The organism is Holdemanella sp. MSK.7.32, from assembly GCF_024460475.1.
GTDB lineage: Bacteria > Bacillota_I > Bacilli_A > Erysipelotrichales > Erysipelotrichaceae > Holdemanella.
This window is the reverse complement of record NZ_JANFYN010000016.1, coordinates 1-45076: the sequence shown is the minus strand read 5'-3', so window position 1 is coordinate 45076 and position 45076 is coordinate 1. Positions and strand designations below refer to the sequence as shown.

Here is a 45076-nt window from a genome sequence, read left to right as displayed (position 1 = left end):
TACTCGAAACATTCATGACAAGTTCACTGTTTTCATCCTTAAGATATTCAGGCTTTAACACTGGTTGTCCATCAAATAAAAGTGCATTGAAGATTGAAATAAAGTTTTTGGGTTGTCCTAAAAACTTCTTAGACTCAATATCCATCGAATTCAAGATGATTCCTCCTTTCTTCTCTCTCTAATACGAAAAAAAAAGAAGGAAATTTTAGAAAAGATGCAAATTTTGATAATTTCACATAATTCATTTTGATTTCACAAGATTTACCAAAGTTATACTAAATTTATGACAACATGGGATGATATTCTATAAGTGCCTTAAAGATAAGGCAATGAATATAGAAAGAAACCAATATTCATATCTCTCTCCTAAAAATAATAAACAAAAAGGAACCATTCTAGACGCCAACACTAGAATGGTTCCTTTTATTTGAAATCCGATTTCTTGATATATGCATAGCTATTCTTATATTTAGCATTTATATTCAAATGATTATCTTTAACAGGTGCTTCACTTGATATTTTATAGTATCTTTGCTCATCGTTTAATATATGAATCGATACAATACTTCCTTTTTTATAAGTATAAAGAACACCTTTTTTATTTGGTGCATATACCTTTAAGTCCTTGGATAGTTGTATTGTTTTGATTGGATTCTTTTTTTGGTCAATACCATCTTCATCCAATTGATAATAGAAACTAGCCGCTTTTTCTCCCCAGTACGGATCAGACGCATAGTTCACGTTGATGCCACTTGCCTTATCCCCAAACCACGAACCGTGATATCTTGAATCGTCAGGATTTAGATAGCCTTGCTGCAAGAAATTGTAGGCATGTTGTTTTACACAATCCGCTATTGATTTGTATTGATTTGCGTTATCTGGATTTTCATCAATGGCTGCATGACCGAATAAATTATGATATTCAAGCGCATACTGACTAAGTCCTAGACCACTCTCATTTAGGGCAAGCGCATACATCATAGATGCGTTGATTGCGTATTTAGCTTGTATATTAAAAAATACATCGGCTTGATTATAGAGTGCGGATTCATCGTTGACATACGTATTATAAATCGCATGATTCAAATACGACGTGGTTCTGTGCGGAACATATTGATAATAGTTATAGTATGGATTTTCATTGACCTTTTTATCATCAACTAAGTTTTTATAGCTTGTATAAAAATAGTGACCATCATATGAATAATAGGCAGTATCTTCTTTTAAAAATTTTGGAGCAGGACCAATCGCAATAGAATTCGCATTTCCTTGAACAAGATCAGTAGAAATCGTATGAATGAGGGAACCGTTATAAACATAATATGTGGATAAAGTATAAGAATCGTCATATAAGTACAATTCAACATTGTTGATGTCTGTCCATGCTTGCACGCCGCTTATTTTAAAGTGAACCTTCTTTCCGTTAAAGCTGGTTCCTAAATATTGAGCATCTGCACCATAACTTCCATTCACATATCCAGTTTCATCTGTATCTGCTGTGTATTCTGTATTTTCAGTTATGTCTTTCGTCTTTAAATTAACAATGCCAGATTGAAGTCGTAATATTTTTCCGTTTTCATCTTTTATACACGCATACTTAGAATCGATTGTATCCATCTTAAAAGATGCGAAGATGTAATGCTTATAGGAAGCTTGTACTTCACTTGTATTTAAATCTTCTACGTAGTATTGTCCGTCTTCAGTGATTTTTAAAATGGTGAAGGGAATAACTATAAATACGAAAATGAGTAAGGTAAGAATAAACACAATTGGTATTTTTTTAACTTTTCTTTTCTGTTTCATACTTCATATTATACTCTTATCTTCAAAAATTGCGTAATAGGACAATTTCCATCGACAATACTGTTTCTTTATATTAAAATAGATGGGGTATATCGCTAAAATAAAGCGTTTTTTAAGTGGTAAAACACTCAAGATATATAAATTATAGAGAAAGGATGTATATTTATGGCAAAAATGGATGAGCGTTTAGAAAAAATGGTTGAGCGTTATCGTGAAATCAATGATTTGATGATGCAAAGTGATGTTGTATCAGATCGTAAGACAATGGCAAAATTGGGGCGTGAACAAAATGAGTTGACACCTATTGTAGAAACATACGAAGAATATAAAAAGGCAGTTGAGGAATTAGAAGAGGCTAAAGTTCTTTCAAAAGAGGAAGATAAAGAAATTCGTGAAATGGCACAAATGGAATTGGAAGAATTAGAACCAAAAATCCAAAATTATTTAGACCGTTTAGAATTGCTTCTAGTACCAAAAGATCCTAACGATTCTCATAATGCGATCTTAGAAATTCGTGGAGCAGCTGGTGGAGACGAAGGAAATATCTTTGCCGGAGACTTATTTAGAATGTATTCAAAATATGCAGAGGCAAAAGGTTGGAGAACAGAAGTCATTGAAATGGAAGATAGTGAAGCTGGAGGATTCTCATTAGTTTCATTTAAAGTCAATGGAGAAGGGGCTTATGGAACTTTAAAATTTGAATCTGGTTCTCACCGTGTACAACGTGTGCCAAAGACAGAATCACAAGGCCGTATCCATACTTCTACCGCAACAGTATTGTGTATGCCAGAAGTAGAAGCTGAAGATTTTGATATTGATATGAACGACTTGGAAATTGAAACAATGCGTTCAAGTGGAGCTGGAGGACAGCACATCAATAAAACCGATTCAGCTGTACGTATCGTCCACAAACCAACAGGTATTGTAGTTAAGTGTCAGGATGGTCGTAGTCAGCATGAAAACCGTGCAACTGCCTTAATGACAATTCGTGCTCGTGTATATGAAGAAAGACAGCGTGAATTGGATCAAAAGAACGAAAAAGAACGTCGTACAAAGATTGGTACTGGAGATCGTGCAGAAAAAATTCGTACATACAACTATCCTCAAAACCGTGTAACAGATCACCGTATTGGATATACAGTCAATCAGTTAGATCGTATTATGGATGGTCGTCTAGATGATTTAATGGCTGCATTACAGCTTGCAGATCAACAGGCTAAAATTGCTGGAGAAAAAGAATAATGAGTACATATCATTCATTGATCAATGAAGGTAAAGAACGTCTTTATAAGGCTGGTCAAGGCGAACAGGCAGCGCAACTTTTCATGGTGGAATTGTGTCGTCAAAAAGATATCAATTTATATATTTCTATGGATGAAGAGGCGGATGAACAAATTCAAACGGATTATTTAGAAGGAATTCATTTAATGGAAAATGGAGAACCATTAGGCTATGTATTAGGGTATGAATGTTTCTATGGCTATGACTTTATTGTGAATGAAGATGTTTTAATTCCTAGACCCGAAACAGAAGAACTTGTAGGACTTGTATTATCTAAGTTTGATGATTATTTTGCCGATAAAGATCATGTCAATGTATTTGATGTGGCAACAGGATCTGGAGCCATTGGAATTACTTTAAATCTAGAAGAACCTAGAATGGATGTGATCGCATCGGATATTTCAAAAGAAGCTTTAGTGGTTGCACAAAAGAATAATGAAAAGCTGGATGCGCATGTAAACTTTATTTGTGGAAGCATGTTAGATCCATTTGTAGATCGCGATTTACATTGCGATATTCTAGTTTGCAATCCACCATATATTCCAAGTGAAGAGAAGATGGAACAAAGTGTTGTGGACTATGAACCGCACGTAGCCCTATTTGGTGGAGAAGACGGATTAAAATTCTATCGTGATGTATTTGAAAAAGCACATCTAGTATTGAATGAAAAAGCTTTTCTTGCCTTTGAAATGGGATGGGATCAAGGTGAATCTTTATCGAATCTAGCTCGTGAATATTTTGAATCTGCAACGATTACTGTACATAAAGATATGTCAGGAAAAGATCGTATGTTGACGATTGAATTATAATTTTAAAAATTGTTGAGCAATACTTTTGAAATATTGAAATGAATATGCGATAGTATAGTCATAAAAGGAAATAGTATATTTCAAGAGGAGGATTATTTATGAAATATAGATGCTTAATTTGTGGACACATTTATGACGAGGAAAAAGAAGGCGTAAAATTCGCTGATCTTCCTGCAGATTGGAAATGTCCAACTTGTAAACAACCAAAAGAAAAATTTGTTCCAGTAGAAGACGAAATGTCTTGGGCTGCTGAACACGTAGTAGGAGTCGCAAAAGATGTTGCTGAAGACATTAAAAACGATTTACGTGCTAACTTCGAAGGTGAATGCTCAGAAGTAGGTATGTACTTGGCAATGGCTAGAGTAGCTCACAGAGAAGGATATCCAGAAGTTGGATTGTATTATGAAAAGGCAGCTTGGGAAGAAGCAGAACATGCCGCAAAATTTGCTGAATTATTAGGCGAAGTTGTTACAGATTCAACTAAGAGAAATCTTGAAATGCGTGTAGAAGCTGAAAATGGTGCGACTGCAGGTAAAGTTGATTTAGCTACTCGTGCTAAAAAGGCAAACTTAGATGCAATTCATGATACAGTACACGAAATGGCTCGTGATGAAGCTCGTCATGGTAAGGCATTTGCTGGATTATTAAAACGTTATTTTGGTGAATAATGCATTTAGAAGCTTCTGAATCAATCGGAAGCTTTTTTTCTTGTTTTCGTGTATAATAAGTTGTGTTTAACGAATATATAGAAAGAAGGATCAAGATGATTGGTAAGAATAGTCCATGTTGGTGTGGTTCTGGTAAAAAATATAAACATTGTCATGAAGAATGGGACAATACAATTAATGTATTAAAACTACAAGGAAAAATTGTTCCTAGTCATAATTTAATCAAGTCGGAAGAAGATATTAAATGGATCAAGAAAGCGGCTAAAATCAATAATGCAGTTCTTGATTTAGTTGGAGAAAAAATCTGTGCAGGTATGACGACAGAAGATATTGATAAATTAGTATATGATTATACAACAAGTCATGGTGGAATTCCTGCATGTCTAGGTTATGAAGGATTCCCTAAGAGTGTTTGCACATCTATTAATAATGAAATTTGTCATGGTATTCCAAGTGAAAAAGTCGTATTAAAAGATGGCGATATTATAAATGTAGACTGTACTACCATTGTACATAAACACTTTGCGGATGCATCTAGAATGTTCTGTATTGGTCATGTAAGTGAAGAGGCAAAACGATTAGTTGAAGTGACTAAAGAATGCTTAGAAATTGGTAAAGAAGCCGTACGTCCTTGGGGATACATTGGAGATATTGGTGCTGCTATTCAAGAACATGCACACAAAAATGGTTACAGTGTTGTTGTTGATTTCTGTGGACACGGTGTTGGTAATGCTTTCCATGAAGATCCATATGTACATCACGTAGGAATTCGTAATACAGGTATGGTTATTGCACCAGGTATGGTCTTCACCATTGAGCCTATGATCAATCAAGGAACGCGTGATTTATATATTGATAAAGATAATGGTTGGACATCTTATACAAAAGATGGAAAGTTATCGGCACAATGGGAAAACACAATTCTAGTTACAGAAAAAGGAATTGAAGTATTAGCTTGGTAAGAAGTCAATAAAATGACTTCTTTTTTGATGAGGTTTAAAAAAGGGAATATGCAAAAGAGTATGATTGAGGGGAATACGTTAAAACTCATTTTGAATTTTAGTATTCCATTATTATTAGGAAATTTATTTCAACAATTTTATAACGTTGTTGATGCGGCTATTGTTGGGCAAACACTAGGTTCTAAAGCATTGGCAGCCGTAGGCGCAAGCAGTAGTGTGCAGTTTTTGATTCTAGGATTTTGTATGGGAATATGCCAAGGCTTTGCGATTATGGTTTCACAAAGTTTCGGAGCAAAAAAGCTCGATGAAATGCACACTTATATCTATGCAGGAGCGATATGGACAGCCATTACAGCATTTGTGGTATCCATCTTAGTCGTTGTGTTTTGTGCAGACATTCTTCATATTTTACAAGTCAATGATGAAATCTTTAAAGATGCCTATGCCTATTTGGTTGTCATATTTGCAGGGATACCATTCACATTACTTTATAATTATTTATCAGCTATCTTAAGAGCTATTGGAGATTCAAAAACACCATTTCTCTTTTTAGCTTTTTCTGCATTTTTAAATATTGGCCTTGATTTTTTCTGCATTCTTGTTTTGAAATGGGGATGTGCAGGGGCTGCCATCGCCACCATTTTTGCCCAAGCCGTAAGTGGTATTTTGTGTTTATTGTTGATTGCTTTTAAAGTCAATGTTTTACATATTCCTAAATCAAGTCGTTATGTGGATAAACAACATTCTCTAAAACTACTTGCTATGGGTGTTCCTATGGGCTTACAGTTTTCGATTACCGCCATTGGCTCAATGGTCATGCAGTCGGCTAACAATGCTTTGGGAACCATTTATGTTTCCGGCTTTACAGCAGGTATGCGTATTAAATCATTGATGATGTGTCCATTTGATGCATTAGGTGCAGCTGTTTCTACATTCCTTTCCCAAAATTATGGAGCTTGCAAGTTAGAACGAATCCATGATGGATATCATAAAGGCGTAATGGTGAGTATTTTATATGGTGTATTCGCATGCGTCGTAATGGTTTTCTTTGGAAGAATTCTTAGTATGATGTTTGTGAGCGCCAATGAATCACAAGTGTTAAATGCGAGTGCTTTGTATCTAAGAAGAATGGGCTACTTTTATCCTGTTTTAGGAATTTTGATCACAACAAGAATGTCCGTTCAAGGACTTGGCTATTCTGCTCGAGCTATGCTGGCAGGCTTTGTAGAAATGATTGCACGATGTATTGTGGCATTATGCTTTGTTCCAATTTTCAAATATAGTGCGATCACATGGGCAGATCAAACAGCATGGGTTGCAGCTACATTGGTATTGATACCATTGTGGATCAGTGCAATGCGTACGGTTCAAAAGAAAATGAGTTAAATTGGAAGTCTAAATGACTTCTTTTTTTTTGACTTTTAATGTCTTTTTCACATACATCTGATTTAATTGAGGTAGAGATCATTAAAAATATGATTTACACCAAATATAATGAAGGTGAAAAGATGTCTTCTTGGGATAAGCTGTTAAATTGGGTCATGATATTCGTTTCGAAGAGATAGTTAAAGTGATGAAAGAATATGGATATGAGATCAAACAACCTAAAGGCGGATCAAGTCATTATTCATTTGTCAAATCTGGATGTAATCGTATTGTGATTCCAAGACATAAACCTATAAAAAAGGTGTATGTAAAAATGATAAAAAAAGTGATAGAAGAGGAGATGAAGGAATATGAATCAAGAACTCAAATACTACATGAATCTGTCGTATCGTATGGAAATTGTTGAAGATAAAGATGAAGGAGGATATGTCTTATCTTATCCGGATCTTCCTGGATGTATGACATGTTCAGATTCATTAGATGACTTGTTAGAACTAGCCAAAGACGCAAAAGAAACATGGATTTTAGGTATGTTAGAAGATGGAAAAGAGATTCCGCTTCCTAGTGATCTACAATCGTATTCAGGACAATTTAAATTAAAAATACCCAAAAGTCTTCATAGATCCTTATCTATACACGCTAAAGAGGAAGGCATTAGTATGAATCAATATTGTTTGTATCTTCTCGCAAAAAATGATGCGGAATATAAAAAAGAAAGACGTTAATTGTCTTTCTTAGATATAATGGATTTCAACTCCACCAAAATGAACACGCCCTGTGATATTTAATGTTGGATAGCCACTAGATGATGGCTGTCCTTTTTCATCAACTCCACCAAAGAAGGCGCGAACATGACTTTGTACATTCCATTCTTTAGGTATATAGAGTTCAATACCTGTAAAATTTCCATCGATTTCAATCGTAGCTTGATTTTGAATGGTAGCCTGATCAAAATAGAGTTTCAATCCTGAAAACTTTGAATCAATGGTCACATATTGTAAATCATTGGTTTGAATATATTGAACTTTTTCACCAAAACTAGAAGTAATATTGATGATGGAATTTGTAGAATATTCAATATCTTCTATTTCAATGTGTCTTTTTTTGGGATGAATAATGCTTGTAAGTCCCCAAGCTAATAGCCAAGTAGCTAATAATAGAAGCCATAGAGAAATATCTTCAAAACCTAAATCTTCTTTGAATAAATAGAAAATAATCGCAATCCCAAATAAGGGGCTGTAGAAGCTTCTTTCTTTGATTCCGTCGATAATAACGGATAGACAGATAAGAGTTCCAGCAATTTTCCATAGACTAAGGTTAAATTGAATAATTCCAAATAAGTTTCCAAAAATTAATATGGCACCTAGAATACAAATAATGCCCCAAAACCAATTTCTTTTCATAAATGATTCCTTCTTTCTTTTAATACTTTGTAGTACATTCTTGATACATACACTTGTTTATGACTATTTTGAAAAGTAATGAGATGACTCGATACAGAATGCGACAGAGAATAAATTTTTTGAATATTCACTATTGTAGATTTAGAAATTCTCAAAAAGGAGTTTGGCAATATATTTTCTAATTCATACAATTTCTGTGTTGTAGAAAACATATCATTGGCTGTATGCGCATATACCGTTCCGTTGTCACTTTCAAAGAATAGAATTGCATCTAAATCTAGATAATACTCTGTATCTTGTTTAAAGAATTGTATACTCGGCTTTGATTTAAAATTAGAAATCAATTGTTGCAATTCCTCAGTATATTCTTTTGTATGTATGACGATTTCATCTTCATTTAATGAATCATCAATCTCAATTCTTACTTTCATGGCCTTATTATTTCATATGAATATTTAAAAGTATAGTCTTGAAAAGTAAGTGGTAAAAATATAAGACTAAGTGGTCAAGAAAAAAGAAGTGAAAATTCACTTCTTTAGTGGTCTGTATAATGTTGCCTGCAACTAATTATATATATAGCTCCTTCATCAATCTTATATATTAAACAATCTTTATTATTAATTCTACGACTCTCAAATCCTTTAAAATTTTCCAATTGAAGAATGAGACTTTGCCAATCCTTCTTCAGACATCATAAATTATTTATATTCAAAACTGAGTTTTGTAATAAATATTCACATGTAGTAAGACGAAGTTTTTAATTCTTTGGTATAATAATAGAGTTGAAATGAGGTAAATAAACTTATGGATGAAAATATAATTTCCTTAATTGCGAAAGAGCTGAATATTGCGATTTCGCAAGTTAAGAATACATTGGAATTATTAGAAGAAGGAGCTACAGTTCCTTTTATTGCGCGTTATCGTAAAGAACGTACAAAAGGTTTGGACGAAGAACAAATTCGTGTCATTCAAGAAAATTATGCGTATCAAGTGAATTTAGCTAAGCGTAAGGAAGAAGTCTTAGCTCGTATTGAAACATTAGGAAAATTGGATGATGAAATAATAAAGAATGTCAACGCATGTACAAAATTGTCACAAGTAGAAGATATTTATCGTCCTTACAAACAAAAGAAAAAGACGCGTGCAAGTGTTGCGATTGCCAATGGTCTACAGCCATTAGCCGATACTTTTATGTCTTTTCCTCGTTATTTTAAAGAAACAGAATTAGATGCTTATATCAATGAAAACGTAAAAGATCGTGAAGCTGCCATTCAAGGTGCATGCGATATCATTGCCGAAAAAGTGAGTGATGATGTGGATGTGCGTAATAAAATATTGGATTCAATGACAAATTTTGGTCGTATTGTTACAACTGAAAAGAAAGATCATGAAGATGATCATAAAGTTTATAAAATGTATTATGACTATTCAGAAAGAGTGAATACATTGGCACCGCATCGTGTTATGGCCATTGATCGTGGGGAAAAAGAAAAAGTATTAAATGTTTCGATTTCCTTTAACGAAGAATATATCGAAAACTGGGTATGCCGAAGATTTATTCGCTTTACTAACAGTGGTACAAGTGAGTATGTTCGTGCTGCTATTTTAGATGGTTTAAAAAGACTTGCCTATCCTTCCATTGAAAGAATGGTTCGTTCAGCTTTAAGCGAAAAGGCACATGAATCAAGTATTGACGTATTTTCTATGAACTTAGAAAAACTTTTACTTCAACCACCTATGAAAGATAAAGTGATTCTAGGCTTTGATCCTGCCTTTAGAACCGGATGTAAATTGGCTGTTATTGATGCATCTGGTAAAAAATTAACAGTTGATGTGATTTATCCACATCAGCCAAATGCGAAAGTAAGAGAGTCTGAACAAAAAATAGTTCAATTATGTAAAGAATATCATGTGAATTTAATTGCGATTGGCAATGGTACGGCAAGTCGAGAAAGTGAAGCTTTCGTTGCGAATACAATCAAAAAATTTAATTTACCAGTATCCTATACCATTGTTTCTGAAGCAGGAGCTAGTGTATATAGTGCTTCTAAATTAGCTATTGAAGAATTTCCAGACTTACATGTTGAACAAAGAAGTGCCATTTCTATTGCACGAAGACTGATGGATCCACTTTCAGAATTAATCAAGATTGACCCTCAATCGATTGGTGTTGGTCAATATCAACATGATTTGCCAACCGCAAGATTAAAAGAACGTTTGGATTTCGTAGTTGAAAAAGCTGTTAACCGCGTGGGCGTAAATATCAATACAGCCAGTGTTTCTTTACTTAAAAATGTTGCGGGATTAAATAATGCGAGCGCATCAAGTATTGTGTCATATCGTGAAGAGAATGGAAAAATTGAATCGCGTACACAAATTAAAAAGATCCCTAAGATTGGTCCAAAAGCCTTTGAACAAGCAGCTGGATTCTTACGTATTGAAGATGGAAAAGAACCGTTAGATCGTACAAGTATTCACCCTGAATCGTATAAGGCAACGAAAGTATTGTTGAAGGAATTAGGTCTGGATACTTCGGATTTGGGAACACAAAAGGCAAAAGACGTGATTTCAGAGTGTGATACAAAACAATTGATGCAAGACACAGGATTAGATAGTTATACATTGAAGGATATCTTAGATGCGATTTGTATGCCACTTAGAGATTATCGAGATAAATATGATGCGCCATTACTAAGAAAAGATGTATTGGAAATCGAAGACTTACATATTAATGATAAGCTAGAAGGTACAGTACGTAATGTTGTTGACTTTGGTGCCTTTGTCGATATTGGACTACACGAAGATGGTTTAGTTCACGTTTCAAAGATGAGTACAAAACGAGTAAAACATCCAAGTGATGTTGTTTCTGTAGGAGATATTGTTACGGTATGGGTATACAATATTGATCAAGAGAAACAAAAGGTACAACTAACAATGGTCAATCCAAATTGACAATCAACAAATAGAGGATTATTATCTTTACAAATGTAGGGCAACGCATTGTTGTCCTTTTAATTTAAGGGAAGAGGATTATTATGAATATCACAACAATTGTTATACAAATGACTATTTTATTATTGATTATGATTGTTGGTTTTGTGGGAGCTAAAAAGAACATCTTTAATGACGAAGTAAATGTATATGCATCAAATATCTTGTTAAAAATCGGGATTCCAGGCTTGATTATTAGTTCGGTTAAAAATGGATCTCCATTTACTGGAAATGAACTGTTCAATGTACTTGTTATTTTTTCAATTTTCACAATCTTTACAGGGATTGTCTCTAAAGTTATTGTAGAAGTTTTACGCATTCAAGAAAATAAATCCCTTTGGCAATTTATGATTCTATTTACCAATGCCGGATTTATGGGATTACCCGCTATTCAAGCCATATTAGGGGATCAAGCCATGCTTTATGGAGCTTTATTTTTATTGCCACTAAACTGTTTAATGTATGGATATGGAGAGAGTTTATTTCGTAAGGGAGGTTTTTCGCTTAAGAAATTTATGAATGGTCCGATGATTGCTTCCATTATTGCGCTTGTCCTTTGTATCTTTAATATTAAGCTTCCGTATGTCTTGGCACAGACTTGCACGTATATTGGTAATGTTACAACGCCACTATCTATGATGGTTATTGGCGCTGGTTTAGTGAATATGGATATCAAAGAGTTGTTGGATGTAAAAGTATGGGCATTTACAATATTTAAAATGATTTTATTACCTTTGTTTTATATGTTTTCTCTTTCTTTATTTTACATGGATCCATTGATTGAAAATACACTTATACTCATTATGTGTATGCCAGTGGCAAGTAATTCTAGTGTATATGCATTTATGTATGGAGAGGATGCAACGCTTGCTAGTAAAGCTATTTTCTTGACAAGTGTTTCGTGTGTGGCAACGATTCCAATTGTGTTTATTTTGCACACTTTGTGAAAAATGTGACCAATGTAACTGTAAATAAAGGCCAAAGTTTGAGTTATTGATTAGAATGATGTATGATTAGGATATAAGAAAGGATGTCATGATTATGGAAAAATGGACTCAAGAACAGTATGCTGCTCGTTTACAGGAAATGAAACAAGAAGCTCATGATAAAATGTGGTTATACATCGAAGTGAATGCTAAAGAGTTTATGAATGAATGTGAACCAGGGGTAAAAAATTTAGCAAGTTGCTGCAAAGCAATGTTAGATGCAATGTTAGAAGGAGATGGCTTTATTGTAGAGCCTAAGATTCGTACTAAGGTTGCTGGAACTTTAACAGTTCGTTACTATGTTGATAACTTACATCCAGGTCGTAGAAAATACGCAGATGTAATGAAAGAACAACAACAGTAAAAAAAGAATCATTTCTGATTCTAAAATAGCTTTAAATATTTAAAAGCTTTGTATAAGCCGTCATTGTCAATTTTATCTGTGACATAGTCGGCTTTTTCTTTTACCTCTTTGACACCGTTTCCCATCGCAACTGAAATATCAGCATATTCTAACATTGGTAAATCATTTTCAGAATCACCCATCGCAACTGTTTCATATTCTTCACTGTAGTAGTCTTTGACAAACTGAATAGCCGTAGCTTTATTGTATTCTGAATGTGTGATTTCTCCGCCTAGATGCAAGAAGTTTGTGAATGTTAAATGTTTAGGGATTTGTCTTAATATTTCTTCTCTTTGTGAAAGTGAGTCAAAATGAATGCTGACTTTCATGACTTGATTGTAATCATCGTCGGTAATTGTTGAAATATCTGGAAAAGATAAGAAACGATTTCCCATACGGTTATCCGTATTAAATTGCAACATTCTTTCTCTGTTTTTTTCATTCGTAAATGTCATTTTGCTTCCTTCTAAAGAAAAGCCTGAATCTTTGGCAATGTGCTGAATAAATTGAGTGTCTCTTTTTTTTTAATGGTTCAAAAAGTACTTGTTTATTATCAATTATAATTTCACTGCCAGCCCCAAAACAATAGCCATCTAAATTCATATCTAATAAAAATTGAGGGATTTCACAACGTGTTCTACCTGTGTTTATATATATTTTATGCTCATTTTTTCTTGCGAGTTCAATCGCTTTTAATGCAGAACTAGGAATCTTTTCAAATGTCCATAGAGTTCCGTCTAAATCTAAAAAAATAATTTTTTTCATAACCTTCCTCCACTACACTATTCTATCATATTATTGTATGATATAAGAAAAAGAGGGTATTGGCATGGAAAAGAATGTGATTATAACGATATCGAGGCAGTTTGGATCCAATGGAAGGGAAATTGCTCGTAAATTAGCTGAATATTTAGATATTAGTTATTATAATAAACAAATTTTGGAGAAAATTGCAGTAAATATGGGAGTTTGCGCTGACTTCTTTAAAGATCAAAAACAAGATGCGAATGGCTTATTTACAATAGAATCTAAAGGCCTTTTAGGACTTAGAAATATTACAGAATTAAGTGTGAATACACAAATCTATGATATGGCAAGTGATTTTATTCAAAAGATTTCCCAAAGAGAAGATGCTGTTATTGTAGGAAGATGTGCCGATTATATTTTAAAAGACAATCCGGATGTTATTTCTGTATTCTGTTACAGTGATGTAGAAGAACGTATTCAATGGTCGATTGATGAATATCAAGTGCCTGCCAAACAAGCCAAGAAAATTGTGCAGGAAAAAGATGCGCAAAGATCTAGATTTTATGAATTCTATACCAATCAAAAATGGGGCAATCCACGTAACTATACATTGATGATCAATACGTCGAAGATGAGTACAGAAGAAACAGTACAATTACTTGCTTCATTTTATGATGCAAAAAAAGGCATCCTCACATTTAAGAATGCCTTTGAAAATCAATATGAAAAAGATAATAAGTATTAAAAAAGTCGGAAACCCGACTTTTTCTTTTACATAATGTAAGGTGTAGCGAAGTACAATACGAAGATGATCATTAATGCCCAAACAGTTGGGTGAACTTCTTTAGCTTTACCAGCTGCAATCATGGCAATTGTATAAACGATGAATCCGCATGCGATACCATTTGAAATAGAATACATCAAGATCATCATAATAACAGTGACAAAACCAGCAGCGGCAAAAATCATGTCATCCCAGTCAATACCTTTTAACTGTTGTGCCATCATAATACCAACAACAATCAATGCTGGTGCAGTAACTGCGTTCGTAACTGTACTTAAGATAAGTGGTGATAAGAATACGGCTAGTAAGAAGCAAACACCAGATGTGCATGCAGTTAAACCTGTACGTCCACCAACACCAACACCAGAACTAGATTCAACAAAGCTAGTTACTGTACTAGTACCTAAAACTGCACCAAATACTGTACCAACCGCATCAGCAAGCAATGCTTGTTCAGCATTTTCTAGTTCACCTTTATCGTTGATCAAACCAATACGGTTACCAATCGCAACAAGTGTTCCAGCTGTATCAAAGAAGTCAACGAATAAGAATGAGAAAATAACTACGAAAGCTTGGAATGGATTTGCGAATAATTCAGAAATTCCTGAGAAGCAAGCTCCAGCAGCTTGTAATTCAAAATCAAACGAAATGAAATGTTCAGGTAAAGTAGGCATACCAGCCATTCCTATGAATCCAAGGATGATTCCAATCACAGCAGTGATAACCATACCTACGAAAACGGCTGCAGGAACATTTTTAATAACTAATGCAATTGTGATCAACAATCCAATAATCGCAAGTAATACAGTTGGATCTGTTAAGTTTCCAATTGTTACAAATGTTGAAGGACTAGCTACAATAATACCCGCATTTTTTAAACCAACAAACGCAATGAAGAAACCAATTCCGGCTCCGATTGCCAACTTTAATTGTACTGGAATTGCGTTGATAATAGCTTTACGAACACCAGTAACAGAAATAAGAATAAAGATAATACCTGAAATGAATACAGCACTTAATGCAGCTGCCCAGCTAAAGCCCATTTGTCCACAGATTGTGTAGGCGAACAATGCGTTTACACCCATACCAGAAGCTAATGCAACTGGGTAGTTGGCAACAAGTCCCATAATAATACTTGCCACACCAGCAGAAATAGCTGTCGCAAGGAATACAGATGCTTTATCCATACCAGCATCTGCCAATACTGCAGGGTTAACCCCAAGAATGTAGGCCATAGCCAAGAATGTTGTAAGACCAGCAATAAGCTCTGTCTTAACGTTTGAACCTTTCTCGTTCAATTTAAAGAATTTTTCCACGATTCTCTCTCCTTCTCTCTTTTTTTCAAAAGACCCCTCCATTGTAGCATAAGTCATTATAAAAGGATGCATTCAAATAGAGAAAAAGCATAAATATACGTTTTTATCGGTAAATCCGTTATTCTTTCCATTGAATGTTTATAAGTTTGAAGCTGAGGGGCATACATATCAATTAATTTATTTTCATTATCCGCGGCATCTGTTTTAAAATCAATGATAATTATCTCATCTTCTTTATAGATAACTAAGTCCATAAATCCATGAACGACTTGGTTTTTTTCTTTAATAATATAGCTTTGTTCAAATACATGCTTTTCGTTCATCCATGAAGCATAGAGTGCATTCGAATTTAAAGCTAGAATCTGTTTGATATCATAATCCTTTAAAGTATATCCATAAGAATTCGCATAAGAAAGAATTTCTTCTTGTTGATAAGGATATGAACATTGCGCCACAATTTCATGGAATAAAGTACCACGAAGCGTTCCTATATTTTTAGTAAGAGAAATCTCTTTCCAGTCTAATTTCGTTTTGGCCCCACTAGCCGTCTGACTCGAGAACACATCGGATGTTTTCGTATAGACAGGAAGCTTGTAAGACTTATTATTTTGACGCACTTTTAATGGTCTTTCATATAATTCTGATTTTTTATCAAAAATAACTAAAGAATCACTCGAGTTGGCATATGTATGTAAAAGCCATCCTGTATAACTTTCATCTTCTAATAGAGTATAGGCGTTTAATGGACTATAAAAATCTTCAATGCTTTCAATCGTATCTACAATGACCAATTCTTTTTGAGGGCGTGTTGTCGCCACATAGAATACACGCATTTCTTCTGCAAGATCATCCAATTCTTTTTTTGTTTGTAGAGCTAAATGATATATTGAATTGTACTTATATTTATAATCATTACTTAAGCCTTTTAAAGATAATCCTAATATTGAATCAAGTAAGATGCATGAACTGCCATGTTTATCTCTTTGTTCATGTTGCGAAAGAATATATACAACAGGGAATTGTAAACCTTTAGATTGATGCATTGTCTTTACTTGAACTACATCATCTTCTTTGCCATACAAGCTTGCTTCCTGAGTTTGATCTTGCGTTGCATCTTTAGATAGTTGTAGGACAAAACCATGGATGTCACTCTGATTTTCATACTGGGTTGCTAATTCTAATAAATAATCTAAGTTATTCTTATCTTGAATGGTTGTAGAAGCATAATAGAAATTATTATAGGCATAGATATATTGTAGCAGTTGTACAATCGTTTGATTTCTATTTACATATAATTCAAAGAAGGGTTTCATGAAATCTTCGTTTTTAATACTCATATATAAAGATGTGCCTTTTTCTTTTCCGATGCAGCACTTCGCAATTTGAGAAAAAGATACATTAAATAATGGAGACATTAAAGAAGCACATAACGCAATGTCGTCGGTTAAATCTTCTAAAGCTTTTAAAGTGGAAAGTACAATTTGAATGGCAGGATTTGTGTAGAATCCATGATCAATGGTAATCATAGCTGGAATGTTGTAGGCCTCAAAAACTGTTTTCAGTTTTTCTTGAGGCGCATGATTACGAGTTAACACACACATCGATTTATAGGGCATGCCTGCTTTGTGCTTTTCGATAATATCTTGTGCAATCAAATCAAAACGATTCTCATTGTGATTCTTTTTGATGGTAGCTTTGTTGCCTTCTTCATCTTTATATTCTGTATATAAGAAACGAACTGGATACTGAGGACTTTCCATTTGTCCTTTCGTACCTACATTGGCAATATCGATTTCTTCAAATTGTTTTCCCAATAATTCATTGTTCATGATCTTACTATAAAAATCATTGTTGAATTGAATAACACTCGCATTGGAACGATAGTTTTCCTGCAATAATAAAGGGGTGTTGTTGATATCTTCCTTTTTCATCCAATCCTGCATGATTTTTGGATTGGCTTGTCTAAAACCATAGATGGATTGTTTAATGTCACCCACTCTAAATACGTTATTTTCATGGCAGAAAGACGCAATGATTTTTTCTTGAAGTTCATTGGTATCTTGAAATTCATCCACTAGAATCATCTGATATTTATTGTACATTTCTTCTTTGATCATCGGATCTTGAAGGAGTTGATACGCAAAGTGCTCCATATCATTGAAGTCAATCACTTCCATTTTCTTCTTTTCTAATTGAAAGTATAGCTTTACTTTATTGGTTAATTCAAATAAGGTATCTACTAAAGCTTTATGATTTTGAATGTCCTTTAAATAGAATTCTTCATCAAATAAGTTTTCTACGATCTTTGTTTCATGATCTTTAAAAGAAGTTTGATATTTTGAGTAGTCCACCTTATCAATTGTCTTCTTAAAACCGATGGTATTTTTTAAATATAATTCAAATTGAGCTTTAAAATCTGAATACGAGTTGGCATCTAAACACTTTGATAAATAGTCTTTTTTGACTTCATAATCTTCAGGCTTTGCGATTTGATCGATTACTTCATCTAATATTTCAGTCATCGCAAGACAATGATTGTGAAAGTATTTCAATGCATATTCCATTAATTCTGGGCTTAAATATGTATATGAATCTTGAATGTTTTTAATCCAAGCCGTAGCGTCTTCTTCGGATTTAGAGTTGAGGATTGCCAAAATATCTTCAATGTATTTTTGAATGTCTTCTTCTGTTTTTCCAAAAGAGAGAAAATACATTTTTAATTTTGTGTATGCATCCAAGTCTAAATCTTGAATCGCATGTTTATAGGCGTTGTCAAAGGCGATGCGCGTTTGGGCTGAGGATGCCGTTTGTTTGGACATCGTATAAGAAATGGGAATCTTATAGTAATAATTTTGTACAATCGACAAGCAGAAACTATCAATAGTAGAAATACTGGCTGTTTCAAGTAGAGCCATCTGTTGAAGGATATATTCTGTTTTTGGTTGCTCTTTTAATTTGGAAAGAAGACGTGCCTTCATTTCAGCCGCCGCATCCTTTGTGAAAGTCATTGCCAGGATAGAATCGATTGAAATATGGTCTTTTAATACAAGCTGACATAAACGTTCTACTAAAACAGCTGTTTTACCACTTCCGGCACTGGCAGAGACAACGATATTTGTATCTCGAATGTCAATGGCTTTTTGTTGGGGAATTGAAAAATCCATGTTTATTCTTCCTCCTTTTCTACACGAAGCATTGGTTCAACTTCATTCGCTGAATTTCGACAAATAGATCTGTAAGCACAGAATTTACATGCATCTTGGACATGATTAGGTAGGGCTTGTCCACTTTTAATGTCTTCTAAAAGACTGTCAACGACTTGAGTCCATTCCTCTTTGATGGTTTCTAAACTTGGATTGGCTCTTTTTACAGGCATATATCGTTTTATGTCATCACAATAAATGCTCGCATCACTAAAGTGCCATCCATTTAATCTTCGATTGACTTTAAATGTATCCGCAATATCTTTTTCATCGTTCACAGTGAGTTCAGGGATTTTTTTGCGATAATTTAATTTTCCATAAGTGAATGTTTCTGGGGTTGTCCTTAGTGCAATATAGAAACATCCTACAGGGATTAAACCGGATTCTTTTTCGTAAGCTAACGTATATGTGGCTAACTGTAAAGATAATCCTTTTTCAAAGTCATCGATTTTAATATCTTTATCACTTGATTTATAGTCAAAGATACAAAAAGATGTGTTTGAACTGTCGATTCGGTCAATATAGCCATATAAATCAATGGTATATCCATTCCATGGGTAGGAATAAGAGAACTTATGTTCTTGTTTATCCATGTTCATGTGCCAGTTGGATTCGAAGTTATGGAGTTGTTCAAAAATCAACATAAGTTTTTCTGTGATTTCTTCAATTTGAGAATCAAACCATGGAACTTGTTGTAAAAGCACTTCTTTTGCGAAGGAAAATTCATTTTCAACATAGTGATGAATTTCTTCTTTGGATAAAGAAGTATATTCTTGTCTATCTTTAGAAATCACTTCTAGAACATGATGTAATATGCTTCCACGAATTCGAATGTCTGTGATGTCTTCTTTTTCTTTTAAATATAAGCCGTATTTTAGTGCATGGGAAAAAGGGCATCGTGCATAGGATTCGAGTCTTGAAATAGATCCTTTAAAATGATCATCCTTAAAGAATATGGATTTAGCTGTTGTTTCATTTAAATCGATATTTGGGGTAGTCCAATTAAAAGAATCGGGCGTAGTGATAAACTCAGCCTTTTGTTGGAGCCAATTTTCTATGTCAGAACTTGGTTCATAATTTTTTCCTTGATAATCACTTTGTGGATAGAATACATAAAGAATTTCACACAAAGACAAACAGTCAAAGATTTGAGCCTGCTGGTTTTGAATGCGTGTTTCAAGATTTGGTAAATCCGTGTTTTGTACATAGGCCTCATCAAAGATTCCAGTATGTAACTTTAAAGCAGGAAATGCACTGGCATTTGTTCCAGTTAAAAAGACGATGGGCCTTAAATTTGTGATGTCTTGTCTAGATCCAATGAATACCCCTTCAATGGAATTGGCTTTCTGATTGGCAGAAAGATTTTGGATTTGGTGAATCAAGATGTTTAAATCATTCGCATTATGAATGTGTGTATGCACATCTTGGATAAGTGACATGACATCGTTGAAGGCATTCAAATCTTCTTTTGTGACTTGTTCATGTAGATTTTGAATGTGTTTGGCCATCTTGATAAAATCGTATGCATCAAATAAGAAGGCATGATCGTGTATCCATTCTAAAGTGTCTTGTTCTAATTTTTGGTAGGATGTGAATTGGTAGGAATCAATGATTTCATTATCTTTGTATGGAAGTGTAGTTAAGAAAGGTTCAAATTTTAAAAATTGTTCAGGGAACAATGTGTAATACTGCAATAGATAATTGTCATTTGGATATAGGGTTTGAACTACGTTTAAAAAACTTTTTAAATCCATATCTTTAGCCCATGTTAAATAATGGATCCACTCGTTATATATAGATGTAGTATGAACTTCTTGTATAGTTGTGAATGGGATCTTATGTGCTGTAAGAATCTGGGTTAAAACATTGATGTCACTTGGGTTGTTTAGGGCAATGAAAATATCATCGGCTGAATAGTCATTTTCAATAATAAGATTTGCGATGACTTCCATTTGTTTGCGTGCGTTGGCAACACTGTAGTAGTGTGTTGTCAACAGTTGCTTATCGCCGAGCCATTTTGCGCCATGATCAATCAACACTTGAATCCAGTAACTGTCTAATTGAGAGTATTCTTTTTTTAGGATATAGATGTTTTCTAAATCTGGTAAACTTGAAAGGACATCTTGCGTTTGGTCTTCTTTGAGTTGAATTGGATACAGAAGATTTAAGATTTCATGTAAATCTTTTTCTTTTTGGGTTGAACAAGGAAAATCATGAATCTGATAGGTTTTTGCCATTTTTATAAAGTCTAGACAGGCATTTAAAAAGTCATAGTCTTCTTTACTGGAATAGAAGGCATTGGAAAGAGAGATATTCTTTAAAGCATCTTTGTATAAATAAAGAATTTCAATGTCAGATTTATTTTGTCCATGATAAAAAGAAGATAGCCAGCTAGACAAGGTTAAAACTTGTATGCCAAGGCAATCTTTTTTTTGTTTTAAAATCTCTTTGTATAAAGATAAATGTAGGGTAGCCGGAGCTAATATTGTACTGTTGTCTGGAATTTGTATCATAAAATTATCACCTAGATTATTATACCATGTTGCGTATCTTTTCATTCAATGATATTATTAACTAGAGAGTTAATAACTATGGAGTTAATAATGTGGAGGATCTATGTTTGTTGGTAGAAAAAAGGAATTAGATGCATTAAATAGTCGGTATAAAAGTAATAGAAAAGAATTTGGTGTATTGTATGGAAGAAGACGAATAGGGAAATCATCCATATTGAATGAATTTTTAAAGGGTAAAAAAGGTATATTGTTTCAGGCTAAGCAAGATAATAGTTATGGAAATTTAAAATCTTTTTCTTATGAAGTGGACCATTTGTTGAATCTACCAGATACATTTGTTTTTGCAAGTTGGCAACATGCCTTTAAATCGATTCAAGAATACGCAAAGAATGAACGTTTTGTGTTAATTATAGATGAGTATCCATATATAGTGAGTCAAGATTCTAGTTTCTCTTCCGTTTTGCAAGAGTTTATTGATCATACGAGTGATAATATGATGGTCATCTTATCGGGAAGTGATATAGGATTCTTACAAAAAGAAATACAGAATCATGCGAGTCCATTATATAAAAGACGTACTTTTGAGATGGAAATCAAAAAAATGAATTTTATGGATGCAAAGGAATTTGTCAAGATGGAGGATGTTGAAAGCCAAGCTAATTATTTGTGTTTAATGTCGGGATATCCATATTATTTATCGACAATTGATCATACAAAAACATTTTATGAAAATATTCAATATTTATTATTTAATGAATTTGGTACATTTTTTAATTTGCCAGATCAACTTCTATCAAATTCAACGAATGTACAGGATGTATATAATTCAATATTAGTATCGATTTCAAAACGAAATCGTACGATAAAAACGATTAGTGAGGATATCCATGAGGCAGAGGCTAAAGTCTCTAAATATATTTCAACCTTGATAAAGAGTGAAATTGTAGAAAAAAAGAATATGTATAATGGAAATAAGCGAACAATTTATTACGATATATCGGATTCGATGTTGAAATTATGGTACACCTTAATTTTTGAAAATCAGGAGAAGATAAAAATAAATGGCAATCTTGTGTTTGAACGAAATAAAGAAAAATTAGATTCATTTCTTTCGTTTGAATTTGAGAATTTATCGATTTTATATATGGATATGCTAAATGAAAAAGGTGAATTAGAAGACATTTTTCCACATATACAGAATTATAAGGTTGATAATTCAAAATTAAGCAGATCGATTGAAATAGATGGTATCACAAGTACTAAAGAATATTTGTTGGTGATGGATTGCAAATATAGAAATAAAAAATATACAAAGGACATGTATGAACATCTAAAAGAGAGTGCTTCTATTTTTCCAGACAAATTAAAAAGAGTATATTATATCTTTTCGAAAGAAGGATTCAATGAAAATATGATTGAAGATAAAAATATACACTTGTTTGACTTGAAAAAAATGTTTGAATAAATGAAAAAGTGGATCAAGCGATCCACTTTATGTTGTATTATAGATTTTCTGTAATGTGTCTTGCGACATATACACCAGATGCACTGGCATGACTTAATGAGTGTGTTACACCTGAACAGTCTCCGATAACGAATAGTCCTTTGTGTTTTGTTTCTAAGTTTTTGTCTACTTTTACTTGCATGTTGTAGAACTTAACTTCAACACCATATAGTAATGTATCATCACTAGCTGTTGATGGACATACTTTATCAAGGGCATAAATCATTTCGATAATGTCATCTAATTGACGTTTAGGAATAACTAGAGATAAGTCTCCTGGTGTAGCCTTCAATGTAGGAGTTACGAATCCTTGTGCAATACGACTTGGAGTTGAACGTTGTCCACGAATCAGATCACCAAAGCGTTGAACGATAACGCCACCACCTAACATGTTTGATAGGCGGGCAATACTTTCACCATATTGGTTACTTTGTGAGAAGGGTTCTGTGAAATGATTTGATACTAATAAGGCAAAGTTTGTGTTGTTTGTGAATCGAGCTGGATCTTCATAGCTGTGACCATTTACAGTGATGATTCCGTTTGTGTTTTCGTTTACGACAACACCTCTAGGGTTCATACAGAATGTACGAACGCGGTCTTGATATTTCTTTGAACGATATACGATTTTAGATTCATACAATGAGTCTGTTAATTCTGAGAATGTATCGGCATTTAGTTCAACACGAACACCGATGTCTACACGATCACTCTTTGTTTCGATGCCTAAGTTTGAGCATACAGATTCCATCCATTTACTTCCTGAACGTCCTGTAGAAATAATACATTGTGTAGATGTATATGTTTCATCCCCACAAACGACCTCATATCCATCTTCGATTTTGTTTACCATATCAATGTGTTTAAAGAAATGGAATTCGGCTTTGTCTTTTAATTCATTGTATAAGTTTTCAAGGACTACATAGTTAATGTCAGTTCCTAAGTGACGAACTTTCGCTTTTAATAAGTGAAGATCATTTTGAAGACATTTTTTGGCGATAGCAGCATCTGAGTTTGCATATAGACGAGTTTTTTCTCCGCCCATCTTGCAGTTGATTTCATCCACATATTCCATTAAATCGATAGCTTCTTGTTCACCTACATATTCGTATAGGTTTCCACCAAATTCATTTGTGATATTGTATTTTCCATCACTGAAGGCACCGGCTCCACCAAAACCGTTCATGATGGCACATGATTTACAGTGGATACATGATTTGATTTTCTTTCCATCAATTGGACATTTTCTTTTGTTTAATGGTGCTCCTGCTTCAAAAACACCAATTTTTAATTCAGGTTTACTCTTTAATAATTCGTAGGCTGAGAAAATTCCTCCAGGCCCAGCACCAATAATAATGATATCGTATTGCATTTTATTTTCCTCCTATTTGAAGGCTATAGTCTACTGTTTTCGGTAGTAGGTATGAACGTTCAACCATATCATGAACTTATATAACCCGGACTATTATACGGATAAAGTGAATTGTTTGCAAGCGATATTTTTGAAAACGAAACATAAAAAAAATGATATAATCATGTAGGCTAGAAGAGGTATGCATATGAGCAAGAATAAAATACATGATTTAATAATGATTATACTTGGAAACTTTGTGGTCGCATGTTCAGTTTCCTTTTTTATACTTCCTAATAATATATTAACGGGTGGTGTAGCTGGTGTGGCTGTCGCATTACATCCAGTTTTTCCGATTGATACAGTTTTGATGATTGATGGTTTGACAATTGGATTATTTATATTGGGAGCTCTTTTATTAGGAAAGCAATTTGCGATGAAATCTGTGATTTCTACAATTGTATATCCGGTTTTCGTAACAGGTTTATCACAGGTTGCCACAATGTTTCCTAAAGATACATTTGTGATGCCAGCTTATGTGGCTACAATCTATGCCGGAGTTCTTGTGGGGATTGGTTTAGGTTTAGTGTTTAGAGTTAATTCAAGTACGGGTGGTATGGATATCTTAGCTTTGATTTTACATAAATACCTGAAGATTCCTGAAGGAACCAGTGTAATGATCGTAGATGGCTTAACAGTTTTATTGGGCGTGGTTACACATGGTTTAACACCAGCATTGATTGGTATTATGTCTGTGTTTGTTTGTGGTGTCGCAATCGATAAAACAGTAATGCTAGGCATGCAATCCGCAAAAAATGTTATGATTATATCGACAGAGTGGAAACAGATTCGTCGTATTTTATTAGAGACAGTGGATCGTGGTGTAACGATTCTAGATGGAAGTGGCGGCTATACACAAGCGCCTAAGCCCGTGTTGATGTGTGTTATTAAGCAGAAACAATATCCATTATTAGAGTCAAGTGTTTTAGAGATTGATCCAAAAGCGTTTATTATTGTGAATGATGTGCATCAGGTACATGGTGCTGGTTTTACATCGAAACATGTGGTGGAGACAGATGAAGCAGCATATTAAAGAAATTATTGTCGTTGAAGGAAAAAATGATACAAACACGTTGCAGTCTTTTTTTGATTGTGACACGATTGAAACGGGTGGAGACCAGGTCAACGAGAAAACGATTGAGCGAGTTAGACAGGCTCAAAAGACAAGAGGTGTGATTATTTTTACAGATCCAGATACGCCAGGAGAACATATACGTAGATTGATTGGCAGTAGTGTGCCAGGATGTAAACATGCGTTTATTAATAAAGAAAAGGCGAAAACACCTAAAAAAGTGGGTGTAGAGCATGCAAGTAAAGAAGATTTATGGGATGCTTTATGTCATTATGTAACGTTTGAGAATAAAGAAGAAGTATTGAGTTGGCAAGACTTTATTGATTTAGGCTTAGTTGGAAACAAAAATTTGCGCTTTCAAGTGTGTGAAGATTTTCATATTGGTCCTTGTAATGCGAAAACATGTTTTAAGCGTTTAAATCAGATGAATGTGACAAAAGAAGAGATAGAAGAAAGGAGTCTTTCATGAAACAGGCGATTGCGACAGTAAAAAAGACAAAAGAGATTCAAGAAAAGTATAAAGTTTTCACAAAGAAAAGCTTTGGACAGAATTTTATTATTGAACCGGGTGTTGTTGAAAAGATTGCCAATGCAGCCATTCAATCAAGAGATGAATTGGTTTTTGAGATTGGTCCTGGAATTGGTGCTTTAACACAGTTTTTATGCGAAAAAAGTAATCAGGTTGTAGCTTTTGAGATTGATGAAAGATTGCCGGTTGTATTAGAGAATGAGATTGGTTTTGATCATTTACAGATAGTATTAGAAGACATCTTAAAGGTGGATATTGATGAAAAGATTCGTGAATTTAGAAAGCCTGGTCAAAAGGTAGTTTTCGCGTCGAATCTTCCTTACTACATCACAACGCCGATCTTATTTAAATTGTTTGAGGCAAATGAAGAGATTGAAAGAATTACGGTTATGATGCAAAAAGAAGTGGGAGAACGTTTCTTGGCACACGAAAATGATAAGGAATACAATGCGTTGAGCGTAATTACGCAATATCGTTGTGATGTGAAAAAAGTCATGGACGTATCAAGAAGAGTATTTTGGCCAAGTCCCAATGTGGATTCGATGGTTATTCAATTTTCTTTCCATCACAAGTATCATTTAGAAGATGAGAATTATTTCTTCGATTTGGTAAAAGCTTGTTTTACACAAAGAAGAAAAACTATTTATAATAATTTTCAGAATTTTGTGAAAGATAAAGCTCTGGCAAAAGAATTGTTAGAAAAAGTAAATATTGATTCGAGTACGCGTGCGCAACAGTGTACGTTAGAGGATTTTATTCGATTATATGAGGTGACCTATGAAAGTACAGGCAAGGGCAAAAATTAATCTAGCATTAGATGTCGTAAAAAGAATGGATAATGGGTATCATTCTTTAGACATGATCATGGTACCTATTTCAATTTATGATGAGATTGAGATAGAAAAAAATGATTTTGATGTAGTTGAATGTGAAGGTATGAAATTACCAGAGAACAATACGGTTTCAAAGATGATTCAAGTTTTAAAGGATACCTATCATTTGGATTCTTGTTTCAAAGTATCTATCAAGAAGCACATTCCAGCTCAGGCAGGTCTTGGTGGCGGAAGTGCGGATGCAGCTGCTGTATGCAAGGCGGTTTTAAAGATGGAAGGTATTGAGGAAACGGAAGAAAATCTTTATGAAATCACAAAACAAGTGGGTGCGGATGTTCCTTTCTGCATTCATGATAAGTGGGCTCGAGTAAAGGGAATTGGCGAGAAGATTACGCCAATTGAGAGTGATTGGAAATTTGATATTGTGGTTGTAAAACCAGATTTTGGAATTTCCACTGCGAATGCATTTTCTAAATGGAAAGAGTCTCGTCCTTTTCATCCGGATGTAGATTTAGTAGAGTCGAGTATTCGAGAAGAGAACATGGATCTTTTATATCAGACTATGGCAAATTCTCTGGAGCCAATCGCATTCGAGATTGAGCCTGAATTAGAACAAGTGAAAATGGATATGGAAGATGCAGGTTTAGTACGTATATTGATGTCTGGGTCTGGTTCAAGTATGTTGGGGTTCAGTGTGGATGAAGAAGTGATTTTAAGTGCATGTGAGCAATTGAAGGAAAAGTATAATTTTGTTCAAATTGTTCATGTAGGAGGCTAATATGGCAGCTTCTGTAATTTCTTATTTAGTATTCTTTGCGTGTTTTGGTTTAAGCTTTTATGCGATTTCAAGTATTCAGTTTGAAAAGGTGTGTAGTGTAAAAAATCCTAAGAAAGTGCAGATTTTAATGTTTCTTTTATCGCTTTGCCTTGCGTACATTTCAAGTCAGGCGATTTTACAATTAACAATCTATAATGGCTTTGCTTGATAAGTGGATTGCCCTGGATATGGGGGCGTATCTTGCACGGTTTTATGATTTTTCTACACAGAAACAAATTGTTTTAAAAACAATAATCGCAAAAAAAGGAAAAGAAACATTAGGTGTATCGGATCAGGCGCTTGCCTATTTATATAAGGATCTGGATACGATACAAATTCAATATCCTATATCACATGGTCAAATTCTTCATTCAATTGAACCTTTGGTTCAGAAGGGGTTAAACGAACTACATGCCTTTGATGGCTTATTAAGACCGAGTGTGCTTGTGAGTGTTCCTACACAGTTGTCGCAAAGACAACGAGAACTTTGGCAGCAAATGTTTTTGGATTGTGGCGTACGTAAGGTTGAATTTATTTCAAACTTAAATGCTTTACAAGAAGAAGGTTCTTGTTTTTTAGTGCATAGTGGACATTCTTATACGGAAATTCATGTGTGTGCTTATGGTAAGGTGTTTGTGTCAAAGACAATTTATTATGCGGGAGCACAGATTGATGAGCAGATACAAAGGATTGTTTACAACAAGACGGGTTGTTTTATCACAAAAATGGATGCGGCGCATTTGAAGGAAATGGCAAGTCTAGCTTTTTGGCAACAAAAAAACAATTTATTGTTGTGTTATGCCTTTGATTCAAGACAGATTCTTCATCAGATTCAAATTGAGTCAAGTCTATTGTGGCCGGCCTTCGAGATGGTTTCAGCACAGATTTCATTATGGGTAAAACATTGTTTTGATGGCCTTCCTGCTTCTTTACAAGAACATTTTTTGATGCATGGAATTGAATTGAGTGGAGGATTGGCGGATTGTTTTGGACCGTCACAATTCATTTCTAAGAACATATCTTGTCCAGTTCTTTGTACAAAACGAGGACAATACGATATGATAGATGCATTAAAGGGGGTAAAGTCAGCGTGATTGATTATAAAATGATTTTATTACCATTCTTGATTTCAGTGATTCTAACACCGTTGGTGAAGCAATATTCTATTTATTGTGGGGCCTATGCCAAAGAAAATAAGCGTACGGTCCATCATGGAAAGATTTCACGTATTGGTGGTGTAGCGATTTATTTGGCATTCATTATAACGATGGCTATCTTTGTGAAGGCGGATCGTCAGATCAAAGGTTTGGTTATTGGAAGCAGTATTATGTTTTTTACTGGTTTAATTGATGATTTAATCGATATTAAGCCACTGGTTAAACTAACGTTGGAAGTTATTGCGGCTTTGGTGTTGATTTATTTTGGAATTTCAGTAGATATTATTCGTTTGCCTTTGGGCATTCAAATTGATACAGGTATTATTTCGTTTATCTTTACGATTATTTGGGTGGCCGGTATCACAAATGCGGTAAATCTGATTGACGGTCTAGATGGTCTTGCCGGAGGTATGAGTGTTATTGTGCTTGTGGTCATTGGCTCTATCGCTATCATCGAAAGACGGTCGGATTTATTAAGCATTGCCTTTATCTTAGCTTTTGGAACATTGGGTTTCTTAGTTTATAATGCGCATCCAGCTAGTATCTTTATGGGAGATTGTGGATCGTTGTTTTTGGGATTCATGATTTCGGCAATTTCATTGCTTGGATTTAAATCGAGTACGATTTTGACGTTGGCATTGCCTATCTTATTGTTGATGCTGCCAATTATTGATACGTTATCCGCTATTTTGAGACGTACTTTAAAGGGTATGAAATTTATGGAGGCGGACAAGAGTCATATTCATCACTTGTTGATGCGCCAATTTGGACATCGTAATACTGTAATTATCATGTGTGGTTTAACAGCGCTTTTTGGATTGAGTGCTTTTGCGTATATGATCAATCGAAATATCGGCTTTTTAGTTATGGTCATTATATTGTTGGCGGTAGAGATCTTTATTGAGAAATCGGCAATGATTAGTGAAAAATTTCATCCTTTAATTGGTTTGTGGCATCGTATTCAAAGAAAATCGCGAAAAATATTCAAAAAAGTAGGCTAAAATGCCTACTTTTAATATTGTTTTCACATTGGTTTGTTAGAATGGGGTTATGGAACCGAATGAATGGCAAAAGTACAAAAACAAGAAGTCGACGGAGTACACACAGAAAATAACGTCGCAGGCTAGAATTGCTGAAGAACAACTGTTAGAGGGTTTAAATGAAAGTGAGGTTTATGATTATATGCTTTCTAAACTGAATTTTTGTCAGAGGAAACAAATGTATTCGAGTTTAGAAGCTAAGGTGTATGTGAAAGTTGGCGACATATGCTTTACAGATTTTGGATTGGCCTATCTAAGTGAGGTTGGCTATCAGCATTTTGGTTTAGTGTTGGCAATGAAGAATGGGAAAATTTTTGTAGTACCTATGAGTGGGAATAGTAGTGCATATCATAGGGCGTATGATCCTGTATCCCATATGGGAAAGCGTCATTTGATGCGTTTACCAGAAATTGAGGGCTTAAATAAGGCGAGTGTATTATTCTTAAATGATGCGAAATGGATCAATTCGGCGCGTGTGATTGATGTGAAGGCGCATATTGATCCGAATTCTCACTTGTTTGATAAAATAAAAAAATGTGTTATGCAAATGATGCTATAATAGGAACATGTCAAAATGTGTAGTAGCCTGTTCAGGTGGACCTGACAGCATGGCTTTATTAGATCAATTGAATAAACAAGGCAAGGACATTGTCGTTGCACATGTGAATTATAAACATCGCGATACGGCAGATAGGGATGAGAAAATAGTGAAGGAATATTGTAAAAAATATGATATTCCTGTTCGTGTTTTATATCCGGTGCATGAGAAAGGAAATTTTCAGGCGTGGGCAAGAGATGTTCGTTATGCTTTTTTTGAAGAAGTGGCAGATGAATTTGATACGAAATTATTATATGTAGCACATCAGATGGATGATGTGATTGAGACGTATTTGTTTCAGAAAAATCGAAATATGATTTGTGACTGGTATGGCTTAAAAGAAAAGAGTGTAAGGCATGGCTATCAAATCGTTCGGCCTTTACTTAATTTCACAAAGAGTGAATTGCAGCAATACTGCAATGATAATGGCGTTTCTTTTGGAATTGATGAATCGAATTTAACCAATCACTATACGCGTAATGTGATTCGTCATACACAAATCGAAAAGATGGATCGTAATGAAAAGGAAGAATGGATTTTAAAGATTCAAAATGAGAATGATTTTTGGCAAATAAAAAGAGCAGGCATAGAAGATTTTTTAAAGAATTGGAATGGGAATGTAGATTCTTTATTGAATCAAGAAGATGCTTGGCTCTATTTAGATACTTTCTTATTTCAGGCTTTGAGCCATCATTTCTCTAGAAAATACATGGAAGAGTTGTGTGTCCAATTAAAGGGAAATGTGTTGATTGAAATAGAGAATCATTTATTGGAAAGGCATAATGAAAAGTTGTATTTAATGCCAAAACCACAGAATGTGTATTATACATTGAATGAATTGGAGTATAAAGATTATAAAGAATTCTCTATTATGAATCAGGGCCAAACAATTGAGTCTTTTAGTGTGGAGGCATCTGACTTTCCTTTGGTGGTGCGTCATGTTAAAGTGAATGACGTAATTTCGATGCGTTTTGGAAATAAGAATGTGCATCGTTTCTTTGTGGATCGAAAAATCTGCAAGATATACCGAAAATATTGGTTGGTTGTGGAAAATAATGCAGGAAAAGTTATTTTCGTACCCGGCCTTGGATGTGATGTAGAACATTATTCACAAAATCAACAGTTCTATTTTAAAATGAATGGTCTAGATTAAATGTTTATGTTACAATGTGTAAGTAACTTAAGGAGAAAAACACCATATGATAGCTCAAGATATTGAAAAAATTTTATTAAGTGAAGAAGAAATCGAAAACCGTTGTGTGGAACTAGCACATCAAATAGAAGAAGATTATAAGGAATCTGGAGAAACTCCAATCGTAGTTGGGTTGTTAAAGGGAAGTGTTCCTTTTATGGCTGAATTGATCAAGCGTTTTGAATTTCCATGTGAAATAGATTTTATGTCCGTTAGTTCATATGATGGAACAGAATCTATTGGAGATGTTCGTATTTTAAAGGATATGGATCTATCTTGTAAGAATCGTTCTATTTTAGTTGTAGAAGATATTATTGATACAGGTAGAACTTTAGTTGAAGTAAAGAAAATGTTTAAGAATAAAGGTTGTCTAGATGTTCGTTGTGTAACATTGTTAGATAAACCAAGCCGTCGTGTTTGTGAAATTGAAGCGGATTACGTTGGTTTTGAGGTGCCAAATGAATTTGTGGTTGGATACGGATTGGATTACAACCAGAAATATCGTAACTTACCATTTGTTGGTGTTTTAAAACCTGAAATTTATCAGTAGGAGGAAGATTATGAAGAAGTGGTTAAATTATTTACCAACCATCTTCATTTTATCAATTGTATTATCATTAGTTTTTTATAGTTCACAGGGCAGTACTGTACAAATGAATTATACACAATTTGAGAAAATTGTAGATGAAGTTGACTTTAAGAAGAGTTCTATGACAATTAGTTCCACTGTTATTCAGTTGGAAGGTACTTATGAGCAGAACTCAAAGACAATTGGATACAAGGTTATTGTTCCAAGAACAGAAAAGAATATTGAGAAGTTGGAAAAGGATTTGCAACGTAATGGTGGAAAGCTAACAGTAGAAGATCCAAACCAAGGAAGTGTATGGATTTCTATTCTTTCTCAAATCATTCCATTCTTGATTATTGCGGTATTCTTCTACTTCATGTTTTCTAAAATGGGTGGTGGAGGCAATAATAAAGCCTTTGAATTCGCAAAATCGAAAGCTCGTGTTGAATCGAATGTAAAAGTTCGTTTTAAAGATGTTGCGGGTTGTGAAGAAGAAAAAGAAGAAGTAAAAGAAATTATCGATTACTTGCGTTCGCCAAAGAAATTTACAGATATGGGAGCACATATTCCTAAGGGAATCTTGATGGTTGGTCCTCCAGGAACTGGTAAGACTTTATTGGCAAAAGCTGTAGCTGGAGAAGCCAATGTTCCATTCTTCTCGATTTCAGGTTCTGACTTCGTTGAAATGTTTGTCGGAACAGGTGCGAGTCGTGTTCGTGATATGTTTAAAATAGCACAAAAGAGTGCACCATGTATCATTTTTATTGATGAAATCGATGCCGTTGGACGTCAGCGTGGAGCTGGTATGGGTGGCGGAAACGATGAACGTGAACAAACATTGAACCAATTATTGGTTGAAATGGATGGTATGACAGATAATGCTGGAATCGTTGTGATTGCGGCTACAAACCGTCCAGACGTATTGGACCCTGCTTTACTTCGTAGTGGTCGTTTCGATCGTCGTGTTACTGTTAGCTTGCCAGATATTAAGGGGCGTGAAGCTATTTTACAGGTACATGCTCGTAACAAGAAATTGGCGAGTGATGTTTCACTTGCAAACTTGGCAAAACGTACGCCTGGATTCTCTGGTGCAGATTTAGCTAACGTTTTGAATGAAGGTGCTATTTTAGCAGTTCGTAAAAATGAAGCTAAGGTTACAATGACGGATTTAGATGAAGCTATTGACCGTGTTATGATGGGACCTGCGAAAAAGAGCAAAAAATATACAGAAAAAGATAAAATTCTTGTGGCTTACCATGAAGCGGGACATGCCGTTATTGGTTTAAAACTTGAAGATGCAGATATGGTTCAGAAAGTTACAATTATTCCTCGTGGAGATGCGGGTGGATATAACTTGATGACACCTCGTGAAGAGAAATACTTCCATAGAAAATCTGAATTTATTGCGCAGATCACTGGTTTACTTGGTGGTCGTACAGCTGAAGAGATCCAATTTGGTGAAATCAGTGCGGGTGCTGTAAATGATATTGAAAAATTAACAGAAATTGCCAAAAATATGGTTCGTGTATATGGTATGTCTAGTTTAGGGCCTATCCAATATGCGGATCCTCAAGGAAATGTCTTCTTAGGAAGAGATTATACAAAGGGTAGTGATTATTCTGCAGGTGTAGCGGCTGAAATTGATAAAGAAGTTCGTGCGATTGTAGATGAGTGTCATGAAAATTGCCGTAAGATCTTAACTGAAAACAAAGATTTGTTGGATTTGATTGCGAACAATTTGTATGAACATGAAACATTAACAAATGAAGAAATCACAAACTTAATGAATTATGGACAGTTAACAGATCCTAATGTTGAAACAAGTGAAGAAGAGGAAAAGACAGAACAAGAAGTAGTTCAAGTTCCAGAGATTCCAGAGACTCCAACTGGTGTTGATCAAAAGGATTTGGATGATGCGTTCAATGAATTAACTAAGAAAAAAGATTAATTACACATAAAAGCCATCGATTGATGGCTTTTAGTTTGGCTTGAAATGGATACAAGAATTCAGTAGAATGGTGCTTGTGAATTCTATTGTGGAGGATAATTATGAAAGATCAACTATTAAAAGCTCTTGTTTTAAATGAGCATGTTCGTTTATATATTGTGCGTACAACTGACTTAGTACAGGAAGCGCAGAATCGTTTTGATTTACATCCATGTGCTTGTGCAGCTTTAGGAAGAACTTTATCTGTGGCAAGTATGATGGGTGCTATGTTGAAATCAGAAGAAGAAATGTTGTCAATCACAATCAACGGACATGGTCCAATTGGTTCTATTGTGGTAGATGCATATGCGAATGGAAATGTTCGTGGGTTTGTTTCAAATCCCCATGTAGAGGATGTTTTGATTCGCCCAGGAAAATTAAATGTAGGAGCTGTTGTCGGTACAGATGGAACTTTAACAGTTACTAAAGATTTAAGTATGGAAGAAAACTTTTCTGGTTCGGTTGAGTTGCAGAGTGGTGAAATTGGGGATGATTTTGCCTATTACTTCACTTTGTCTGAACAAACACCAACAGCTGTATCATGTGGAGTTTTAATAGGAACAGATGGTCGTGTTGCCAGTGCAGGTGCTATGATTCTACAAATGCTTCCGGATGCGACAGAAACAGACATTTCTATTTGTGAACACGTACTTGAAGGATTGAAACCAATGAGTACATTAATTCAAGAATATGATGATTCAAGTTTAGAAGATTTGGCAAATGACATGTTTGAAGATGCCAAGATTTTAACGACACAACCAGTGGCTTATGATTGTCCTTGTTCAAAAGTACGTATGGCTAGAGCTTTGGGAACTATAAAAAAATCAGATGTTTTAGAGATGGCAGATAAAGAGCATGGTTGTGATGTCACATGTAACTTCTGTAATGAAACATATCATTTCACAGAAGAAGAATTAAGAGCGATTGCGAGTAAGATGCATGATTAAGATTGGAAATGTAGAAATCGAAAATCCGGTTGTGATTGCACCAATGGCAGGTATTAGTAATATCGCATTTCGTAGAATTGCGAAACGCTTTGGAGCTGGTTTAGTTTGTAATGAAATGGTAAGCGATAAAGCTTTATACTATGATTCATTGAAGACGAAACAAATGTGTGCTATTGATGAAAATGAACATCCAGTATCTTTTCAATTATTTGGTCATGATATTGATACGGTTGTATATGCAGCTAAATATTTGGATACGCAAACAGATTGTGACATTATTGACTTTAATATGGGGTGTCCCGTAAACAAGGTTATCAAAGCACAGGCAGGAAGCTTTTTAATGAAGGATATTGATTATGCGAAAGAACTTGTATCGAATATTGTACAAAATGTAAATAAGCCAGTAACTGTAAAGATGCGTTTAGGTTTTGATACGTATCATATTAATTGTGTTGAAATGGCGAAGGCTATGGAAAGTGTGGGCGTTAGTGCTATTGCGGTGCATGGTCGTACACGTAATCAGATGTATGAAGGAAAAGCAGACTGGTCTTATATTAAGCAAGTAAAAGAAGCGGTATCTATTCCTGTTATCGGGAATGGGGATGTCCGTAGTGTAGAAGATTTTCATCGTATGATGAATGAAACAGGATGTGATGCGGTTATGTTAGGTCGTGGAATTGTAGGTAATCCATTCTTGATTCAAGAATGTGTGGATTCAATTACAGGACAGAAACATGAATTTTCAATGGAAGATCGTATTGAAATTTGTATGGATCATGCCAAAGGATTAGCGGATACAAAAGGTGAAAAAGTAGCTATTCGTGAAATGCGAGGATTGGCTAGCTGGTATTTAAAGGGACTTCCTAGTTCAAGAATCTTTAAAAATGAGATGTCACAAATGAACACATTAGAAGATTTAGAAAATATATTACGTCAATTCATGGAGGTGCAGCGTTAGTTGCATCTTTTTTAACGATTGGTAAGCGTTTTCAAAATCTGAAAAATACACTTTAAGTTTCTTGCGTTCCGGTATAAAATATATATACGGAGGTTATATCATTATGGATCAAAGAAAGACAAAAGCCTTTTTTGAAGGGCGTGACATACATGCTTATAATATTTTTGGTGCACACCTAGAAGCTAATGGGGTTCGCTTTAGAGTGTATGCTCCAAACGCAAAGAATATTTCAGTTATTGGTACATTTAATAATTGGGATGATCAAGCGAGTAAAATGAAAAAAGATAAACGTGGGATTTGGGAATGTTTTGTAGAAGGTGCAAAGGATAAGGATTCGTATAAATATCGTGTGTGGCAGGCAAATGGTGAATTGGTAGACAAAATGGATCCATATGCTTTTTATAGTGAATTAAGACCAAATACGGCAAGTATTGTATCAGATTTAAGTTATGATGGATGGACTGACAAAGAATGGCTGAATCAAAGAAATAAGGGTTTTGATTCTCCTGTGAATATTTATGAAATGCATGTTGGTTCATGGAGAAAAGATGATGAAAACGAAGAGTTTGTACAGTATCATGAAATAGAAAAGGAATTGGTTGAACACTGTAAGAAACATCACTTTACACATGTTGAAGTCATGCCGCTATGTGAATACCCGTTTGATGGTTCTTGGGGTTATCAATGTACGGGTTATTTTTCAAGTACTTCTCGTTATGGAACAAATCATGAATTAATGCACTTTGTGAATGCACTTCACGAAGCTGGAATTGGTGTCATCATGGATTTTGTGCCTGTACACTTTGTGAAGGATAATTACGCGTTAGGAATGTTTGATGGTACGCCTTTATATGAATATTCAAAACCGGAAGATGCGAATAGTGAATGGGGAACAGCTAACTTTAACTTATGGAAAGAAGAAGTTCGCTCATTCTTGATGTCTGCAGCCAATTTCTGGATAGATGTTTATCATGTGGATGGTTTAAGAATGGATGCGATCAGTAATGCGATTTTCTGGCATGGAAACAAGAATAATGGTGTGAATGAAGGTGCATGTGATTTCATGAAACGTATGAATTACTTGTTGAATGAGGCGCATCAAGGAAAAATCATGTTGATTGCGGAAGATTCAAGTGATTTTCCTAATGTCACAAAGCCAAGTTATGCGGGTGGTTTAGGATTTGACTATAAGTGGGATCTAGGTTGGATGAATGATACATTATCCTATTTAAAAAGAGATCCAATCTATCGTAAGTGGCATCACCATGACGTTACTTTCTCGATGGCTTATTTCTATTCAGAAAGATTCATCTTACCATTTAGTCATGATGAAGTTGTGCATGGTAAGGCAACCATTGTAGATAAAATGTGGGGAAGCTATGAAGATAAGTTTGCCCAGGCAAGAGCATTATATGTATATATGTTTACGCATCCTGGCAAGAAATTGAATTTCATGGGTAATGAAATTGGTCAATTGCGTGAATGGGATGAACAAAAGAGCTGTGACTGGTTCTTGTTGGATTATCCAATGCACGATGCATTTGAACATTTATGCGAAGATTTAGGTAAGATTTACACAGAAAATGATGCATTCTTTGATCAAGATTATGATCCAAGTCGTTTCTGTTGGATTGATGCAGATAATGTAGGACAAAATACGTTCTCATTTATTCGTAGAGGTTCAAAGAAAGATTTCGTTATTATTATGAATTTCTCAACAAATCCATATGATCACCAACAGTTTGGTGTTCCTTGCAAAGGTAAATATAAAGAAATTTTGAATACAGAGTGGGATAAATACAATGGAAACTTAAAAGGTCATGCACCTCAAGAGGTGCAGGCAATGCGTCTTACAAGACATAATCAGCCATATATGATCGAAGTAAATGTTCCTAGTTTTGGTGCCATGATTTATGAAGTTGAAAAGTGAGATTGATTTCTCACTTTTTTTGGTGAAACTTCTTTTTTTTACGTATAAGAGAGTGTAGAAAAAAGGAGAACAAAAAATGGAAAAATTAGATGTAGAATTTGAACTGTTTCGTAAGCGAGTGTACAACTTGGAGATTCGTAGCTTTTATTTACTTTTATTGAATCGGGGTTGCGACATTAAAACTTTAAAAGCTTTGTTTTCGGATGTGGATAAAAAACTCGCTTTAAAGATGGATGGTATGTTTTATCGTGCTCAATCGGATCGAGTTCAAGAAGTGTTAGAGAAAGTAATCAAACAAGAAAAGACAAATGCGAGGATGGATTGTTTTGAGAAACTATTTGAAAAAGGGATAGATATATTTGAAGTGTTGGAATTGATTGGGATTAGTCAAAAAGACATAGAATTGATCAATGATGCAGCTTATGTGTGGCAATATAAGCGTTTGTGAAATAATTGACTTTTTGTAGGGGGTGTATTGTGACAAAAAGTTTGTTATAATGTATGCGCAAAAAGGAGATAGCGTAAATATTATGGAAAACAAGGAACTTGCATTGCACGCAAAAAATATTCGTAGAAATATAGTGAAAGAAGTGTATAGTGCCCAAAGTGGACACCCGGGTGGAAGTTTAGGTGCAACTGACATTTTAACAGAGTTATACTTTGAAGAAATGGATATTAATGAGGAAAACTTAAATACATTGGATCGTGATCGTTTTGTATTAAGTAAGGGACATGCAAGTCCAGCTTTATATGCAGTACTTGCTGAAAAGGGATTCCTTCCTGAAGAAGAATTGACAACTTTCAGAGCTATTAATTCACGTTTACAAGGACACCCTAACATGAATTATGTAGAAGGTGTAGATATGTCTACAGGATCTTTAGGACAAGGTATTTCTTGTGCTGTAGGTATGGCATTAGCCAATAAATTAGATAAAAACGATCATCGTATCTATACTGTACTTGGAGATGGTGAATGCCAAGAAGGACAAGTATGGGAAGCTACAATGTCAGCGGCTCATTATAAATTAGATAATTTATGTATTATTGTTGACAATAATAACCTTCAAATTGATGGTCACGTAGATGAAGTTATGAGTGTGTATCCTTTGGATAAAAAATTCGAAGCTTTCAATTGCCACGTAATTAATGTAGATGGTCATGATTATGATCAATTGCGTGCAGCATTAAAAGAAGCTCGTGAAACAAAGGGAATGCCAACTGTAATTGTTGCGAAGACAATTAAAGGAAAAGGTGTTTCATTTATGGAAGATCAACAAGGATGGCATGGAGTAGCACCAAATGAAGAACAATACCATGCTGCAATGAAAGAATTGGAGGCAGAATAATGGCAAAAGTAGCTACACGTGTCGCTTATGGTGATGCTTTAAAAGAATTAATGGTTGAAAATAAAAATGTCGTTGTATTAGATGCTGACTTAGCGGGTAGTACAAAGAGTGGAGAAGCTAAAAAGGTAGACCCTTCTCGTCACTTTGATATGGGAATTGCCGAAGGAAATATGATGAGTGTTGCGGCAGGTCTTGCGGCTAGTGGAAAGATTGCGTATGCATCTACTTTCGCAATGTTTGCGACTGGACGTGGATTTGAACAAATTCGTAACAGTATCGGATATCCACAATTAAACGTTAAAATCTGTGCATCTCATGCAGGAATTAGTGTTGGAGAAGATGGTGCAAGTCACCAATGTATTGAAGATGTTAGTTTAATGCGTGGTATTCCAGGTATGAAAGTTATCGTTCCATGTGACTATAATGAAGCTAAACAAGCATGTAAAGCTGTAGCTGAAATTGACGGGCCTTGCTACGTTCGTTTAGGTCGTAGTGGTGTTGAAAGCGTAAATGGCGATGACTATAAATTTGAACTAGGAAAAGGTGTTGTCCTTCAAAAAGGTGAAAAAGTAGCTTTAGTTGCGACTGGATTGATGGTTCAAGAAGCATTAGAGGCTGCTAAGAGAATAGAAACAGCTCCAACTGTAGTAAATATCCATACAATTAAACCAATTGATAAAGAATTGATCATTGAACTAGCAAAAACTCACGATACAATCGTGACTTGTGAAGAACACTCTATTATTGGTGGTTTAGGAAGTGCTGTGGCAGAAGTTTTAGCTGAAGCAGGAACAGCATGTAAACTTGTTCGTGTTGGTGTTCAAGATGTATTTGGTGAAAGTGGAAAACCAGCTGAATTATTCGCAAAATACAAAATTGATGCAGATGCGATTGTAGAAGCTGCTACAAAGTAGTATGGCACACTATTTCACAAATGATATTGTAAAAGATGCACCAGAAGAAATTACGATACATTTCCGTGATTTTACATATAAGTTAAATTCGAATGCTGGAGTTTTCAGTAAAGATAAATTGGATGAAGGTACGCGTATTCTTTTAGAAACGGTACTCGACAATGAATCTGAACCAGAAAGCACATTGGATCTAGGTTGTGGAATTGGTCCGATTGCCTTGATTTTAATGGAGTATTGGAAGCATACCGCAATGACAATGATTGATGTAAATCAAAGAGCTTGTCAGCTGGCAGATTCAAACATGAAAAAATATCGTCGTAAGGCAAAGATATTATGTCAGTCAGGTGTGAATGAAGGCCAGTATGCCTGTATTCTTTTGAATCCACCGATTCGTACGGGAAAGGCAATGATTTATTCATTGTTTGATCAGTGTTTAGAACATTTAAAGGAAGATGGTCATTTCTGGATTGTAATGCGCAAGCAGCATGGTGCACAAAGTGCAATCAATTATTTACAAGAAAAAGGCTATGAAGTAGAAAAAATGGCTCGTGATAAGGGCTATTGGGTCATGAAAATATCAAAATCAGGTTAACCCTGCTTTTCTTGTGTTTTTACAGATAATTCCTTAAATTCTTTTGGTGACATACCAAATTCTTTTTTAAAGGCACGGAAGAAACTCGTATAGTCTTTAAAACCATATAATATACAGATTTCTGTTAAATTTGTATGATACGATATAGCGTCTTTGCATAAGCGAAGACGTTTTTTTGTGATGAATTGATGTACAGAAATACCAAGATTTGCTTTAAATACATGTGAAATATGGTATTTACTGACATAGAATATTTCAGACAGATGGTCAAGCGTCAAATCTTCATCGATATGGTCTTCAATGTACAATAAGATATTTTCATAGAGGGCATTCTCTTCGTATTTTTTATTTTTTTGTTCCATTTCATAAATGGAGCGATTAAAGTGAAAAACAAGATCTTTTAAACATAACTGGACCTTAGTTTGTTTACCAAAACGGTTGGCATGCATTTCTTCAATCAGTCTAAAGATTTTGGATTGTAAGGTGTTAAAACCAATAATGTCATAATGATATAAATATTGTTTTGTGGTATGAACACGCTGAATTAAATAAACATAATCACTCGAGATGTTAAATAGTTTATTACAATAATCTTGGGAAATCCAGAATACGAAACGACGATATGGAATACTATTGTCTAAAAGCTTTGCGTAGTGCTTTGTGTTGGGTGGAATGATCAATACATCGCCTGGCACTAAAGGATGAGAGACACCCTCAATATCCATAGATATGTGTCCTTCTAAAAAAATGTAAAATTCATAGTAATTATGAGTGTGAGGATTGACATTGGCATAGTGAAAATCCTGACTTGTATCCTCATAATAATAGATTTCAAAGTCAGGTTCTAACATTTTTTGTCGCGTACTAAATGTTGTTTGTAGGTTCTTTTTCATAATTTTTATTTTATGTGAAAACCGCAACTTTTGCAATGCTTATAACAATTAATGAAATTCCAAATTGAAACCGCTTTACCTATAATATAGTTGCCAAAACAAATACAAATCTTAGAAAGTGAGGACATTTTATGGAAATGACATTAAGATGGTATGGTTCAAAATTTGATACTGTCACATTAAAACAAATTCGACAAATCCCAGGAGTGACTGGAGTTATTACTACTTTATATGATACGGAGCCAGGTGAAGTTTGGAGTCGCGAAAGAATTCGTGCAATGAAAGACGAAGTAGAAGCTGCAGGCCTTCATGTTGCTGGAATTGAAAGTGTAAATATTCATGATGCGATCAAAACAGGTGCACCAGAAAGAGAACAATATATTGCAAATTACATTGAAACATTGGAAAACTTAGGGAAAGAAGATATCCACATGGTTTGTTACAACTTTATGCCTGTATTTGACTGGACACGTACAGAATTAGCTCGTGTAAGACCAGATGGTTCTACTGTACTAGCTTATACACAAGAAGCGGTTGATGCCTTAGATCCAGAAAAAATGTTTGAATCTATTTCTGGAGATATGAATGGTTCAATCATGCCAGGTTGGGAACCAGAACGTATGGCACATGTTAAAGAGTTATTTGAAATGTATAAAGATGTAGATGATGAAAAATTATTTGCAAACTTAAAATATTTCTTAGAAAAAATTATGCCTGTATGTGATAAATACGATATCAACATGGCTATTCACCCAGATGATCCAGCATGGAGCGTATTTGGACTTCCACGTATTATCATCAACAAAGAAAATATCTTGCGTATGATGAAAATGGTAGACAATCCTCATAATGGTGTTACTTTCTGTTCAGGATCTTATGGAACTAATTTAGCAAATGATTTACCGGATATGATTCGTTCATTAAAGGGAAGAATTCACTTTGCACATGTTCGTAACTTGAAATTCATTACACCAACAAACTTCGAAGAAGCTGCTCACTTATCAAGTGATGGTACATTTGATATGTATGAAATAATGAAAGCTCTATATGACATTGGATTTGATGGACCAATCCGTCCAGACCACGGCCGTATGATTTGGGATGAAGTGGCAATGCCAGGATATGGTTTATATGACCGTGCCTTAGGAGCCACTTACTTAAATGGATTGTGGGAAGCCATTGATAAAGCTACAAAGCGAGGTATCTAATTATGAAATTAACTTTGGAAGGTATTCAAAATCGAAAACAATGGGAAGAAAAGGGATATTCTTTACCTCAATATGATATTGCTGAAATGAGAAAAGCTACAAAGGAAAATCCTTTCTGGATCCACTTTGGAGCTGGCAACTTATTCCGTGCATTCCATGCGAATGTGGTTCAAAATATGTTGAATAATAAAGATTTAGATCGAGGCTTGATCGTTGCCGAAGGTTTCGATTATGAAATCATTGAAAAAATGTATGTGCCACACGATAACTTAGGTATCGTAGCCACATTAAAAGCCGATGGTACAATTGATAAAACCGTTGTTGCCAGTGTTGCAGAATCTTTACCTTTAGATTCAAATAATGAAAGTGCTTATGCAAGATTAAAAGAAATCTTCACAAATAAATCTCTACAGATGGCAACATTTACAATCACAGAAAAAGGATACAGCCTAGTAAATGGAAAAGGTGAACAACTTCCAGATATCACAGCAGACTTTGTGAATGGACCAGAAAAACCAGCTAGTTATATGGGTAAAGTGACATCTTTATTGTATGCTCGCTTTAAAGCGGGAGAACTTCCAATTGCGATGGTAAGTACAGATAACTGTTCTCATAATGGAGATAAGTTATATGCGGCTATCCTTGCGTTTGCCAAAGCTTGGGCAGAAAATGGTAAAGCCGAAAAAGAATTTGTCGAATATATTGATTCAAATAAAGTGTCATTTACTTGGAGTATGATTGATAAGATTACACCTCGTCCAGATGCATCTGTTGAAAAAATCTTGTTGAACGATGGCGTAGAAGAATTAGATCCAGTTATTACTTCTAAAAACACATATGTAGCACCTTTCGTAAATGCAGAAGAAACAGAATACTTAGTTATTGAAGACGATTTCCCAAATGGACGTTTAGATTTAACTAAGGGTGGGTTGATGTTTACAGACCGTGATACAGTAGACAAAGTAGAAAAAATGAAGGTTTGTACTTGTTTAAATCCATTACACACTTGTCTAGCCATCTTTGGATGTGTATTGGGATACAATAAGATTTCAGATGAAATGAAAGATGAAGAATTAGTAAAATTAGTTGAAACTGTCGGATATAAAGAAGGTTTACCAGTTGTAGTAAATCCTGGCATTTTGGATCCAAAAGAATTTATTGATACAGTATTAAAAGTACGTGTTCCAAATCCATTTATGCCAGATACGCCACAACGTATTGCCACAGATACTTCTCAAAAATTAGCAATTCGTTTTGGGGAAACAATTAAAGCGTATGCGAGTGCTGACAATCGCAATGTAGCCGATTTGAAATTAATTCCATTAGTGTTTGCCGGATGGTTACGTTATTTAATGGCAGTGGATGATGCAGGAAATGCGTTTGAATTAAGTCCAGATCCATTATTGGATACAGTTTGTCCTTATGTTGAAGGATTTAAATTAGGTGAAACTAAAGATGTAGCCGAAATTGAAGCCACATTAAAACCAGTTCTAGAAAATGACAAAATTTTTGGTGTGAACCTATATGAAGTCGATATGGCAGAAAAAGTATGTGGATACTTTAATGAAATGTTGGCAGGCGTAGGTAGTGTACGCGCAACATTAAAGAAGTATCTATAAGAGAGGTTTAAAATGAATACGATTAGTAAAAAAATTCAAGAAATGGGTGTTGTACCTGTTGTTGTTTTGAATGACGCAAAAGATGCTAAACCATTAGCTCAAGCTTTATGCGAAGGCGGCCTTCCTTGTGCAGAAGTTACATTTAGAACAGAAGCTGCTGAAGAATCCATTCGATTGATGACAGAATGCTATCCAGATATGTTTGTAGGTGCTGGTACAGTATTGACAACAGAACAAGTAGATCGTGCAGTAAATGCAGGCGCAAAATTTATTGTAAGCCCTGGATTTGATCCAGAAATCGTAGATTACTGTTTAGAAAAGAATATTCCAATTTATCCGGGATGCATTACACCTAGTGAAGTTGCTCAAGCTGTGAAAAGAGGATTGGAAGTTGTGAAATTCTTCCCAGCTGAACAATTTGGTGGTGTATCCACAATCAAAGCTCTTGCTGCCCCTTACGTAGGCGTGAAATTTATGCCTACTGGTGGAGTGAATGCCAAGAATTTAGATAGTTATTTATCTTGTGACAAAATCGTTGCGTGCGGTGGAAGCTGGATGGTGAAAGGTGATCTTGTTGCAGAAGGTAAATTTGATGAAATTAAATCTTTAGTAGAAGAAGCTGTTGAATTAGTAGCTAAAATAAGGGGTAAATAAATGAAACAAAAAGTAGTCACTTTTGGAGAGATTATGTTACGTCTAGCACCCGAAG

General features: G+C 34.7%; 44 protein-coding genes and 1 riboswitch. Of the genes, 33 read left to right on the top strand and 11 right to left on the bottom strand.

The annotated features are described in order from the left end of the window. Nucleotides 1–423: 423 nt before the first annotated feature. Nucleotides 424–1803, bottom strand: coding sequence for a glucosaminidase domain-containing protein (locus NE544_RS05485; protein ID WP_256268629.1), 1380 nt, complete (start codon nucleotides 1801–1803; stop codon nucleotides 424–426). Nucleotides 1804–1968: 165 nt separating this feature from the next. Here NE544_RS05485 and prfA point away from each other — a divergent pair, with 165 nt between their 5' ends. The 7 genes from prfA (at nucleotide 1969) to NE544_RS05450 (ending at nucleotide 7634) form a co-directional block, all read left to right on the top strand. Continuing rightward, entirely contained in the window at nucleotides 1969–3045 is a 1077-nt protein-coding gene (gene prfA, locus NE544_RS05480) for a peptide chain release factor 1 (protein ID WP_003866204.1), read from the top strand. Then, a complete protein-coding gene (gene prmC / locus NE544_RS05475; protein WP_154556303.1) occupies nucleotides 3045–3893 on the top strand; it encodes a peptide chain release factor N(5)-glutamine methyltransferase in 849 nt (282 codons plus the stop codon). Before prfA ends, prmC begins: the two co-directional genes overlap by 1 nt. A 98-nt stretch (nucleotides 3894–3991) precedes the next feature. Next, nucleotides 3992–4561: a ferritin family protein gene (locus NE544_RS05470; protein WP_256268628.1), complete on the top strand. Its 570-nt coding sequence runs from the start codon at nucleotides 3992–3994 to the stop codon at nucleotides 4559–4561. Nucleotides 4562–4656: 95 nt separating this feature from the next. Next, nucleotides 4657–5523, top strand: coding sequence for a methionyl aminopeptidase (locus NE544_RS05465; RefSeq protein ID WP_117926505.1), 867 nt, complete (start codon nucleotides 4657–4659; stop codon nucleotides 5521–5523). 48 nt (nucleotides 5524–5571) lie between these two features. Next, the gene (locus NE544_RS05460; protein WP_256268627.1) at nucleotides 5572–6909 is read left to right on the top strand and encodes an MATE family efflux transporter; all 1338 of its coding nucleotides are present in this window, start codon (nucleotides 5572–5574) and stop codon (nucleotides 6907–6909) included. Nucleotides 6910–7096: 187 nt separating this feature from the next. Next, nucleotides 7097–7315 (top strand): hypothetical protein, encoded by a 219-nt coding sequence (locus tag NE544_RS05455; protein ID WP_256268630.1) that lies wholly within the window; start codon nucleotides 7097–7099, stop codon nucleotides 7313–7315. Further along, on the top strand, nucleotides 7260–7634 hold the full coding sequence (locus tag NE544_RS05450) for a type II toxin-antitoxin system HicB family antitoxin (protein WP_118114738.1): 375 nt from the start codon (nucleotides 7260–7262) through the stop codon (nucleotides 7632–7634). The genes NE544_RS05455 and NE544_RS05450 overlap by 56 nt, the downstream gene beginning before the upstream one ends. A gap of 9 nt (nucleotides 7635–7643) precedes the next feature. Here the strand turns inward: NE544_RS05450 and NE544_RS05445 are convergent, their stop codons facing one another. From NE544_RS05445 to NE544_RS05435, 3 genes are all read right to left on the bottom strand, one after another. Further along, a complete protein-coding gene (locus NE544_RS05445) occupies nucleotides 7644–8312 on the bottom strand; it encodes a hypothetical protein (RefSeq protein ID WP_118114739.1) in 669 nt (222 codons plus the stop codon). Further along, on the bottom strand, nucleotides 8309–8743 hold the full coding sequence (locus NE544_RS05440; protein WP_256268626.1) for a LytTR family DNA-binding domain-containing protein: 435 nt from the start codon (nucleotides 8741–8743) through the stop codon (nucleotides 8309–8311). Before NE544_RS05440 ends, NE544_RS05445 begins: the two co-directional genes overlap by 4 nt. 104 nt (nucleotides 8744–8847) lie before the next feature. Further along, the gene (locus NE544_RS05435) at nucleotides 8848–8967 is read right to left on the bottom strand and encodes a type II toxin-antitoxin system YoeB family toxin (RefSeq protein ID WP_256268625.1); all 120 of its coding nucleotides are present in this window, start codon (nucleotides 8965–8967) and stop codon (nucleotides 8848–8850) included. A 149-nt stretch (nucleotides 8968–9116) separates the two neighbouring features. Here NE544_RS05435 and NE544_RS05430 point away from each other — a divergent pair, with 149 nt between their 5' ends. The 3 genes from NE544_RS05430 to NE544_RS05420 all read left to right on the top strand — a co-directional run bounded on the left by NE544_RS05430 (nucleotide 9117) and on the right by NE544_RS05420 (nucleotide 12653). Then, nucleotides 9117–11264, top strand: coding sequence for a Tex family protein (locus NE544_RS05430; RefSeq protein ID WP_256268624.1), 2148 nt, complete (start codon nucleotides 9117–9119; stop codon nucleotides 11262–11264). An 83-nt stretch (nucleotides 11265–11347) separates the two neighbouring features. Next, nucleotides 11348–12250 carry an AEC family transporter gene (locus tag NE544_RS05425; protein WP_256268623.1) on the top strand — a complete coding sequence of 301 codons (903 nt, stop codon included), beginning with the start codon at nucleotides 11348–11350 and terminating at the stop codon, nucleotides 12248–12250. A 94-nt stretch (nucleotides 12251–12344) separates the two neighbouring features. Further along, nucleotides 12345–12653 carry a hypothetical protein gene (locus NE544_RS05420; protein ID WP_117992973.1) on the top strand — a complete coding sequence of 103 codons (309 nt, stop codon included), beginning with the start codon at nucleotides 12345–12347 and terminating at the stop codon, nucleotides 12651–12653. Between the two features lie 20 nt (nucleotides 12654–12673). On the opposite strand, the gene NE544_RS05415 is transcribed toward NE544_RS05420, so the two are convergent. After that, nucleotides 12674–13147, bottom strand: coding sequence for an HAD family hydrolase (locus tag NE544_RS05415; RefSeq protein ID WP_256268622.1), 474 nt, complete (start codon nucleotides 13145–13147; stop codon nucleotides 12674–12676). Continuing rightward, nucleotides 13131–13457, bottom strand: a complete 327-nt coding sequence (locus NE544_RS05410) for an HAD family hydrolase (protein WP_256268621.1) — start codon at nucleotides 13455–13457, stop codon at nucleotides 13131–13133. The genes NE544_RS05415 and NE544_RS05410 overlap by 17 nt, the downstream gene beginning before the upstream one ends. A 64-nt stretch (nucleotides 13458–13521) precedes the next feature. On the opposite strand from NE544_RS05410, the gene NE544_RS05405 reads away from it, so the two are divergent. Then, a complete protein-coding gene (locus NE544_RS05405; RefSeq protein ID WP_256268620.1) occupies nucleotides 13522–14184 on the top strand; it encodes an AAA family ATPase in 663 nt (220 codons plus the stop codon). Nucleotides 14185–14210: 26 nt separating this feature from the next. On the opposite strand, the gene NE544_RS05400 is transcribed toward NE544_RS05405, so the two are convergent. From NE544_RS05400 to NE544_RS05390, 3 genes are read right to left on the bottom strand one after another with little or no spacing between them, the layout of a single operon-like run. Further along, on the bottom strand, nucleotides 14211–15542 hold the full coding sequence (locus tag NE544_RS05400) for an NCS2 family permease (RefSeq protein ID WP_370866043.1): 1332 nt from the start codon (nucleotides 15540–15542) through the stop codon (nucleotides 14211–14213). A 53-nt stretch (nucleotides 15543–15595) separates the two neighbouring features. Then, nucleotides 15596–18703, bottom strand: coding sequence for an exodeoxyribonuclease V subunit beta (locus NE544_RS05395; RefSeq protein WP_256268618.1), 3108 nt, complete (start codon nucleotides 18701–18703; stop codon nucleotides 15596–15598). Between the two features lie 2 nt (nucleotides 18704–18705). After that, on the bottom strand, nucleotides 18706–21255 hold the full coding sequence (locus NE544_RS05390) for a PD-(D/E)XK nuclease family protein (protein ID WP_256268617.1): 2550 nt from the start codon (nucleotides 21253–21255) through the stop codon (nucleotides 18706–18708). A 103-nt stretch (nucleotides 21256–21358) separates the two neighbouring features. On the opposite strand from NE544_RS05390, the gene NE544_RS05385 reads away from it, so the two are divergent. Next, nucleotides 21359–22720, top strand: a complete 1362-nt coding sequence (locus NE544_RS05385; RefSeq protein ID WP_256268616.1) for an ATP-binding protein — start codon at nucleotides 21359–21361, stop codon at nucleotides 22718–22720. Between the two features lie 37 nt (nucleotides 22721–22757). On the opposite strand, the gene NE544_RS05380 is transcribed toward NE544_RS05385, so the two are convergent. Next, nucleotides 22758–24128, bottom strand: a complete 1371-nt coding sequence (locus tag NE544_RS05380; RefSeq protein ID WP_256268615.1) for an NAD(P)/FAD-dependent oxidoreductase — start codon at nucleotides 24126–24128, stop codon at nucleotides 22758–22760. A 6-nt stretch (nucleotides 24129–24134) separates the two neighbouring features. After that, a riboswitch (purine riboswitch) is annotated at nucleotides 24135–24232 on the bottom strand. An 83-nt stretch (nucleotides 24233–24315) separates the two neighbouring features. Here NE544_RS05380 and NE544_RS05375 point away from each other — a divergent pair. The 18 genes from NE544_RS05375 (at nucleotide 24316) to NE544_RS05290 (ending at nucleotide 40647) form a co-directional block, all read left to right on the top strand. Beyond that, the gene (locus NE544_RS05375) at nucleotides 24316–25200 is read left to right on the top strand and encodes a YitT family protein (protein WP_118114751.1); all 885 of its coding nucleotides are present in this window, start codon (nucleotides 24316–24318) and stop codon (nucleotides 25198–25200) included. Next, nucleotides 25184–25708 carry a ribonuclease M5 gene (rnmV, locus tag NE544_RS05370; protein ID WP_118114752.1) on the top strand — a complete coding sequence of 175 codons (525 nt, stop codon included), beginning with the start codon at nucleotides 25184–25186 and terminating at the stop codon, nucleotides 25706–25708. The genes NE544_RS05375 and rnmV overlap by 17 nt, the downstream gene beginning before the upstream one ends. Next, nucleotides 25705–26574 (top strand): 16S rRNA (adenine(1518)-N(6)/adenine(1519)-N(6))-dimethyltransferase RsmA, encoded by an 870-nt coding sequence (gene rsmA / locus NE544_RS05365; protein ID WP_256268613.1) that lies wholly within the window; start codon nucleotides 25705–25707, stop codon nucleotides 26572–26574. The genes rnmV and rsmA overlap by 4 nt, the downstream gene beginning before the upstream one ends. Next, nucleotides 26546–27379 (top strand): 4-(cytidine 5'-diphospho)-2-C-methyl-D-erythritol kinase, encoded by an 834-nt coding sequence (ispE, locus tag NE544_RS05360; protein WP_256268612.1) that lies wholly within the window; start codon nucleotides 26546–26548, stop codon nucleotides 27377–27379. The genes rsmA and ispE overlap by 29 nt, the downstream gene beginning before the upstream one ends. 1 nt (nucleotide 27380) lies before the next feature. Beyond that, nucleotides 27381–27587 carry a DUF1146 domain-containing protein gene (locus NE544_RS05355; protein WP_117571749.1) on the top strand — a complete coding sequence of 69 codons (207 nt, stop codon included), beginning with the start codon at nucleotides 27381–27383 and terminating at the stop codon, nucleotides 27585–27587. A gap of 19 nt (nucleotides 27588–27606) precedes the next feature. Further along, entirely contained in the window at nucleotides 27607–28512 is a 906-nt protein-coding gene (locus tag NE544_RS05350) for a rod shape-determining protein (RefSeq protein WP_256268611.1), read from the top strand. Next, the gene (locus NE544_RS05345; protein ID WP_227992039.1) at nucleotides 28509–29576 is read left to right on the top strand and encodes an MraY family glycosyltransferase; all 1068 of its coding nucleotides are present in this window, start codon (nucleotides 28509–28511) and stop codon (nucleotides 29574–29576) included. The genes NE544_RS05350 and NE544_RS05345 overlap by 4 nt, the downstream gene beginning before the upstream one ends. 49 nt (nucleotides 29577–29625) lie before the next feature. Beyond that, nucleotides 29626–30174 (top strand): hypothetical protein, encoded by a 549-nt coding sequence (locus NE544_RS05340; protein ID WP_117571751.1) that lies wholly within the window; start codon nucleotides 29626–29628, stop codon nucleotides 30172–30174. 7 nt (nucleotides 30175–30181) lie between these two features. Next, nucleotides 30182–31366, top strand: coding sequence for a tRNA lysidine(34) synthetase TilS (tilS, locus tag NE544_RS05335; RefSeq protein ID WP_256268610.1), 1185 nt, complete (start codon nucleotides 30182–30184; stop codon nucleotides 31364–31366). Nucleotides 31367–31412: 46 nt separating this feature from the next. Next, the gene (gene hpt / locus NE544_RS05330; protein ID WP_186999065.1) at nucleotides 31413–31955 is read left to right on the top strand and encodes a hypoxanthine phosphoribosyltransferase; all 543 of its coding nucleotides are present in this window, start codon (nucleotides 31413–31415) and stop codon (nucleotides 31953–31955) included. 10 nt (nucleotides 31956–31965) lie between these two features. Then, the gene (ftsH, locus tag NE544_RS05325) at nucleotides 31966–33921 is read left to right on the top strand and encodes an ATP-dependent zinc metalloprotease FtsH (protein ID WP_256268609.1); all 1956 of its coding nucleotides are present in this window, start codon (nucleotides 31966–31968) and stop codon (nucleotides 33919–33921) included. A 101-nt stretch (nucleotides 33922–34022) separates the two neighbouring features. Then, a complete protein-coding gene (gene hslO, locus NE544_RS05320) occupies nucleotides 34023–34907 on the top strand; it encodes an Hsp33 family molecular chaperone HslO (RefSeq protein ID WP_118114757.1) in 885 nt (294 codons plus the stop codon). Next, nucleotides 34900–35865 carry a tRNA dihydrouridine synthase DusB gene (gene dusB, locus NE544_RS05315; protein WP_256268608.1) on the top strand — a complete coding sequence of 322 codons (966 nt, stop codon included), beginning with the start codon at nucleotides 34900–34902 and terminating at the stop codon, nucleotides 35863–35865. Before hslO ends, dusB begins: the two co-directional genes overlap by 8 nt. 103 nt (nucleotides 35866–35968) lie before the next feature. Then, entirely contained in the window at nucleotides 35969–37795 is a 1827-nt protein-coding gene (gene glgB / locus NE544_RS05310) for a 1,4-alpha-glucan branching protein GlgB (RefSeq protein WP_118114759.1), read from the top strand. A 76-nt stretch (nucleotides 37796–37871) separates the two neighbouring features. Next, complete coding sequence (locus NE544_RS05305) at nucleotides 37872–38243, top strand: hypothetical protein (protein WP_256268607.1); 372 nt, start codon at nucleotides 37872–37874, stop codon at nucleotides 38241–38243. 49 nt (nucleotides 38244–38292) lie between these two features. Next, nucleotides 38293–39141: a transketolase gene (locus NE544_RS05300; protein WP_256268606.1), complete on the top strand. Its 849-nt coding sequence runs from the start codon at nucleotides 38293–38295 to the stop codon at nucleotides 39139–39141. Then, complete coding sequence (locus tag NE544_RS05295; protein WP_256268605.1) at nucleotides 39141–40055, top strand: transketolase family protein; 915 nt, start codon at nucleotides 39141–39143, stop codon at nucleotides 40053–40055. The genes NE544_RS05300 and NE544_RS05295 overlap by 1 nt, the downstream gene beginning before the upstream one ends. Nucleotide 40056: 1 nt before the next feature. Then, nucleotides 40057–40647: a class I SAM-dependent methyltransferase gene (locus NE544_RS05290; protein WP_256268604.1), complete on the top strand. Its 591-nt coding sequence runs from the start codon at nucleotides 40057–40059 to the stop codon at nucleotides 40645–40647. On the opposite strand, the gene NE544_RS05285 is transcribed toward NE544_RS05290, so the two are convergent. Next, nucleotides 40644–41540, bottom strand: coding sequence for an AraC family transcriptional regulator (locus tag NE544_RS05285; protein ID WP_256268602.1), 897 nt, complete (start codon nucleotides 41538–41540; stop codon nucleotides 40644–40646). The genes NE544_RS05290 and NE544_RS05285 overlap by 4 nt on opposite strands. A 131-nt stretch (nucleotides 41541–41671) precedes the next feature. Here NE544_RS05285 and uxuA point away from each other — a divergent pair, with 131 nt between their 5' ends. Genes uxuA through NE544_RS05270 form a run of 3 tightly spaced genes read left to right on the top strand, consistent with a single transcriptional unit; the run spans nucleotide 41672 to nucleotide 45021 of the window. Further along, entirely contained in the window at nucleotides 41672–42748 is a 1077-nt protein-coding gene (uxuA, locus tag NE544_RS05280; RefSeq protein ID WP_256268601.1) for a mannonate dehydratase, read from the top strand. 2 nt (nucleotides 42749–42750) lie between these two features. Further along, nucleotides 42751–44367, top strand: coding sequence for a mannitol dehydrogenase family protein (locus NE544_RS05275; RefSeq protein ID WP_256268600.1), 1617 nt, complete (start codon nucleotides 42751–42753; stop codon nucleotides 44365–44367). Nucleotides 44368–44379: 12 nt separating this feature from the next. Continuing rightward, nucleotides 44380–45021: a bifunctional 4-hydroxy-2-oxoglutarate aldolase/2-dehydro-3-deoxy-phosphogluconate aldolase gene (locus NE544_RS05270; protein ID WP_118114765.1), complete on the top strand. Its 642-nt coding sequence runs from the start codon at nucleotides 44380–44382 to the stop codon at nucleotides 45019–45021. Nucleotides 45022–45076: the final 55 nt, after the last annotated feature.

Coding starts and splice junctions, on each gene's coding strand:
- NE544_RS05395 (WP_256268618.1), bottom strand. CDS start 18,703: ATGGATTTTTCAATTCCCCAACAAAAAGCCATTGACATTCGAGATACA.
- NE544_RS05450 (WP_118114738.1), top strand. CDS start 7,260: ATGAATCAAGAACTCAAATACTACATGAATCTGTCGTATCGTATGGAA.
- tilS (WP_256268610.1), top strand. CDS start 30,182: ATGTCAAAATGTGTAGTAGCCTGTTCAGGTGGACCTGACAGCATGGCT.
- NE544_RS05390 (WP_256268617.1), bottom strand. CDS start 21,255: ATGATACAAATTCCAGACAACAGTACAATATTAGCTCCGGCTACCCTA.
- NE544_RS05470 (WP_256268628.1), top strand. CDS start 3,992: ATGAAATATAGATGCTTAATTTGTGGACACATTTATGACGAGGAAAAA.
- NE544_RS05405 (WP_256268620.1), top strand. CDS start 13,522: ATGGAAAAGAATGTGATTATAACGATATCGAGGCAGTTTGGATCCAAT.
- NE544_RS05415 (WP_256268622.1), bottom strand. CDS start 13,147: ATGACATTTACGAATGAAAAAAACAGAGAAAGAATGTTGCAATTTAAT.
- dusB (WP_256268608.1), top strand. CDS start 34,900: ATGATTAAGATTGGAAATGTAGAAATCGAAAATCCGGTTGTGATTGCA.
- NE544_RS05445 (WP_118114739.1), bottom strand. CDS start 8,312: ATGAAAAGAAATTGGTTTTGGGGCATTATTTGTATTCTAGGTGCCATA.
- rsmA (WP_256268613.1), top strand. CDS start 25,705: ATGAAACAGGCGATTGCGACAGTAAAAAAGACAAAAGAGATTCAAGAA.
- NE544_RS05300 (WP_256268606.1), top strand. CDS start 38,293: ATGTATGCGCAAAAAGGAGATAGCGTAAATATTATGGAAAACAAGGAA.
- NE544_RS05385 (WP_256268616.1), top strand. CDS start 21,359: ATGTTTGTTGGTAGAAAAAAGGAATTAGATGCATTAAATAGTCGGTAT.
- NE544_RS05305 (WP_256268607.1), top strand. CDS start 37,872: ATGGAAAAATTAGATGTAGAATTTGAACTGTTTCGTAAGCGAGTGTAC.
- NE544_RS05485 (WP_256268629.1), bottom strand. CDS start 1,803: ATGAAACAGAAAAGAAAAGTTAAAAAAATACCAATTGTGTTTATTCTT.
- prfA (WP_003866204.1), top strand. CDS start 1,969: ATGGCAAAAATGGATGAGCGTTTAGAAAAAATGGTTGAGCGTTATCGT.
- NE544_RS05430 (WP_256268624.1), top strand. CDS start 9,117: ATGGATGAAAATATAATTTCCTTAATTGCGAAAGAGCTGAATATTGCG.
- prmC (WP_154556303.1), top strand. CDS start 3,045: ATGAGTACATATCATTCATTGATCAATGAAGGTAAAGAACGTCTTTAT.
- NE544_RS05380 (WP_256268615.1), bottom strand. CDS start 24,128: ATGCAATACGATATCATTATTATTGGTGCTGGGCCTGGAGGAATTTTC.
- ftsH (WP_256268609.1), top strand. CDS start 31,966: ATGAAGAAGTGGTTAAATTATTTACCAACCATCTTCATTTTATCAATT.
- ispE (WP_256268612.1), top strand. CDS start 26,546: ATGAAAGTACAGGCAAGGGCAAAAATTAATCTAGCATTAGATGTCGTA.
- rnmV (WP_118114752.1), top strand. CDS start 25,184: ATGAAGCAGCATATTAAAGAAATTATTGTCGTTGAAGGAAAAAATGAT.
- NE544_RS05350 (WP_256268611.1), top strand. CDS start 27,607: ATGGGGGCGTATCTTGCACGGTTTTATGATTTTTCTACACAGAAACAA.
- NE544_RS05465 (WP_117926505.1), top strand. CDS start 4,657: ATGATTGGTAAGAATAGTCCATGTTGGTGTGGTTCTGGTAAAAAATAT.
- NE544_RS05425 (WP_256268623.1), top strand. CDS start 11,348: ATGAATATCACAACAATTGTTATACAAATGACTATTTTATTATTGATT.
- hslO (WP_118114757.1), top strand. CDS start 34,023: ATGAAAGATCAACTATTAAAAGCTCTTGTTTTAAATGAGCATGTTCGT.
- NE544_RS05420 (WP_117992973.1), top strand. CDS start 12,345: ATGGAAAAATGGACTCAAGAACAGTATGCTGCTCGTTTACAGGAAATG.
- NE544_RS05285 (WP_256268602.1), bottom strand. CDS start 41,540: ATGAAAAAGAACCTACAAACAACATTTAGTACGCGACAAAAAATGTTA.
- NE544_RS05375 (WP_118114751.1), top strand. CDS start 24,316: ATGAGCAAGAATAAAATACATGATTTAATAATGATTATACTTGGAAAC.
- NE544_RS05455 (WP_256268630.1), top strand. CDS start 7,097: ATGAAAGAATATGGATATGAGATCAAACAACCTAAAGGCGGATCAAGT.
- NE544_RS05340 (WP_117571751.1), top strand. CDS start 29,626: ATGGAACCGAATGAATGGCAAAAGTACAAAAACAAGAAGTCGACGGAG.
- NE544_RS05275 (WP_256268600.1), top strand. CDS start 42,751: ATGAAATTAACTTTGGAAGGTATTCAAAATCGAAAACAATGGGAAGAA.
- glgB (WP_118114759.1), top strand. CDS start 35,969: ATGGATCAAAGAAAGACAAAAGCCTTTTTTGAAGGGCGTGACATACAT.
- NE544_RS05290 (WP_256268604.1), top strand. CDS start 40,057: ATGGCACACTATTTCACAAATGATATTGTAAAAGATGCACCAGAAGAA.
- NE544_RS05410 (WP_256268621.1), bottom strand. CDS start 13,457: ATGAAAAAAATTATTTTTTTAGATTTAGACGGAACTCTATGGACATTT.
- NE544_RS05440 (WP_256268626.1), bottom strand. CDS start 8,743: ATGAAAGTAAGAATTGAGATTGATGATTCATTAAATGAAGATGAAATC.
- NE544_RS05460 (WP_256268627.1), top strand. CDS start 5,572: ATGCAAAAGAGTATGATTGAGGGGAATACGTTAAAACTCATTTTGAAT.
- hpt (WP_186999065.1), top strand. CDS start 31,413: ATGATAGCTCAAGATATTGAAAAAATTTTATTAAGTGAAGAAGAAATC.
- NE544_RS05355 (WP_117571749.1), top strand. CDS start 27,381: ATGGCAGCTTCTGTAATTTCTTATTTAGTATTCTTTGCGTGTTTTGGT.
- NE544_RS05270 (WP_118114765.1), top strand. CDS start 44,380: ATGAATACGATTAGTAAAAAAATTCAAGAAATGGGTGTTGTACCTGTT.
- NE544_RS05295 (WP_256268605.1), top strand. CDS start 39,141: ATGGCAAAAGTAGCTACACGTGTCGCTTATGGTGATGCTTTAAAAGAA.
- uxuA (WP_256268601.1), top strand. CDS start 41,672: ATGGAAATGACATTAAGATGGTATGGTTCAAAATTTGATACTGTCACA.